The sequence below is a fragment of the Clostridium sp. 1001283B150210_160208_E6 genome (assembly GCF_015669365.1).
GTDB classification, from domain to species: Bacteria; Bacillota; Clostridia; order Clostridiales; family Clostridiaceae; genus Clostridium; species Clostridium paraputrificum.
In genome coordinates this window covers 1-57,671 of the sequence record NZ_JADPAA010000014.1, presented here as the reverse complement: position 1 = coordinate 57,671, position 57,671 = coordinate 1, and the positions used below count along the sequence as shown (strand labels likewise).

The 57,671-nt window shown below is 29.1% G+C and carries 58 protein-coding genes and 1 other annotated feature (1 of these 59 running past the window's edge); of the genes, 37 read left to right on the top strand and 21 right to left on the bottom strand.

The annotated features are described in order from the left end of the window. Positions 1-953, bottom strand: the 5' portion of a protein-coding gene (locus tag I4V16_RS13775) for an aldo/keto reductase (protein WP_049177968.1). It extends 43 nt beyond the left edge of the window; the window shows 953 of its 996 coding nt (coding positions 1-953); the start codon lies at positions 951-953; its stop codon lies beyond the left edge, outside the window. A 138-nt stretch (positions 954-1,091) separates the two neighbouring features. Between I4V16_RS13775 and I4V16_RS13770 the strand changes: the two genes are divergently transcribed. Further along, positions 1,092-1,391, top strand: a complete 300-nt coding sequence (locus tag I4V16_RS13770; protein ID WP_049177949.1) for an ATP-dependent Clp protease adaptor ClpS — start codon at positions 1,092-1,094, stop codon at positions 1,389-1,391. A gap of 11 nt (positions 1,392-1,402) precedes the next feature. Further along, on the top strand, positions 1,403-3,616 hold the full coding sequence (locus I4V16_RS13765) for an AAA family ATPase (protein WP_195963515.1): 2,214 nt from the start codon (positions 1,403-1,405) through the stop codon (positions 3,614-3,616). Positions 3,617-3,634: 18 nt separating this feature from the next. Here I4V16_RS13765 and I4V16_RS13760 read toward each other — a convergent pair whose 3' ends face one another. Further along, positions 3,635-4,150 (bottom strand): nitroreductase family protein, encoded by a 516-nt coding sequence (locus I4V16_RS13760; RefSeq protein ID WP_195966900.1) that lies wholly within the window; start codon positions 4,148-4,150, stop codon positions 3,635-3,637. Between the two features lie 124 nt (positions 4,151-4,274). Between I4V16_RS13760 and I4V16_RS13755 the strand changes: the two genes are divergently transcribed. The 5 genes from I4V16_RS13755 (at position 4,275) to I4V16_RS13735 (ending at position 8,504) form a co-directional block, all read left to right on the top strand. Beyond that, positions 4,275-4,832: a DUF6512 family protein gene (locus tag I4V16_RS13755; protein WP_195966899.1), complete on the top strand. Its 558-nt coding sequence runs from the start codon at positions 4,275-4,277 to the stop codon at positions 4,830-4,832. A 34-nt stretch (positions 4,833-4,866) separates the two neighbouring features. Continuing rightward, a complete protein-coding gene (locus tag I4V16_RS13750) occupies positions 4,867-5,376 on the top strand; it encodes a hypothetical protein (protein ID WP_195966898.1) in 510 nt (169 codons plus the stop codon). After that, a complete protein-coding gene (locus I4V16_RS13745; protein WP_195966897.1) occupies positions 5,369-6,727 on the top strand; it encodes an FAD-binding oxidoreductase in 1,359 nt (452 codons plus the stop codon). Before I4V16_RS13750 ends, I4V16_RS13745 begins: the two co-directional genes overlap by 8 nt. A 156-nt stretch (positions 6,728-6,883) precedes the next feature. Then, positions 6,884-8,104 carry a threonine ammonia-lyase gene (gene ilvA, locus I4V16_RS13740; RefSeq protein ID WP_195966896.1) on the top strand — a complete coding sequence of 407 codons (1,221 nt, stop codon included), beginning with the start codon at positions 6,884-6,886 and terminating at the stop codon, positions 8,102-8,104. A gap of 19 nt (positions 8,105-8,123) precedes the next feature. Beyond that, the gene (locus I4V16_RS13735) at positions 8,124-8,504 is read left to right on the top strand and encodes a RidA family protein (protein ID WP_049177940.1); all 381 of its coding nucleotides are present in this window, start codon (positions 8,124-8,126) and stop codon (positions 8,502-8,504) included. Positions 8,505-8,628: 124 nt separating this feature from the next. On the opposite strand, the gene I4V16_RS13730 is transcribed toward I4V16_RS13735, so the two are convergent. The 3 genes from I4V16_RS13730 to I4V16_RS13720 are packed head-to-tail and all read right to left on the bottom strand — an operon-like array spanning position 8,629 to position 9,738. Continuing rightward, complete coding sequence (locus I4V16_RS13730) at positions 8,629-9,207, bottom strand: manganese catalase family protein (protein ID WP_195966895.1); 579 nt, start codon at positions 9,205-9,207, stop codon at positions 8,629-8,631. Between the two features lie 14 nt (positions 9,208-9,221). Beyond that, entirely contained in the window at positions 9,222-9,470 is a 249-nt protein-coding gene (locus tag I4V16_RS13725) for a spore coat protein CotJB (RefSeq protein ID WP_049177936.1), read from the bottom strand. Beyond that, complete coding sequence (locus I4V16_RS13720) at positions 9,463-9,738, bottom strand: spore coat associated protein CotJA (protein WP_049177935.1); 276 nt, start codon at positions 9,736-9,738, stop codon at positions 9,463-9,465. The genes I4V16_RS13725 and I4V16_RS13720 overlap by 8 nt, the downstream gene beginning before the upstream one ends. A 245-nt stretch (positions 9,739-9,983) precedes the next feature. On the opposite strand from I4V16_RS13720, the gene I4V16_RS13715 reads away from it, so the two are divergent. The 6 genes from I4V16_RS13715 (at position 9,984) to I4V16_RS13690 (ending at position 16,324) form a co-directional block, all read left to right on the top strand. Continuing rightward, entirely contained in the window at positions 9,984-12,134 is a 2,151-nt protein-coding gene (locus I4V16_RS13715; protein ID WP_111938159.1) for a family 2 glycosyl transferase, read from the top strand. Positions 12,135-12,149: 15 nt separating this feature from the next. Next, positions 12,150-12,506, top strand: a complete 357-nt coding sequence (locus tag I4V16_RS13710; RefSeq protein WP_049177932.1) for a 6-carboxytetrahydropterin synthase — start codon at positions 12,150-12,152, stop codon at positions 12,504-12,506. 5 nt (positions 12,507-12,511) lie between these two features. Beyond that, complete coding sequence (gene xrtG / locus I4V16_RS13705) at positions 12,512-13,075, top strand: exosortase family protein XrtG (RefSeq protein WP_111938158.1); 564 nt, start codon at positions 12,512-12,514, stop codon at positions 13,073-13,075. Next, on the top strand, positions 13,075-14,409 hold the full coding sequence (locus tag I4V16_RS13700; RefSeq protein ID WP_049177930.1) for a TIGR03111 family XrtG-associated glycosyltransferase: 1,335 nt from the start codon (positions 13,075-13,077) through the stop codon (positions 14,407-14,409). Before xrtG ends, I4V16_RS13700 begins: the two co-directional genes overlap by 1 nt. A gap of 12 nt (positions 14,410-14,421) precedes the next feature. Further along, positions 14,422-15,279: a hypothetical protein gene (locus I4V16_RS13695; RefSeq protein ID WP_111938157.1), complete on the top strand. Its 858-nt coding sequence runs from the start codon at positions 14,422-14,424 to the stop codon at positions 15,277-15,279. Between the two features lie 181 nt (positions 15,280-15,460). Then, on the top strand, positions 15,461-16,324 hold the full coding sequence (locus I4V16_RS13690) for an ATP-binding protein (protein ID WP_027099431.1): 864 nt from the start codon (positions 15,461-15,463) through the stop codon (positions 16,322-16,324). A 103-nt stretch (positions 16,325-16,427) separates the two neighbouring features. Here I4V16_RS13690 and I4V16_RS13685 read toward each other — a convergent pair whose 3' ends face one another. Then, complete coding sequence (locus I4V16_RS13685; RefSeq protein ID WP_049177925.1) at positions 16,428-17,291, bottom strand: Cof-type HAD-IIB family hydrolase; 864 nt, start codon at positions 17,289-17,291, stop codon at positions 16,428-16,430. Positions 17,292-17,474: 183 nt separating this feature from the next. On the opposite strand from I4V16_RS13685, the gene I4V16_RS13680 reads away from it, so the two are divergent. From I4V16_RS13680 to I4V16_RS13665, 4 genes are all read left to right on the top strand, one after another. Then, positions 17,475-18,047: a metallophosphoesterase family protein gene (locus I4V16_RS13680; RefSeq protein ID WP_049177924.1), complete on the top strand. Its 573-nt coding sequence runs from the start codon at positions 17,475-17,477 to the stop codon at positions 18,045-18,047. A 14-nt stretch (positions 18,048-18,061) separates the two neighbouring features. Next, positions 18,062-19,399 carry an MATE family efflux transporter gene (locus I4V16_RS13675; protein ID WP_049177922.1) on the top strand — a complete coding sequence of 446 codons (1,338 nt, stop codon included), beginning with the start codon at positions 18,062-18,064 and terminating at the stop codon, positions 19,397-19,399. A gap of 66 nt (positions 19,400-19,465) precedes the next feature. After that, on the top strand, positions 19,466-19,654 hold the full coding sequence (locus tag I4V16_RS13670) for a DUF4250 domain-containing protein (RefSeq protein WP_027099433.1): 189 nt from the start codon (positions 19,466-19,468) through the stop codon (positions 19,652-19,654). 325 nt (positions 19,655-19,979) lie between these two features. After that, positions 19,980-20,215, top strand: a binding site (T-box leader). A 112-nt stretch (positions 20,216-20,327) separates the two neighbouring features. Beyond that, positions 20,328-20,840, top strand: coding sequence for a tryptophan transporter (locus I4V16_RS13665; RefSeq protein WP_111938155.1), 513 nt, complete (start codon positions 20,328-20,330; stop codon positions 20,838-20,840). 60 nt (positions 20,841-20,900) lie between these two features. Here I4V16_RS13665 and I4V16_RS13660 read toward each other — a convergent pair whose 3' ends face one another. Beyond that, positions 20,901-21,605: a polysaccharide deacetylase family protein gene (locus I4V16_RS13660; RefSeq protein WP_049177917.1), complete on the bottom strand. Its 705-nt coding sequence runs from the start codon at positions 21,603-21,605 to the stop codon at positions 20,901-20,903. Between the two features lie 324 nt (positions 21,606-21,929). Between I4V16_RS13660 and I4V16_RS13655 the strand changes: the two genes are divergently transcribed. The 4 genes from I4V16_RS13655 (at position 21,930) to I4V16_RS13640 (ending at position 27,270) form a co-directional block, all read left to right on the top strand. Continuing rightward, complete coding sequence (locus I4V16_RS13655; protein ID WP_111938154.1) at positions 21,930-23,204, top strand: uracil-xanthine permease family protein; 1,275 nt, start codon at positions 21,930-21,932, stop codon at positions 23,202-23,204. Positions 23,205-23,371: 167 nt separating this feature from the next. Continuing rightward, positions 23,372-25,600: a bifunctional diguanylate cyclase/phosphodiesterase gene (locus tag I4V16_RS13650; RefSeq protein WP_111938153.1), complete on the top strand. Its 2,229-nt coding sequence runs from the start codon at positions 23,372-23,374 to the stop codon at positions 25,598-25,600. Positions 25,601-25,666: 66 nt separating this feature from the next. Next, entirely contained in the window at positions 25,667-26,488 is an 822-nt protein-coding gene (locus I4V16_RS13645; protein ID WP_053089719.1) for a prealbumin-like fold domain-containing protein, read from the top strand. Positions 26,489-26,805: 317 nt separating this feature from the next. Then, complete coding sequence (locus tag I4V16_RS13640) at positions 26,806-27,270, top strand: deoxyuridine 5'-triphosphate nucleotidohydrolase (protein ID WP_049177913.1); 465 nt, start codon at positions 26,806-26,808, stop codon at positions 27,268-27,270. 137 nt (positions 27,271-27,407) lie between these two features. Here the strand turns inward: I4V16_RS13640 and I4V16_RS13635 are convergent, their stop codons facing one another. Continuing rightward, a complete protein-coding gene (locus I4V16_RS13635) occupies positions 27,408-29,327 on the bottom strand; it encodes an ABC-F family ATP-binding cassette domain-containing protein (RefSeq protein ID WP_195966894.1) in 1,920 nt (639 codons plus the stop codon). Positions 29,328-29,566: 239 nt separating this feature from the next. Between I4V16_RS13635 and I4V16_RS13630 the strand changes: the two genes are divergently transcribed. Genes I4V16_RS13630 through I4V16_RS13620 form a run of 3 tightly spaced genes read left to right on the top strand, consistent with a single transcriptional unit; the run spans position 29,567 to position 34,921 of the window. Then, positions 29,567-30,181 carry a TetR/AcrR family transcriptional regulator gene (locus I4V16_RS13630; protein ID WP_027099439.1) on the top strand — a complete coding sequence of 205 codons (615 nt, stop codon included), beginning with the start codon at positions 29,567-29,569 and terminating at the stop codon, positions 30,179-30,181. 11 nt (positions 30,182-30,192) lie between these two features. Beyond that, positions 30,193-32,301 (top strand): MMPL family transporter, encoded by a 2,109-nt coding sequence (locus tag I4V16_RS13625; protein ID WP_195542301.1) that lies wholly within the window; start codon positions 30,193-30,195, stop codon positions 32,299-32,301. 13 nt (positions 32,302-32,314) lie between these two features. Then, positions 32,315-34,921, top strand: coding sequence for a hypothetical protein (locus tag I4V16_RS13620; RefSeq protein WP_195966893.1), 2,607 nt, complete (start codon positions 32,315-32,317; stop codon positions 34,919-34,921). 36 nt (positions 34,922-34,957) lie between these two features. Here I4V16_RS13620 and I4V16_RS13615 read toward each other — a convergent pair whose 3' ends face one another. Further along, positions 34,958-35,581: a DUF4397 domain-containing protein gene (locus I4V16_RS13615; RefSeq protein WP_195966892.1), complete on the bottom strand. Its 624-nt coding sequence runs from the start codon at positions 35,579-35,581 to the stop codon at positions 34,958-34,960. A 10-nt stretch (positions 35,582-35,591) separates the two neighbouring features. Continuing rightward, positions 35,592-36,740: a hypothetical protein gene (locus tag I4V16_RS13610; RefSeq protein ID WP_195542300.1), complete on the bottom strand. Its 1,149-nt coding sequence runs from the start codon at positions 36,738-36,740 to the stop codon at positions 35,592-35,594. Positions 36,741-36,877: 137 nt separating this feature from the next. Between I4V16_RS13610 and I4V16_RS13605 the strand changes: the two genes are divergently transcribed. Further along, positions 36,878-38,179: an aminotransferase class V-fold PLP-dependent enzyme gene (locus tag I4V16_RS13605; protein ID WP_111937757.1), complete on the top strand. Its 1,302-nt coding sequence runs from the start codon at positions 36,878-36,880 to the stop codon at positions 38,177-38,179. Between the two features lie 27 nt (positions 38,180-38,206). Then, positions 38,207-38,494: a hypothetical protein gene (locus I4V16_RS13600; protein WP_049178599.1), complete on the top strand. Its 288-nt coding sequence runs from the start codon at positions 38,207-38,209 to the stop codon at positions 38,492-38,494. A 28-nt stretch (positions 38,495-38,522) separates the two neighbouring features. Here the strand turns inward: I4V16_RS13600 and I4V16_RS13595 are convergent, their stop codons facing one another. After that, positions 38,523-39,740: a 6-phosphofructokinase gene (locus tag I4V16_RS13595; protein WP_049178598.1), complete on the bottom strand. Its 1,218-nt coding sequence runs from the start codon at positions 39,738-39,740 to the stop codon at positions 38,523-38,525. Positions 39,741-39,933: 193 nt separating this feature from the next. Between I4V16_RS13595 and I4V16_RS13590 the strand changes: the two genes are divergently transcribed. Further along, positions 39,934-40,485, top strand: a complete 552-nt coding sequence (locus I4V16_RS13590) for a manganese efflux pump (protein ID WP_111937759.1) — start codon at positions 39,934-39,936, stop codon at positions 40,483-40,485. Positions 40,486-40,554: 69 nt separating this feature from the next. After that, a complete protein-coding gene (locus I4V16_RS13585) occupies positions 40,555-40,968 on the top strand; it encodes a Fur family transcriptional regulator (protein WP_049178596.1) in 414 nt (137 codons plus the stop codon). Between the two features lie 58 nt (positions 40,969-41,026). Here the strand turns inward: I4V16_RS13585 and I4V16_RS13580 are convergent, their stop codons facing one another. The 4 genes from I4V16_RS13580 to I4V16_RS13565 form a co-directional block, all read right to left on the bottom strand. After that, positions 41,027-41,458: a DUF5412 family protein gene (locus I4V16_RS13580; RefSeq protein WP_111937760.1), complete on the bottom strand. Its 432-nt coding sequence runs from the start codon at positions 41,456-41,458 to the stop codon at positions 41,027-41,029. An 84-nt stretch (positions 41,459-41,542) separates the two neighbouring features. Further along, complete coding sequence (locus I4V16_RS13575; RefSeq protein WP_049178595.1) at positions 41,543-42,334, bottom strand: metal ABC transporter permease; 792 nt, start codon at positions 42,332-42,334, stop codon at positions 41,543-41,545. Positions 42,335-42,336: 2 nt separating this feature from the next. Continuing rightward, complete coding sequence (locus tag I4V16_RS13570; protein ID WP_049178608.1) at positions 42,337-42,996, bottom strand: metal ABC transporter ATP-binding protein; 660 nt, start codon at positions 42,994-42,996, stop codon at positions 42,337-42,339. Between the two features lie 139 nt (positions 42,997-43,135). Continuing rightward, positions 43,136-43,531: a hypothetical protein gene (locus I4V16_RS13565; protein WP_049178594.1), complete on the bottom strand. Its 396-nt coding sequence runs from the start codon at positions 43,529-43,531 to the stop codon at positions 43,136-43,138. 218 nt (positions 43,532-43,749) lie between these two features. Here I4V16_RS13565 and I4V16_RS13560 point away from each other — a divergent pair, with 218 nt between their 5' ends. The 7 genes from I4V16_RS13560 (at position 43,750) to I4V16_RS13530 (ending at position 51,132) form a co-directional block, all read left to right on the top strand. After that, positions 43,750-44,148 (top strand): DUF6762 family protein, encoded by a 399-nt coding sequence (locus I4V16_RS13560; protein WP_049178593.1) that lies wholly within the window; start codon positions 43,750-43,752, stop codon positions 44,146-44,148. 45 nt (positions 44,149-44,193) lie between these two features. Continuing rightward, the gene (gene pepF, locus I4V16_RS13555) at positions 44,194-45,990 is read left to right on the top strand and encodes an oligoendopeptidase F (protein ID WP_195966891.1); all 1,797 of its coding nucleotides are present in this window, start codon (positions 44,194-44,196) and stop codon (positions 45,988-45,990) included. A 100-nt stretch (positions 45,991-46,090) separates the two neighbouring features. Further along, positions 46,091-47,227 (top strand): NAD/NADP octopine/nopaline dehydrogenase family protein, encoded by a 1,137-nt coding sequence (locus tag I4V16_RS13550; protein ID WP_195963546.1) that lies wholly within the window; start codon positions 46,091-46,093, stop codon positions 47,225-47,227. 168 nt (positions 47,228-47,395) lie between these two features. Then, complete coding sequence (locus I4V16_RS13545; protein WP_049178590.1) at positions 47,396-48,295, top strand: DUF368 domain-containing protein; 900 nt, start codon at positions 47,396-47,398, stop codon at positions 48,293-48,295. A gap of 73 nt (positions 48,296-48,368) precedes the next feature. Further along, a complete protein-coding gene (locus tag I4V16_RS13540; RefSeq protein WP_111937764.1) occupies positions 48,369-48,710 on the top strand; it encodes a hypothetical protein in 342 nt (113 codons plus the stop codon). Between the two features lie 179 nt (positions 48,711-48,889). After that, entirely contained in the window at positions 48,890-50,812 is a 1,923-nt protein-coding gene (locus I4V16_RS13535; protein ID WP_111937765.1) for a hypothetical protein, read from the top strand. Between the two features lie 131 nt (positions 50,813-50,943). Beyond that, on the top strand, positions 50,944-51,132 hold the full coding sequence (locus I4V16_RS13530) for a hypothetical protein (protein WP_027099457.1): 189 nt from the start codon (positions 50,944-50,946) through the stop codon (positions 51,130-51,132). Between the two features lie 63 nt (positions 51,133-51,195). On the opposite strand, the gene I4V16_RS13525 is transcribed toward I4V16_RS13530, so the two are convergent. The 6 genes from I4V16_RS13525 to I4V16_RS13500 all read right to left on the bottom strand — a co-directional run bounded on the left by I4V16_RS13525 (position 51,196) and on the right by I4V16_RS13500 (position 55,839). Then, a complete protein-coding gene (locus I4V16_RS13525) occupies positions 51,196-51,339 on the bottom strand; it encodes a hypothetical protein (protein ID WP_165438817.1) in 144 nt (47 codons plus the stop codon). A gap of 11 nt (positions 51,340-51,350) precedes the next feature. Further along, a complete protein-coding gene (locus I4V16_RS13520; RefSeq protein ID WP_165438816.1) occupies positions 51,351-51,572 on the bottom strand; it encodes a hypothetical protein in 222 nt (73 codons plus the stop codon). 14 nt (positions 51,573-51,586) lie between these two features. Beyond that, positions 51,587-52,000 (bottom strand): EamA family transporter, encoded by a 414-nt coding sequence (locus tag I4V16_RS13515; protein ID WP_049178606.1) that lies wholly within the window; start codon positions 51,998-52,000, stop codon positions 51,587-51,589. Positions 52,001-52,096: 96 nt separating this feature from the next. After that, entirely contained in the window at positions 52,097-52,834 is a 738-nt protein-coding gene (locus I4V16_RS13510; protein ID WP_195572316.1) for a TIGR03915 family putative DNA repair protein, read from the bottom strand. Positions 52,835-52,837: 3 nt separating this feature from the next. Then, positions 52,838-54,187, bottom strand: a complete 1,350-nt coding sequence (locus I4V16_RS13505) for a putative DNA modification/repair radical SAM protein (RefSeq protein WP_195572314.1) — start codon at positions 54,185-54,187, stop codon at positions 52,838-52,840. 116 nt (positions 54,188-54,303) lie between these two features. Further along, the gene (locus I4V16_RS13500; protein WP_195631990.1) at positions 54,304-55,839 is read right to left on the bottom strand and encodes a hypothetical protein; all 1,536 of its coding nucleotides are present in this window, start codon (positions 55,837-55,839) and stop codon (positions 54,304-54,306) included. Positions 55,840-55,917: 78 nt separating this feature from the next. Here I4V16_RS13500 and I4V16_RS13495 point away from each other — a divergent pair, with 78 nt between their 5' ends. After that, a complete protein-coding gene (locus tag I4V16_RS13495; RefSeq protein WP_195572310.1) occupies positions 55,918-56,901 on the top strand; it encodes a rhomboid family intramembrane serine protease in 984 nt (327 codons plus the stop codon). 52 nt (positions 56,902-56,953) lie between these two features. After that, the gene (locus I4V16_RS13490) at positions 56,954-57,562 is read left to right on the top strand and encodes a hypothetical protein (RefSeq protein ID WP_111937770.1); all 609 of its coding nucleotides are present in this window, start codon (positions 56,954-56,956) and stop codon (positions 57,560-57,562) included. Positions 57,563-57,671 lie beyond the last annotated feature (109 nt).

Sequence of the window (57,671 nt, the reverse complement as noted above, 5' to 3'; positions counted from 1 at the left end):
GAAAAATTAGTCCCATTAACTATTTTTATATTTTCTATTATTTGTTCTGGTTTTGAAGCACCAATAAGAACACTAGTTACAACTCCATCCCTTAAAACCCAATTAAGGGCCATTTGAGCTAATGTTTGTCCGCGCTCTAAGGCAATATTGTTAAGAGAATTAATTTGTGCTAGCTTTTTATCAGTTAAAATACTCTCTTTTAGAAAACGACCATCTGATTTTATTCTACTATTTTCAGGAATTCCATTTAAATATTTATCTGTAAGAGTTCCTTGAGCTAGTGGACTAAAGGCTATAATTCCTTTACCCTTTTCTTTTGCCATATCCTTTAATCCATTTTGTTCTATAGTTCTATCAAAAATGGAGTATCTATTTTGATTTATAATAAATGGGCATTTTAGTTCTTCAAGAATGTTACATGCTTTTTCCATAGTTGAACCATCATAGTTTGAAAGTCCTACATACAATGCCTTACCACTCTTTACTATGCTATCTAATGCTATCATAGTTTCTTCTAAAGGAGTTTCAGGGTCCATACGGTGGTGGTAAAAGATATCAACATAATCCAGCCCCATACGTTTTAAACTTTGGTCTAAACTAGCAATTAAATATTTTCTACTTCCCCAATTTCCATAGGGACCTGGCCACATATCATAACCAGCTTTAGTGCTTATTAATAATTCGTCTCTATATGAACTAAATTCATTTTTTAATATACGTCCTAAATTCATTTCGGCGCTTCCGTATTCTGGTCCATAGTTATTAGCTAAATCGAAGTGAGTAATTCCGTTATCAAAGGCGGCAAAGCACATTTCTTTCATATTATCATAAGGAGCATTAGTTCCAAAGTTATGCCAAAATCCTAATGAAATTAAAGGAAGCTTTAGTCCGCTATTTCCGCACCGTTCATATTTCATATTTCCATATCTTTCTTTTGATGCAATATAAGTCATTTTTAACCCTCCCATAAATTTATCTCCAATAATATTTTATCACTATTAATAGAATGTATAAATGTGATTGAAAATAAATTACTTTTATAGTAACTTTACTATTATAATAAAATATAGATTAGATGTAGGAGGATAACTATGGCAACTAGTACATCAATAACTGAGAAGACAAGAGCTAAGGTGAAAGAACCTAAAAGATATAAGGTTATTATGCATAATGATGATTTTACCTCAATGGAGTTTGTTATATTTGTTTTAATGAATATATTTAATAAAAATGAAATGGAAGCTAATGATTTAATGATGAAAGTACATAAGGGTGGAAGTGCTATGGTAGGTACTTATTCTTATGATATAGCAAGAAGTAAGGTAGAAGAAACTACATTATTAGCAAGACAAGAGGGATTTCCATTTAAGGTTACTATGGAAGTTGCATAGGAGGAAAGAAAATGAGACTATCTGCAGTAGTAGAAGAAATAGTTGTTAAAGCTATAAATTATGCCAAAGAAAATAATCATGAATATATAACTCCAGAACATTTATTATATATGACAACATTTAATGAGGATTTTAGTAAGGCTTTCAAAAATGTTGGTGGAGATACTATTAAATTACGTGAGGACTTACAAGGATATATTAATGAAAATATAAATATTATTGAAGGACATGAGCCTCAAGGAAGCCACTCTTTCAATGAAGTGATTTTATATTCATCATCTAGAGCACAAGCTAGTGATAGAAATCAAGTTGAGTTATCACATCTTTTAGATGGTATTATAAATTTAGAAGAGAGCTACGCTGCTTATTATCTGTTGTCTCAAGTTGAATGGACTGACCTTTTATATGAGTTATGTGATTTGCAGGGGGAAGAAAGAGTAAATAAAGAGGTTATAGCTGAAGAGGGGGAGAAAAAAGAAATAAAGGATGAAGGATGGAAAGCTTATGTAACCTGCTTAAATGATGTAGTAGAGGGTTATTCACCTCTTATAGGTAGAGAGTTAGAACTTGAAAGAACTATGCAAATTTTATGCAGAAAATATAAGAATAATCCTATACACATAGGTGAGGCAGGGGTAGGGAAGACTGCCATTACCTTTGGGCTTGCAAGACTTATTAATGAAGGAAAGGTTCCAGAGAAATTAAGTGATTCTAAAATATTTTCAATAGATTTAGGTGGGCTTTTAGCTGGAACTCAATATAGAGGAGATTTTGAGAAGCGTTTTAAAATGGTTATGGATGGAGTAGCAGAGTATTCTAATCCCATTCTTTATATAGATGAAATTCATAATATTGTTGGGGCAGGAGCAATTAACGGAGGAACTTTTGATGTATCTAATATGTTGAAGCCATACTTAACAGAAGGTAAGATAAGAGTAATTGGGGCAACAACTTATGATGAGTTTAATAAGCATTTTTCTAAGAATAAAAGTTTACTTAGAAGGTTTCAAAACATAGATATAAAAGAGCCTTCAGTAGAAGAAACTATAAAAATATTAAGTGGTTTAAAAGGTTATTATGAAGATTATCACGGAGTAAAATATTCTAAAGGCACTTTAGAACATGCAGTGGAATTAAGTGATAAGTATATAAATGAAAGATATTTACCTGATAAAGCAATTGATCTAATTGATGAAGCAGGTGCTTATAGAGTGATGCACCCATTAAAAAAGAAGGTTCAAACTGTTGATAATAAGCTAATAGAAGAGGTTTTATCTAAGATTTGTAATATACCAAAACAAACAGTAGAAATAGATGAAATTGAAAAGTTAAGCAAGCTAGAAGATGAACTAAAATCACAGGTATTTGGTCAAGAAGAAGGAATAAAAGAAGTAGTTAAGAACATAAAACTTTCAAGGGCAGGACTTAATGATGATAATAAACCTGTTGCTAGTTTACTATTTGTAGGACCAACAGGTGTTGGTAAAACAGAAATTGCAAAAACTCTAGCTAATACTTTAAACATAGAACTTATAAGATTTGATATGAGTGAGTATGTAGAAAAACATACTGTTGCTAAGTTAATAGGAGCACCTGCTGGGTATGTAGGATATGAAGAGGGAGGCCTATTAACAGATAGCGTAAAAAAGAATCCTCATTGTGTGCTATTACTAGATGAAATAGAAAAAGCCCATAGTGATATATTTAATATTCTTCTTCAAGTTATGGATTATGCTACATTAACAGATAACCAGGGGAGAAAAACGGACTTTAGAAATGTAATTCTTATAATGACTTCAAATGCAGGAGCAAGTAAGGTTGGCAAAAGTTTAATTGGATTTGGAGATAGGGAGGTTACTAGGGAAGGAATAACTGAAGAGGTTAAGAAAATTTTTACCCCAGAGTTTAGAAATAGATTAAGTAAGGTAGTAGTATTTAATCCTATAAATAAGGAAATGAGTAGAAATATTGTGTTAAAGCAACTTAATTTATTAAAGGATAAGTTGAAGGAAAAGAAGATAGATTTAAGCTGGGAAAATTCTTGTATAGATTTCCTTGAGGATAAGGGAATTAGTGAAGAATATGGTGCAAGAGAGATAATAAGAGTTATAGATAAAGAAATTAAATCTCTACTTGTAGATGAAATCCTTTTTGGAAAATTAAAAAATGGTGGTAAATGCACAATAGAATATGAAAACAATGAAATAAAGGTGATACAGCAATAAGCTGCATCACCTTTTAAATTAGAACTTGTTGTAATGAACTTTATTTAAGTTAAATGAGGTGTCATCATAAGGTATCTTTACTTCATCCTTATAACCTAAAGTAATTATACTTAGTACACCATAATTATCCGGTATGCTTAATACATTTCTTACTTCTGTTTCAGAATCATCATTTTTACCTTGTCTATTTCTCATTTGTATCCAACAAGATCCTAGTCCTAGACTCTCAGCTTCAAGTTGAATTAAGGTTGAAACAATAGAAGCATCTTCTATCCAAACATCACTTATTGAAGAGTCAGCAATTACAACTATAGCAACAGGGGAAGTTTTCAAAGCAAGTGTGCCCATGTTTTTACACTTTTCAAGTTTTTCTAAAGTAGACTTTTCATTTACTACTATTAATTCTACTGGCTTTTTGTTCATAGATGATGGTGCAAGAAGTGCCGATTTTATTATTTTATTTATTTTATCTTTTTCAATAGGTGTATCTTTATATTTCCTTATACTTCTTCTATTTTTTAATAGTTCTAACATATAATCACTCCCTAAATTAAAATTAAATATATTATATCATTTACTTATAAAGAATTTATGAATAGATATACTTTTAGATGCAGCTTTTCATATAATATAAAAAAATTAACATTAAGGAGAGTATATGTTCAATAAATCATACTTAATAAAAAAATATATATTGTATGGAGTTATTGCTATAGTTCTTATTTCATCATTAAGTCACTTTTTATATGGTTTTAGTGGAAATATAAAGATTGTAGGAATTTTCACACCAATAAATGAAAGTATATGGGAACATCTAAAACTAGCTTTTTATCCTACGGTATTATGGTGGGGAATGGGATATTTTATATATCGCAGAAAAATGTATATAGATATAAGAAAGTGGATTATGTCTATGACCATATCTATAATTATAAGTCCTATTATAATAATTATTTTCTTTTATACTTATACAGGTGCCCTTGGTATACAAAACTTAGTACTTGATATATTTTCACTTATACTGGGAGTTTTTATAGGGCAATTAATTGGATTAAAGTATTATGAGAATTATAAATATAATAAAGTAGTATTTTATTCTTTGCTGTTTATTTTGCTACTTGATATAGTTTTATTTACTTACTTCACATTTAATCCACCTAATATCCCGCTTTTTATTGATTCAACTACTGGACTTAGAGGAATTTATTTGTATTAATAAATATATAGAGAAGATGGATGGGAGTATAAAAATGAAGACTAAGTTTTTAGCAGAATTAAATCAAGAAGATTTAAGACCTAAGATTATGGCACTAACCTTTAAAGGTGATGATGGTTATTATTATAAATATAAGAATGAAGTTTTTCCTGAAAGGGTTATGAAAGAAAAAGGGCAAGGGGAATATTTTAAAGAGTTTGAAAGGTGTATTAATGACTTTAAAGAGATACAATATAATGAGAATTTTATATTTATATTTACTAATATACTAGAGGAAGATATTTATGTAGGTAGTAGGTTTAATACTTTAAGAAATTTAGATAAAAGTGAAGAGATAGAAGTAGATGTAGAAATAAAAGCTATAATACATGAGTGGTTTTTACTTCCTTATAAATGTATAAATAAATATCATAAAGGAATTTGTCTTTTAGAATTTAAAAATGGAATACCTGATATAATTAAGAATATGAAGGTATACAATAAAGACTTAAATAATGATTATGAAAATATTGTATTATTGAATAGGGGTGTTACTAATGATTAAATATAATTTTAAAGAATTAACAGGAGATGTTGTTACAAGAGATGACTTTAGATATGAAGAGAGCAGAATGAGCTGGAATAGGGCTATAGAGAAATATCCTCTTGTAATTATTTATTGCAAAGAAAAAAATGATGTTAGAAATTCAATTCTTTGGGCAAGAAAAAATGAGCTTCCAATAAGAATTAGATCAGGATGTCATAACTATGAAGGATATTCCACAGGAAATGATGTAGTAGTTATTGATGTTAGTAAAATGAATAATATTTACATAGATGAAGATAAAGGAAAAGTAAAGATCGAAGGTGGAGTTAGAAACAGAGAGCTTTATGAAGCAACAGGGTCTAAAGGGTATCCATTCCCTGGGGGAGGATGTCCTACAGTAGGAGTTCCAGGACTAGTACTTGGAGGGGGCTGGGGATATTCTACCAGATTATTAGGATTGTCTTGTGATAGTTTAGTAGAACTTGAATTAATTGATTATATGGGTAACTTAATAATAGCCAATGAGAGGGAAAATAGTGACTTATTCTGGGCTTGCAGAGGTGCAGGAGGAGGAAATTTTGGTGTTGTGGTATCAATGACTTTTAATATTCCTGAAAAGATTGATATGGTTACATTAATAAACATGGATTTTCCTAATATTGATTTAGAAGAAAAGATAGAATTTATAAAGATGTGGCAAAATGAATATAAGAATTTGGATAGAAGAGCTAATTTTAAGCTAGGAATATATAATTCAGAAACAAAAGGAAAAGGAATAAAACTTACTGGATTGTTCTATGGGGATAAGGAAGAAGCTAAAAAGATAGTTGAACCATTTAAAAGAATTCCAAGCTTTGGAGAGTTTTCTTTAGATTATACAACTGTTTTAGATGCTAATAGAAAGATTCAAGATAGTCATCCAGATTATGAAAAATATAAATCTTCAGGAAGATTTGTGTCTAGAGATTATTCGGAAAAAGAGATTAAAGAAATAATAGCATTAGTAGATGATAGAGCTGAAGGTGCATATTATGCAGCAGTATCATTTTATGGATTAGGTGGGGCTGTAAGGGATAAAAATAATGAAGATACAGCTTTTGCATTTAGGGATTCTAACTTTATAATGGGATTCCAATCTGTATGGGAAGATCCTAAATACGCACCAGCTAACAGAGCATGGGTTGTAGATAAATTTAAGAACATAATTGAAATGACAGAAGGATCTTTTATTAATTTTCCATATGCAGAATTAGAAGATTATGAAAGAGAATACTTTGGTACACATACTAATAGATTAAGAGAAATCAAGAAGAAATATGATCCACAAAATATTTTTGGATTTCCACAAGGAATTTCTATTAAAAAGTAATAAAGGAGGCTGAGTATAATATCAGCTTCCTTTATTAGCGTTAATATGAGAGAGTAAGCAAAATAAATATTCATTCTAATTTTTTATTGACATAAATATTACAAATGATATTATATTAGTATATTTTAGCAAAGCAATAAAAGGGGAATTTGGAAGATGATGACATTAGAAAAGTTTGAAGAAGCTTATGAAGTTGTACAAAAAGTAATTTTACAAACAAAGCTGGTTTATAGTGATTTTTATTCAGATTTAACAGGTAATAAGATATATATTAAGCCTGAAAACATGCAAAAAACAGGGGCATATAAGATAAGAGGAGCTTATTATAAGATAAGTACTCTTACAGATGAAGAGAGAAATAAAGGATTAATAACTGCATCAGCTGGAAATCATGCTCAAGGAGTTGCATATGCAGCAAAGGCCTATGGGGTAAAGGCAGTAATTGTTATGCCAACAACTACACCTTTAGTTAAAGTTAATAGAACAAAAGCCTATGGTGCAGAAGTAATACTTTATGGTGATGTATATGATGAGGCATGCAGTTATGCTTTAAGGTTAGCAGAGGAGAATGGATATACATTTATTCACCCATTTGATGATTTAGATGTAGCAACTGGACAAGGATCCATTGCTATGGAGATAATAAAAGAACTACCTACTGTTGATATTATTTTAGTTCCAATAGGGGGAGGCGGCTTAGCCTCAGGTGTATCTACTTTAGTTAAATTATTAAATCCTAATATAAAAGTTATAGGGGTAGAACCAGCTGGTGCTAATTGTATGGAGGTCTCATTAAAAGAGGGACATGTTGTTACATTGCCTAAGGTTGAAACTATTGCAGATGGTACGGCAGTAAAAACTCCTGGAAGCAAGATATTTCCGTATATAAAGGAAAACATAGATGAGATAATAACAATTGATGACAATGAACTTATAGGCGCATTTTTAGATATGCTTGAAAACCATAAGATGCTAGCAGAAAATTCAGGGCTTCTAACAGTTGCAGCATTAAAACATCTAAAGTGTAAAGGGAAAAAAGTTGTTCCAATAATAAGTGGTGGCAATATGGATGTTATTACATTTTCATCATTAGTGCAACATGGATTAATTGAGAGAGGGCGTATATGTACAGTGTCCGTATTATTACCAGATAAGCCAGGGGAATTAACTAATGTTTCAAAGGTTATAGCTGATGCACAAGGGAATATAGTTAAACTTGAACACAATCAATTTGTAAGTATAAACAGAAGTAGTGCAGTAGAATTAGTAATAACTATGGAAACATTTGGACATGAGCATAAAGAAAAGATAATTAAATCATTAAAGGATAATGGATATAATCCCAAATCAATTAAGCCTACAATGATATACGAATAGAAGTTAGGAGGATGATAAAATGAATAAAGAAGTTATTTTTACAGAAAAAGCACCTAAGGCAATAGGGCCGTATTCACAAGCACAGAAGGTAGGAGATTTATTATTTACATCAGGTCAAATTCCATTAAATCCTTCTACAGGAGAATTAGTTACTGAAATAAAAGCTGCAACAAAGCAATCTTTAGAAAATGTAAAAGCTATTTTAGAAGCTGCTGGAACATCATTAGAAAATGTGGTAAAAACAGTAGTATACATTAAAGATATGAATGATTTTGGAGAGGTTAATGAAGTATATGGTGAATATTTCAAAGAAAATGCTCCTGCAAGAAGTTGCGTGGAGGTAGCAAGATTACCAAAAGACGCATTAGTTGAAATAGAGGCAATAGCTATAATAAAATAAAAAAAGTGCGAAATATAAAATTTCGCACTTTTAGTATGGGTGGGGTGGTTATTTGTTTTGATGTGACTTGGAGCATAGCGACGGAACGAGCAAAATAAATATCCACTCCACCTTTTTTAAAAGCTTATTTACAGTACAAGTCCATAGGTTTAACGTTGTCTTGTACATCCATTAAAGCTTCGCCAAACCTTTGATAATGAACAACTTCTCTTTCTCTTAAGAATCCTAGAATTTGTTTAATTTCAGGATCGTCTGTTAGGTTTAATAACCATTCATAAGTTGCCCTAGCTTTTTGTTCAGCTGCCATATCTTCATGTAAATCTGCAATTATATCTCCTTTTGCTTGAATATAAGTTGCAGTCCAAGGGTTGCCTGTAGCATCTGTATAGAATAAAGCTTTACCATGATCTACATAGTGTCCATCTAGACCAGCTTTTTTTAGTTCATCTATAGAAGCGTTTTCCATAAGTTGATATGCCATTGTTCCTATCATCTCTACATGAGCCATTTCCTCTGTACCAATATCAGTTAATAATCCTTTAGATTTATTAGTTGGCATTGTAAATCTTTGATTAAGATATCTTAGTGCAGCTCCAAGTTCTCCATCTGGTCCACCATATTGAGATATTAAAAGTTGGGCCATCCTAAGGTCTTTTGATTTCAAATTTATAGGATGTTGTAAAGTTTTAACATAATACCACATAATTTATTTCCTCCCTACATTCTTTCCCATGGCCAAGGTGTGTCTATCCATTTTTCAGGATTTTCTACATAAGCTGAACCAAAGTTAGTTAATGGTCCATACTTCTCTTCATATTCACATTTAGCTTTATCTAGTTGTTTAGAAATAAATTTGTAGTCTTCTTGGGCTTTTGAACAACAAGGGAAGTTATCTAAATAAAGATTTAAATCAAGTGCAAAAAATTGTAATTTCATAAATTGTTCTAAACACTCTTTTCTATTCACAAGACTTACCTCCCTTTGCATACTTTATATCACAATATGGTTCATAAAGATTTTTGAATATTGTTCCGGAATATATAGCTTCATCTAAGTTGAATAGTGTGTCATAAGGTTGGCATACTATATAAGCTTTTCCATAAATCTTTGGTGAAAAAGTTTTATAGCTTTCATAGCAATCTTTCTTTTTATCTGCACAGGCAGTATTGCATTTAGGATCTGAAGGATCTTTTATACAATCCTTACAATCAATGCAATGTCTTTCATAGTACATAATTGTTTATCCCCTCGTAAATGTTTATCTAAAATCAATTTATGCAGAAAAAGAACGGATTGTGAATGAAAGGTAAATTATAAAATTAAGAAAAAAGTTTAATAATAGTAAAATTTAAATAATATTTTTACTATATGTCACTTGCAAGGACTATAGTCCTTGACTTATTTATACAGCAAATATACGATAATAATAATGGTAAGAGTGTAATAGAATAAAAGAGGATTATTACAAAGGGGGCTAGTATGAATTACTTTGTTAAAAGAACAAGTAGTTTGATAATAATTGTTAGTGTTTTATTATCAGGCATGAATTTTATAGCATGCACAAAGGATAAAAGTAATAGGCCAATAGCTTTTGAAGATGGGGTTAAATACTATACAAAATTAGATGATAAATATTTTACAGTCTATGATGGAGAAAAGTTTAATAGAAAGTTTTTAAAGGGAGTAAATATAGGAGTTGGTAAACCAGGTGCATTTCCTGGGGAATTAGCAATAACAAAAGAGGAGTATTTAAGGTGGTTTCGTTATATTGGGGAAATGAATGCAAATACAATAAGAGTATATACAATTCAAACTCCTGAGTTCTATGAAGCACTTTTAGAGCATAACATGAAATCTGAAAATACTATTTATTTATTACATGGAGTATGGATAAATGAAGAAGATATTAATTCTAAATTAAATGCATTTGATCCTATTATAAAGGATACTACCGTAAATGAAATAAATAGATTGATTGATGTTATTCATGGTAAAGCAGAAATAGAGGAAAAAGCAGGACATGCGTCAGGTAAGTATATTAGTGATATATCACCTTATGTAATTGGGTTAATTTTAGGGATAGAGTGGGATCCTGCACTTGTTAATGATACTAATGAATTAAATGTAGGAAAGTCCGATTTTAAAGGAAAGTATTTATATACAAGTGACAATGCTAGTCCTTTTGAAAGTTTTTTATGTGAGTTAGGCGATAAAGCCATAAGTTATGAGACAGATAAATATAATACTCAAGTTCCAATAAGCTTTACTAATTGGGTAACAACAGATTTATTAGAACATTCAAATGAACCAGATGAAAAAGAGGATAGTGAAGTTGTAAATCCTAATAATATAAAGGCTAATGAGAACTTTAAGTCAGGAATATTTGCATCATATCATGTATATCCTTATTACCCAGAGGCATTGGTTTATCAAAAGGAGTATAGGGAGTATGAGGATGAGGATGGAAATGTAAATCCATATAAAGCCTATTTAGAAGATTTAATTAAGAAGCACACTATGCCAGTTTTAGTAGCAGAATTTGGGGTGCCATCATCAAGAGGGATAACTCATGAAAATATATATACTGGATTTAACCAAGGAGGCTTGGATGAAAAATCCCAAGGAGAAATGGATAGCTCAATGCTGGAGGATATTTACAATACAGGTTATGCAGGTGGAATAGTATTTTCATGGCAAGATGAATGGTTTAAAAGAACTTGGAACACCATGGATTATGATATAGGTGGAAGGAGGGCTTATTGGTCTAATATACAAACTAACGAGCAAAACTTTGGTCTTTTAGCCTTTGATCCAGGATCAGAAGAAAGTGTTTGTTATATAGACGGAAAAATAAAAGACTGGAAGAATAGAACGCCATTAATAGAGAATGAGCAATATTCTACTTATGTAAATAGTGATGAGAAGTATATTTATTTTATGGTTAAGGGTAATGACAGCATAAACTTTTTAAATGAACATTTAGTAATTCCAATAGATACTACACCTAATTCAGGAAGTGGTAAATATGAAGACATTACTTTTAGTAATGGTGTAGATTTTATTATCGATATTAATGGAAAGGATAATTCTACAATTAAAGTTCAAAGTTATTATGATGTATTTAGCTATTCTTATGGAGGAAAATATAGTGGGGTTGAAGCCAACAAAGAAGGAAAGGATTCCTCTAAATTTAACCCTATATATTTATGTATAAGTGGTCCTATACATTTACCAGAGGATAATAAAGATATTCCTTTGAGGAGAAAAGAAACAGGAAATCTAATATATGGAAATGGAAATCCGGAGGATGATGATTATAACTCTTTGGCTGATTTTTATATAAATGAGAATGTTATAGAGATTAGAATACCATGGCAATTACTAAATGTAATGGATCCATCATCTAAATGTGTAATGGATGATTTTTATAAAGTAGGTGGTATTCAACCTTTAGAAATACAAGGGATAAATATAGGAACATATATTTATGGAGTTGACAATAGTAGTAAAATAGATTTGAAGAGATATGAGTGGGCTAAATGGGAGATTCCAACATATCACGAAAGATTGAAAGCTTCATATTATATTTTACAAGATGCAATGTCTAAAATAGGAGAACAACTACAGTAAAGTGAGGTAAGATAAATGAAGGAAAAATATATACTTAAATATTTTTTAAATGCAAAACATTATGTATTTATAGAAGGGAAAAAATCTATTATCCATCCTCACAATTGGCAATTAGAGTTAGATGTTAAAGTAGAAAGTGATGAAATGATTAGCTTTAGAGTAATAGATAGGAAGATTGACGAAATTTTAAATAAATTTGATGATAAAGTCCTAAATGATGAGGAAGAATTCCAAGGGATAGAGACAACTACTGAAAATATATGTAGGGTGTTATGGAAAATAATAAATCACTCATTAAATGGGACAGGCTATTTACTAACAAGTTTAAAAATATCTGAAAATCCATCAAGAACTTTTGTGTTAGAAAGGTAAGAAAGATGGTTATTATAGTTATTTGTATTTGGCTTTTCATATATTATAGACTTAAGTCAAATAGCTTAAATACTTTAGCATTTATCATAGGAAGTTTTGGATTCTTTACAATAGGTATTTTTTTCTTTAGGGATATTATAGAAGAGATTGTTATGAAGATACAGTTTGGAATGTTATCCTTATTGGAAAATGTTATAAAAGACTTAGATGTTTTTTATCAAAATAGTTCTATAATAGTTAGAACTCCAAAGATTATAAAGAATATACTTATTAATTATGAATGTAGTGGAGTTATAGAAGTTCTTGTATTTACAAGTATACTTATATTCTATCCAATTAAAGACTTCAAGGCGAAAACTATAAAATTTGTATTGGGAAATTTTATAATAATGCTCGCTAATGTCTTAAGAATAGCTTTGATGATAATAGCTATAAAATACTTTGGAGATAGAGTATTTGATTTTGTACATTTAATACTAGGTAAATTACTCTTTTATATAATAATGATATGCATGTATTATTTCACTCTCTCAAAGTTTCATATTAATAAATGTAAGGTGGTGGAATAATGGAGTATACATTCTTGGGAAGGACAATATTCTTAGGAATTTGGCTGTTTATACCCACAATATTTGATTTATTATTAGGTGTTTATAGATGCATAAGGATAATGATAATTTATATATTTAAAAGAGGGGATAAAAAGAATGAAAAGAAATTAACTTTGGAGTTTGAACCATTAGTTTCAGTAATTATTCCAGTATATAACTCTGAAAAAACTTTAAAAAGATGTGTAGAGTCTGTTATAAACCAAACTTATTCAATAGATAAAATTGAAATAATTATGGTGGATAATGGTAGTAAGGATAATAGTTATAATGTTTTTCAACAGCTTCAAAGTGAATATCACCATGTGAAGATGTGGTGGTATAAATCAGGCTGTGGCAAAGCACGTGCTTTAAATGCAGGCATATTTTATTCAAATGGGGCTTATATAATTAATATTGATAGTGATGGATACATGAGTAGAAACTCTATTGAAAGTATAGTTAAACATTTTATTTATAATAAAGAAGTTAGTGCAATCACAGGCAGTGTAATAATAGATAAGGATGAGATAAAAGAAACAAAAGGCATAATAAACAAGCTGGTACAAAAGTGCGAGTTTATGGAGTACTTGGAGGTTTTCTTTATAGGAAGGAATAATCAAAGTAGCACAAATGAACTATTTACTATGGCAGGTGCAATATCTGCTATAAAGAGAGAGGTTGCTTTCAAATCTCAAATGTATAATGCTGATACATTAGGAGAAGATGCACATATGACTCAGCAAATATTATTATTCCAAAATGGAGTTGTCTCATATTGTAAGGAAGCAGTATTTTTCACATCACCTATTGAAGATTTTAATAGGTTGTCTATTCAAAGAAGTAGATGGCAGAGGGGAGCATTAGAGGTAGTTTCACTTTTTTTAGATAAAGAGGTTATAGGAAGTAAGAAATCTTTATGGAAAATGATGATTAGTGACCATACAATGACTTTTCCAAAGTTAATATGGATGATGGCCGTAATATATTTAGGGGTTATAGGTCTTCCAGTTGAAACGATAGTGTTAGTTAATTTAATAATATATATAGCATATTCAATTATTTCTATGTTATCTATATTAATTTCAGCAGTTTTGCTGAAGGACTTAAAAGAAGTACGCAAATATACCTTGAAAAACATACTTATATTTATTTTCATGCCCCTATATAGATTAATACTTTCATTCTTTAGAATTAGTGGGGTAATATATTCTTTAAGCCCTGAATCTTCATGGAATTCAATTGGAATTGTAGATGAAATTAAACTGGGGATTAAAGCCGTTTTTTCTTTTGGAAAAAGGGATAAAAATAGCTAAGGAGGGATTACAGTGATAAGGTTAAAAAAGATTTTAGTAATGTCTATTTGTTTATCTATATTTATCAATCCAATTTTAGTTAAAGCTGATGAATTGAACATAGTAGAAGAACAAAAAGTAGTTGAAGAAAGAAAGAGAGAAAGACTAGAAGTAGAAAAAGAGTTTGACAATGCTTTTCAAAATAAAGAAATAGATGAGGTAGAGGAAAGTGGGAAGATAACACTAGATGGTGATTTTAGTGATTGGACAAACATGCCATATTTCGAAGATGAGGATAAGTATGGGAACCACTCAGAAAATATTTTAGGTTATCAGTATTATATTGATAAGAAGGATAAAGAGAATGGAAAGCCATATTTATACTTGAGATTAGATATGGATACTATGCCTGTAACTCATATAAGAGCTTGGTTAGTCACTAATGAAAGTACTTTTAATAAGTTCTATGAAAATTATAATAATAGAGATAAAAGTACTGGATGTATAAGCACCTTAGAAAATGATAAAGAAGGGGTTAAAGCTTATAATATAAATATAGAAAAACTGACATCAGCGGAGCCATATAGAGTTCAGGTTTTAAATCATAATGCAAATTTATTTAAAGAACAAGGGTACTGGGTTAAGGAAGATAGTGGTTCTAAGTATACAGCAGAATTAAGAATACCATTAGAACATGTTATGGGAGAAGATGGTGGCACAAACTTTAATCTTGTTTTAGGCACTGATTTATATAAATATCCAACTGGTGATTTTATAATGACTTCTATAACAAGCGGATCAACAGGACCCGTATTTGCTTTAGGACTTGGTTTAGTAACTGTTCTAGGTATAACTATAAGGAAAAATAAGAATAGTGAAGAAGATATTTAAAAGAGAAATTGCTTAGCAATTTCTCTTTTAAAATAGTGCTACAATATATAAATATAAAAACATATAAATATAAAAATATAAAAATATATAGTAAAAAAGCGACTTGGTGACAAATAGAATATTATTTCAATTGAAAAAATATTATGTGATGATATAATATCATTTGTACGAGGTGATATAGATGAGTGGAATAGCAGGAACAGGTTGTGAAAGAATAATTCCAACAGAGGAAAAGAAACCTTTAGAAGAAATAGAAAAGAGCATTATAAAAAGATATAGAAAGCCAATTTGGTCAAAGTTTATAAAAGCTATAAAGCAATATGATTTAATACAAGATGGAGATAAAGTTGCTGTAGCAATTTCAGGGGGGAAGGATAGCTTGCTTATGGCTAAATGCTTCCAACAGCTTCAAAGATATAGTGATGTTAAGTTTGATTTAGAATTTATAGCTATGGATCCAGGATATCATCCACAAATAAAGGCTTTACATAAAGAAAATTTAGATTATTTAGGAATACCAGCTCATATCTATGATTCTAAAATATTTGAAGTTATAGATAAAAAAGCACAAGATTACCCATGTTATTTATGTGCAAGAATGAGAAGAGGATCACTTTATGAAAAGGCTAAGGAACTTGGATGTAATAAATTAGCTTTAGGACATCATTACAATGATGTAATTGAAACTACTATGTTAAATATTCTTTATGCAGGTAATTTTAAAACAATGTTGCCAAAGCTTAAATCTCAAAACTTTGAAGGCATAGAGTTAATAAGACCTTTATATCTTATAGAAGAAGAAGCTATAAAAAGATTTATAAATTATAGTGGAATATGGCCATTGAATTGTGCTTGTATGGTAGCAGCAAAAAAGATCGGTGGTAAGAGATATGAAATAAAAGAGCTTATTGCAAATTTAAAGGAAAACTTTAACGATGTAGATAAATCTATATTCAAAGCTGCTGAAAATGTAGCTATGGATTCTATTTTAGGATGGGAAATAGATGGAGAAAAGCATTCATTTTTAGAGCGTTTTGAAGAATAGTTGTATGTAAAAAAAGAAGCCATATATATGACTTCTTTTTTTGATATAACTAGAAGTGTAGCGACGGAACAAGCAAAATAAATATCCACTCCACTTTTTTTTGCTATTTATTTAAAGCAAAAGTTTTAATAGCATGTCCAACACCACTTTCTAAGTTTGTTAGTGTTGTGTATCTGCATAAGTTCTTTATATCATCATTAGAATTTCCCATTGCAACACTATGGTATGCATGTTCAAACATTGATACATCATTATAGTTATCGCCAATTGCCATTGTATCATCTAAAGAGATATGAAGGTAGTCTGCAATAAATGCTAATGATTTTCCCTTAGAAGTTTCATCGCTTTGAAATTCAAAGTTGTTATATGCTGAAGATACAACATTTACTCCTTTAATTTTAGAGGCTTCAGCAATTCCATTTTTTATTCTATTAGGGTCAAATGAAAGAGCAGATATATTAAATAAATCAGTATTTAGGTTTAATATATCCTTATAAGAATCTACATATAGTGCACTATCACTTTCTATAAAACTTACTAGAGAATCTAAATGATTTCTATCTAAGTCAGGAATAACTGATTGATTTCTATTAAATTCATCTGTAAGACGCTTTGAAATATCCCTAAAATGTATTCTATGCTCATCAGAAGAAAGGCCATAAGGATAATTATTAGATTCTAGAAAATCTAGTATTTCCTTTACGGTGTCTTCTTTTATTGGATATGAACAAATTTTTTTGTTATCTTTAACTGAATAAGCACATGATCCATTATCTGTGATTATGTAATCAGGTTTGAAGTTAGATTTAGATAAAAGTTCAAGAGCTGCAGTGTATTGTCTTCCTGTAGCTACAATTACTTTAATCCCTGATTCTTCGGCTTTGTTAATCCATTCTAAGTCATATTTTGATATGGTTGAGTCTGGTTGAAGTAGTGTGCCATCTAAATCTGTTGCGATTAGTTTCATTAAAAAAGTCCCCCTACGAAAAATATTACATTTATATTGTACTATTTTTGGATAAAAAAGTATATGGAGTGTATTAGGTTTTACAAAAAAATGTATGTAATTAAAACTTAGATTAAATATGGAAAAATAAGTATAGAAAAATTATAATATAAGGATAATACTATTTAAGAAGGAGATTTTATCATGAAGGTTGCTATAATATCTGATATACATGGTAATGTAGAAGCATTAAAATATTTCATAAACTATATAGATGAGAGTAATATAAAAATTGTTCTTAATTTAGGGGATATAATGGGTGGAGTTAATCCTAAAGAAGCCTTGAAGATAATAATGAATGACAACAGGTTCATAAATGTATGTGGTAATCATGACAGTAATCTATATTATATAGATGAAGAACTTTCAAAAGAAGAGTTAAGTTGGATAAAAAATATACCCTTAAAAAGAGTAGAAGAAGTAGCAGGAAAAAGATTTTTAATGGTACATAGCAGAATAAATAATAATACTGATATACCTTACTTATATAATGGAGGGATATTAGAAGAATTTTTAAATGATTATAATGGTGAATGGGATTATGTATTATTTGGTCATACTCATTATCAATGTTATTTATCCTTTTATGAAGGGAAGATTATGATTAATCCTGGATCATTAGGATTATCATACGATGAAAAGATAAGCTTTGCAGTAATTGATATTGATGATGAAAGGTTTAATATAGAGTTTAAAAAAATTGATTACAAAAGATAGTAAGGAAGGTACAAATGAAGAAAGTTAACTTATTAGAAGACAGTATAGGAGCTTTAGCTGTAAGATATATGATTCCGAGTGTTTTAGGAATGCTTGGGTTATCAATGTGTATATTTTTTGACACTATGTTTATAGGAAGAGGAATAGGAAACCTAGGTTTAGCAGCTCTAAATGTTGGTGTTCCTATGTATAGTATATTTAATAGTATAGGATTAATATTTGGAGTTGGAGGAGCCACTGCACTTTCAATTTCAATAGGAAAAGGAAGATTGAATTCAGCAAACAGTATTTTTACTTTTTCAGTAATATCATCATTTATATCAGGGGCGATATTATCTGTATTTGGAATGGTTTTTTTAGAGCAACTTTCATTATTTTTAGGTGCGTCACAAGAGACTTTACCCTTAGTAAAAGAATACTTATCAGCTATATTATCATTTGGAATAGCTTTTATTGTTATACAAACCCTTTCTGTATTTGTTAGAAACGATAATAATCCCAAATTGGTAATGTGGGCTGTTATTTGTGCTAATCTAACTAATATTATTTTAGATTATGTATTAATTTTTCCATTAAATAAAGGAATGAGGGGGGCTGCTTTAGCGACATCCATCGCCCAATTAGTAGGGGTAAGTATATTATTATTACATTTTATATTTAAAAAGAATTCTATACATTTACATATATCACAATATAAAAAGTCACTAAGATATGCAAAAAGAGTTATCTTAAATGGTATACCAAGCTTGGTTAATGAAATGTCTGCAGGAGTTGTTATTTTTATATTTAATATAGTTTTAATAAAAATAGGTGGAGTAGAGGCAGTTTCGGCCTATAGTATAATTTCAAATGTAGCATTAATTTGTACTGCAATATTTAATGGAATATCTCAAGGCATTCAGCCTATTATAAGCATGAATTATGGAGCAAAAAAGATAGATAGAGTCATATCTGCTTTTAAGTTGGCTAGAAAAATTTCATTTGTTTCTGGAGTGATATTTTTTATAATTGGGGTATCTAATCCTGAATTTATAGCGAGAATATTTTCTAGTAATATAGAGGGGATTCTAGATATTACTTGTAGTGGAATAAGAATATACTTTTTATCCTTTATTGTAATGGGAGTAAATATAGTATCTATAGGTTTTATGCAATCTATAGAAAGGTCAAAGGTATCAACTATAATATCTTTAATTAGAGGATTTATATTAATTTCTATAGTAATAGTAATTATGTCATATATTATGGGATTAACAGGGGCGTGGTTAACTGTACCAATAGTTGAAAGCATCACTTTGATATATACAATTATTATTATAAAGAGAGATAAATCTATATATCTACAAAAATAGAAGTTGAAATGATTTTTAGTATATGTAAAATATAAATTATATAGATAAAACTAAGAAGGTGAAAGAATGGATAGAGAATCAATAATGGCTATGGACCCTAATATTTTATTAAGTGTTATAAATATGAAGCTTAGAGATACTTTTTCTTCATTAGAAGGACTATGTGAAGATATGGATGTTTCAGAAAAAGAAATTTGCGAAAAATTAAACGCTATTGGATGTACTTATATAAGAGAAATAAACCAATTTAGATAAAAAATATTTAAAAATTTCAAACTATAGTATATAGGCAAGTCTATGGGTTATAATACTAATATAGGTAAAATTTATGTTTGGAGGGTCGTCGTATGAATATGAAAAAAACAGGGAAGGTTTTAGTACTTTTAGGAGCATCAGCAGCTTTAATAGCGTCATTAGTTAATGATAAAAAAACTAAAGCACAAGGAGAAAACAATAATTAGGTTACAGAAAAAATAAAAAGTTATATTATAAATTCTAATATGACAGGTAGTAAAAAAATTAATAAAAGTAAGTGTAATATATTGACAAAAACACAAAAAATGCATACTATAATATTAAGACAAATCCTTTGAAGAGGGATAGTAACCAGGTGCAAGGTTAAAGAGAGCTGATGGTGGTGGAATATCAGTACTGTAGCTAATGGTGAATGGGCCTTTGAGGAGCAAGATGAAATCCTTAGAGAGAGTAGTTAAGCCGTGGGTTGCACGTTACAGCAAATAGAGTATGTTAGTACTTGAAATTAGAGAGGTGTTATACACAATTTAGGTGGTACCGCGGAACATATCCGTCCTATTAATTTAGGACGGTTTTTTTATTTTATTTAATAAGTTTGGGGCGTGATTGATATGTTATGAAATGAAGAGTGGAAACCAGGATAAGAAATATTTAAAATTAGGGGGAATTTAAAATGGATACAAAGAAAATGGTATTAAACGCAATTTTAATTGCAATAGGAGTAATATTACATGCAATAAGCCCATCTTTTGGGTTACCAGCTCAACCGGATTTTGCACTAGCAATGCTTTTTATAATAATGTTAATTAATAGAGATTATAAAACAACTATATTTGCAGGAATAATAATAGGTATATTTACGGCACTAACAACTAAATCACCAGGTGGACAATTACCTAATATTATAGATAAAGTTATAACTTGTAATGTAATGTATTTATTAATGCTTCCATTAAGGGAGAAAGTAAGCAATAATATTCAAGGAATAATATTATTTGTTTTTGGAACATTATTAAGTGGGACTGTATTTTTAACATCCTTAGCGCTTATATCAGGATTGGAAGGAGCTATATTAACAACTATATTTGCAGTAGTAGTTCCTACAGCAGTGGTAAATGTTATTGCAGGAATGATTATATATAAGATAGTCGAACAAGCTATGAGAATTACTAAATATAATATATAAATAATTCTAACGTTTCATGTTAATTGGAAAAAACCTAGAAGTTATTCTAGGTTTTTTCTATTAATGTTTCATAAAATGAAACATTTCATCAGTATCACTTGAAATTGCTTTAAATGTATAGCCTTTATCCTTATAATACTTTATTACTTCAGGCAAAGCTTTTGCAGAGTTTTTATTCATGTAACCACAGTGCATAAGCAAAATTATATTATTTTTATCACTTTTAGCACGTTTAATATAAGTACTTGGGCTAGCATTGTGATTGGCACCATCAGTACTATCTACATTCCAGTCGTAAATTTTCAAGTTGTTTTCATGTAATGAGTCAACAAGTGTTTTCTTTAAATGATAAGAATTGTTATTGCAACCAAAAGGAAATCTTAATATAGAAGGACTAATGCCACATGCATCGTTTATGGTTTTTTGACACTCTAGCATTTCTTTTAAAAACTCCTTATCTGAAGAATATAGTTTTGATTTACTATGTGACATACTGTGTAGTCCAATTGAATGTCCTTCATCAACCATACGTTTGATTAGTTTTTCTTGTCCTTTTATTTGATCACCAATTAAAAAGAAGGTAGCAGGAACTTCTTCTCTTTTTAATATGTCTAGTACCTCAGTTGTTACTTTACCACCAGGCCCATCATCAAAAGTAATATAAATTATCTTTTCTTCTTCAGCCATTGTATTGACTGAAAAAAGGCTTAATGTAAAAATAAAAACACATATAAAAGCTAGAAAAGAATATTTGTTTTTTTTCATATGTATCACCTTCTATAAATATTTATTACTTAGTATGTTCTTCTATAAAAAAAATATCCCTTAAAGAAATATGTAATATTTTGTTGTTGAATTACTTAGATTGCTATGCTATAATTATAGAAGTTTAAATAAAAATTTAAAATTCTTTAAAGTGGTCCAGAGAGGCTAGTAAGAAGAAAGATTTATGGTTATATAGACAAATTATAACTTCTTACTGCCATGTAAGAAGTTTTTTTATTTTATTAAAACCTTTTAATTCAAGTCCAGAGAGACTGAAAAAGGGAGAAAGAAATTTCTCCTTATAAATATTAAGGAGGTAAAAAGATGTCAGAAATGATACTTTCAGCAATTGAAAAATCAAAAAGTAGAACTTTAAAGGAAAAGGTAATGAGATGCATTTTGGCATTACAACATTTAGTTGCAATGTTTGGAGCAACTGTATTAGTACCATTCTTAACTGGATTAGATCCATCAGTAGCTCTATTTACAGCAGGATGTGGAACATTAATATTTCACTTATGTACTAAAGGAAAGGTTCCAGTATTCCTAGGGTCATCTTTTGCATTTATACCAGTCATTAAAGCAGTTAGAGATGCATATGGTGATTTAAGTTATGCACAAGGTGGTATGTTTGTAGCAGGACTTATATATGTAATAGTATCTTTAATAATAAAGAAGGTTGGAGTTGGAAAAATAAAAGCAATATTACCGGCACAAGTTGTTGGACCAATGATTATGGTAATTGGATTAAATCTTATGCCAACAGCTATAGATATGGCAGCAAATAACTGGACATTAGCAATTATAACATTAGGTGTTACTTTAATAATAAAATTCTTTGGAAAAGGATTTACAAAACAGATTGCAATATTATGTGGTGTAACAGTTGGATATATAGTAGCTTTAATAATGGGAGAAGTTCAAACAGCTGAAATAGCAAGCGCAGCAGTATTATCTGTACCAACATTTACATTACCAAAATTTGATGTTGGGGCAATACTGATTATTGCACCAGTAGTACTTGCAGTATTTATGGAACATATAGGTGATATTACTACTAATGGACAAGTTGTAGGCGAAAACTTTATAGAAGATCCAGGTTTAAATAGAACATTACTTGGAGATGGATTAGCAACTATTGCTGCATCACTTTGTGGTGGACCAGCTAATACAACTTATGGTGAAAATACAGGGGTTTTAGCAGTAACTAAGAACTATGACCCATCTATTCTTAGAATAACAGCAGTATTTGCAATAGGATTAGCTTTTATAGCTAAGTTTGGAGCTGCAATAAGAACTGTACCAGAAGCTGTTATGGGTGGAATAAGTTTAATGTTATTTACAATGATTGCAATAGTAGGACCTAAGACTATAAAGAGTGAAAAAGTTAAATTTTCATGGAATAACATAATAGTTATGGTTGTTATATTATTCCTAGGATTAGGAGCTTCATATGTAGAAACGAATTTCCATATAACTTTAGGAATTAAAATTACTGAACAAGTAGCTATTACAGGATTAAGCTTTGCAGCATTAGTTGGTGTAATATTAAACTTAGTTTTAACATGGATAAGTAATTTGCTAAATAGAAATAAATAATAGTTGTGATAATACAGTCTTGAGATTATTTAATAATTTCAAGACTTTTATTTTTGACAAATTACTATCTGTTATACCTTTATATAACAGATTTGTATATAAAATAAAGCGATGATGTGATAAAATTTAATTAAGGGAATGGAAAGTGTGATATTACGGAGGGGTTTATGAGGGACTTAGATAAAACTTTTAATATGCTTGTAGTAACAACTATTATAGTAGCTGCTATAACTTTATATAAAGGAAATACAATTCTTAATCTTATACTTTTAGGAATATTATGTTATCAGTTTGTTATGTATAGAAAAATTCATTTTCTTAAGCTATCTATAGAACATGGAAAATATGAAAAAGCATTAGGTGCCTTAAATGGAGCAGTATGGGAATGGTTTGATGACTATAATTTACTTTTTATATCTAGTAGATATAAAAAAGTATTTAAGACTGAAAATAATATTGATTCATTCGACAGGTTATGTGAGTTTATAGATAATAGTTATAAAGAATATATAAAAAACTTTTTTACAGAAATAATAGATAAAAAAATTGAGGATGAATTCATATTAGAATTTAAGACTATAGATATAGAAGGTCAACAACTATATATAGAATGTTCAGGAAAAGGAAAAATAAAAGATAACAAATATGAGTTAAATGGTATTTTTATTGATATAACAGAAAAGAAAAAGCAAGACGAATTGCTAAGGATAAGTGAGAGAAATTATAGAAGAGCCCTAGAAGGTAGTCAAGATATAATGTTTTATTTAAAAGTTGATACAGGAGAGTATATTATAAATGATAGGGAAGGTCTATTGTTTAATAATCATGAAGCTCAATGCAAAATCTCAAATGAGAGTTGGGTAAATTTTATTTTACCAAAGGACAGATGGATTTATATACAAAAGTATGAAGAATTCTTGAGAGAAGAGAAAGAATATTTTTCAGTAGAGTTTAGGGTTGAAAGTAAAAAAGGCGAAATTCTATGGATAAAACAAAAAGGGAAAAGGATATTAGAAGATGATGGACTATACATATATGGTTCAATTAGTAATATAAGTGATAGCAAAGAAAAAGAAATGAAGATATATTATATGAGCCATTTTGATGAGGTTACTGGAATACCAAATAGAAGATATTTTATAGAAAAATCTAAAAAAATGCTAATTAGGGCTAAGAGAGATGAAAAAGATTTTGCAATTGTTTTTTTAGATTTAGATAATTTTAAATATGTTAATGATACTTTTGGACATGATGCAGGAGATATCCTTTTAAATAGTTTTTGTGATAGTTTAAATAGTGTTGTAAATGAAAAATGTTTATTAGCTAGGTTCGGTGGAGATGAATTTATAATAGCAATAGGAAATATAGAAGCAAAAGAAGAAGTAGTAAAAATACTTAATGATATACTAGATACATTTAACAGACCTTTTAAAGTGGCTGGTAAAGAAATTTATTGTACAGTAAGTATAGGAGTTAGTTTTTACAGAACTGATGGAAAAACAGTACAAGCATTGTTGAAGAAAGCTGATATTGCAATGTATAAAGCAAAGGCTAATGGAAAAAATAGATTTTGCGTATTTAACAAGGAAGTTTCAGATGAAATAAATAGGGAATTAGCTGTGAAACGCTGCTTAAGAAATGCCTTAGATAATGGAGAGATATATTTTGAGTTACAGCCTAAGTATTGGTGCAAGTCTAAAAAGATAGAAGGATTTGAATGTTTAGCACGATGGAAAAGTAGTGAATTAGGTTATGTGTATCCAGATGAGTTTATACTTGCATCAGAAAGTTCAGGAGCTATAATTGATATAGGTAAATATCTTATAGATGATGCATTTAAAAAGTGTAAGTATTTAACTAGTATTATAGATGATAAATTTAAAGTGGCAATAAATCTTTCACAAGTACAAATACGAGATATTGAACTTTTAGAATATATAAAGGAAAAGATTGATGAGTATGATATAGACCTTTCAAACATTGAATTTGAGGTTACTGAAAGTGTTATAATGAAATCAGCAGAGCGTAATATAGAGATGTTAAGAAAGATAAAAGATTTAGGTGCAACTATAGCTTTAGATGACTTTGGTACAGGATATTCATCTTTAAATTATTTAAAAAGGTTACCTATAGATAAAGTAAAAATAGATAAAAGCTTTGTATCAGATATAGGAATTGACTTAAGAAGTGAATTTATAATTGAAAAAATTATTGAATTAGCTCATATGCTTAATTTAGAAGTTGTTGCAGAGGGTGTAGAAACTAAAAATCAACTTCATTATTTAGAAAAAGTTAATTGTGATATAATTCAAGGATATTATTTTAGTAAGCCTTTAGGATTTGACAAGTTAGTTAAAGGCTTTACAGAGGATAAGACACTAGTATTTGATAGGTAAAATAATCACATATCTCCTTAGTTTCTCATATTTTATTAATATAAGAGAACTAAGGAGGTTTTTTTTGTGAGCGAAGAAAAGGGGAAAAGAGTTTATTGTACTAACATGCAAGATGATGACCCTATTATAGAGAGATTTATGAAGGAATATTTACAGGAAAAGGCGGAAGCAAAACAAGAAGGAAAAACTGAAGATATAGTAGTAAATTTTGATATATCATATCCAGATGGTAGATGTGAAACTCATACTTGTGGGTCAGAAAGCTATGTTTTTGGAGAAAATGATGATAGTTGTATTAATAGTAAGATAGAAGCAGAAGAAATGAAATGCTATTATAGTGATGCAGACATAAATGTTACAGAAAAGGAATATGATGAGTCAGAAGATGATCATATTTGCAATGATTGTAAAGAGGAAGAAAGTGTAAAACAAGAGCCATGCAATGTAAATACCAGTGAATATTATGAAGAGTATGAAAGTCAAAAGTGGTTAAACTGCGAAGATGAGTGGACTGAAAATAATAATTGTGGATACTCAGTTAAAGATAAGAAAGATAAGTGCAAAAAAGAAGTAAAGGGAGTTATAACAGTAATTTCAGCTTTGCATAGTAAAGAAGGAACAAAAATAAAGGGCGTAAAAGTTAATCTTTATAAACTTAATGGAATATGTCCAGAGCTAGTTGATTCAAAGGTTACTGATTGTGATGGTAAAGTTGTATTTTGCAATATTCCTGAGGGAGCATATAGGGTTATAGAATTAATTGATAAGAGATACTTTGAAAAACCTCAATATATAAATTGGAATGAGGTTACTATTGATGAATGTACAACAGAAAGTTGTATTTATATAATTAATAAAATTAAGAATCAAAGAAAATGTAGAAGATAATTAATTAATTAATTAAAAAAGGTGGGCTGAATATTTATTTTGCTTGTTCCGTCGCTGCGCTCCAGGTCACATCAAAACAAATATCCACCTTACTCGTACTAAAGGTAAGGAAATTATAAAATTATTATCCTTGATTTTATATTTTATAATTTGAAAATGTAAGAATACCTTTGATTTATAATTAATTAAAATTTTATACTTTCCTCGTATAAAAAAGGCTTTGAAGAATAAGCCTTTTTTATTTTGTAGAAATATATGTCTGTTATTGTTATAATGATAGTAAAATAGTCTAAAGAGTAAGGAATGGAAGAGGAATTATGAAAATAAGAATAAAGTATTTTGAAGAGTCAACTAAGTTGAAAAAGATAGCAAAAGGTAACTGGATCGATGTGTATGCTAATAAGGATGTATTCGTAAAAGTTAATGAAAGAGCTATGATTCCATTAGGATTTGCATTAGAATTACCAAGCGGGTGGGAAGCACATCTTGCTCCAAGAAGTTCAACATTTAAAACTTGGGGAATAATTCAAACAAATTCAGTTGGTGTAGTTGATGATACATATATAGGTGATAATGATCAATGGCACATGCCTGTGTACTGTTTAGAAGGAAAGGGTACAGAGCTTATAGATGGAGAAGAAATAAAGGGTACTTGGATAAGAAAAGGCGATAAAATAGCACAATTTAGAATAATGGAAGTAATGCCAGAGATAGAGTTTGATGAAGTAGAGTCCTTTGGAAATTCTGATCGTGGCGGCTTTGGAAGTACAGGATCTAAGTAATGATAATAAAGATAAATAGGATAAGATAGATAATAAGGTTGAGGAGAAAACTCTGCATTTGCAGAGTTTTTTATATTAAAAGAGAAATTGCAATAGGCAATTTCTCTTCGTAATCTTTATTATCTATATTATCTTTTTTATTCATTAACTTCTTCCCATTTCATATAAAGGTCTTCTATTTTTTCTTCAAGGATTCTTATTTCTTTATTTACTCTTTCACTTTCTGAAGGATTAGAGTATATTTCTTCTTTACATAAATCTTCTTGAAGGGATAAAAGCAATTCTTCATTTTTACTTATTTCATCTTCTAACTTTTTAATTTGTAGTTTTTTTGCCTTTTCTTCTTTTTCTACTTCACGTTTTTTTCTTTTTTCTTCTTTTAGTTGAGTTTTAGTTTTACCGTTTGCTAGTTCTTCATAAGCTTCAAATCTTAATGGATTAAGCTTCTTTTCAACATAGTAACTATAGTTTCCTAAATATTCAGTAGTGCCTTCTTCTTGAAGCTCAACAATTCTGTTTATAACTTTATTTAAGAAATATCTATCATGGGAAATTACTATTAATGTACCATCATAGCTTAATATAGCGTCTTCTAAAGCCTCTCTAGATAAAATATCTAAGTGGTTAGTAGGCTCATCTAGCAATAATAAGTTGGATCTTGAAAGCATTAACTTTAGCAAGTTGATTCTACATTTCTCACCACCACTAAGTTTATTAATAGTTTTAAATACATCCTCACCAGTAAATAGGAAGGTTGCTAATGCCCCTCTAACCTGTGATGTTGTTAATTCAGGGAAATCATCCCATACTTCATCAATTATAGTTTTATCTTCACATAAGTTAGATTGTTCTTGATCATAATATCCTATGTTTACGTTAGTACCTAATACTTTAACGCCGCTATCTGGTTTGATTTTATCCATAAGAATGTTGAAGAAAGTGGTCTTACCTCTACCATTTTCACCAATTAAGGCGATTTTTTCTCCTCTCTTTAAATCTAAAGAAAGATTAGAGAATAAATGTTTATCACCAAAACTCTTACTTAAATTTTCAGCATGTAAAACATCATATCCACTTTTAACTGAGGTTTCAAATTTAATTTTTGCTGGTCCCTTTTCTTCATCTGGAGCATCTATTTTCTCCATTCTATCGAGGGCTTTTTCTCTACTTTCAGCAGCTCTAATACTCTTTTCTCTATTAAAAGATCTAAACTTCTCAATTATTGCTTCTTGTCTTTTTATTTCAGCTTGTTGAAGATTATATGCCTTTAGCTGTGATTCATAATCTTTTTCTCTAAGTTCTAAAAACTTTGTATAAGAAGCATTGTAGCAGTTAACATGACCATTAATTACTTGGAAAGTTCTATTAGTTACAGAATCAAGGAAAAATCTATCATGGGAAATAACTAAAATAGTACCTTTATAAGATTTTAAATACTCTTCAAGCCATTCAATTGCTTCTAAATCTAAGTGGTTAGTAGGCTCATCTAAAAGTAATATATCTGGTGAAAGTAATAATAATTTACATAATGCAACTCTGGTTTTTTGACCGCCACTTAACTTTGAAATTTCTTTATCAAAGTCTTCTTCAGAGAAACCTAAACCTTTTAATACCTTATTTATTTCTCCTTTGTAAGTATAGCCACCCCTATGTGAGTATAGTTCTTGTGAAGTATTATAGTCATTAATTATCTTGTTATGATAATCTGCTTTGCTTTCATCATAGGGCTCATTCATTTTGTTTTCTAAATCTAGAAGTTTTTCTTCTAATCTTATTAAGTCAGAGAAAACTAAAAGCATTTCATTATATATTGTATTTTTTGTATCTAAATCTAGGTGTTGAGCTAAGTAACCTAAAGTTTTATTCTTATCTATAAATATTTCACCATCATCAAATGATAGTTGTTTAGAAAGAATTTTAAATAGAGTAGATTTACCCTCTCCATTTGCACCAATGATACCAACCCTATCCCCTTCATTAATTGATAGAGTAACATCCTTTAATATTTCATCTATTCCATAGCTTTTGCTAATATTTTTACAACTTAAAACAATCATAACCTTTTCCTCCGGAATTATATTGGGTAAACTAGTATAGAATAATAAAGTTTACATAAGTAAATTAATTAACCTTAACATCCTAATTAATTATACTATTGAACTTAAATCATAGCAATTTTAAACAAAAAGCAAACTTTTTAAACAAAAAGAAAATATAGCAAAATATAAATTGACTATTAGTCAGAAAGGAATATAATAGAAATATAAAATGACTGATAGTCATAAAGGAGGAAGAAATGACGAGGGATAAAAGTGGAAGCAGTAAAGTAGGGGAAAAGAAAAGAAAAAAAGAAACAGAACTATTTTCTGCTGCATATGAACTGTTTACTACAAAAGGCACACAGAATACAGCAATAGATGACATAGTTAAGAGAGCTGGGGTAGCAAAAGGAACATTTTATCTATACTTTAAAGATAAGTATGACATAATCAATAGGCTTATACTTCAAAAAAGTTCTCAAGTTATAAAAGAAGCAGTAGAAAAAACTGAAGAACAAAAATTAGATAGGTTTGAAGACAGAACATTATTTTTTATTGACTATGTTATTAATTACTTTAAAGAAAATAAACTTATGCTAAAGCTAATTAATAAAAATTTCTCCTGGGGACTATTCAGAAGAGCATTAAGAAATCCAGAGCAATATAAGGAAATGGAGGGGATAGTAGAAATCTTTATAGGAAATCTAGTTGAAAAAAATATGAATTTAGATGAAGCGGAATTGACATTGTTCATGATATTTGAGTTAGTAGGTAGTGTTTGTTATAGCTCTATAATTTTAGAAGAACCTACAACTATAGATGAAATTAAGCCAATTCTCTTTAAGAAAGTTTTAGCTATGATAAGTTACTAAAAACAAAGGGGATGTTAAGGGTGAATAGAATTAGTAAGTTTATTGCAGATCATGCTAAATCAGTCATAGTAGTTTCATTACTTTTATTAATCCCATCAGTGATAGGTTTCATAAATACAAGAGTAAATTATGACTTATTAAGTTATTTACCTCAGAACTTAGATTCAACAAAGGGAGAGGACATCTTGGACAAAACTTATTCCGATGCGTCAATAGGTATTGTAATAGTAGAAGGAATGGAGAATAAAGATATTAACATTTTAAAAGATAAAATTGAAGAGGTGGATGGTGTTACTACAACGTTAGGCATAACAGATGTGTTAGATGAAAGTATCCCTAAGGATATTTTACCTGATGAGATAAAAAATCAACTTTATAATGAAGATTCAACAATGTTTGTTATAAAATTTGATGGGGCACCAGGATCCGATTCAACTATAAATGGTATTTCTAAAGTAAAGAAAATATTAAATAAGCAATGTTTTCTTAGTGGAATGTCTGCAATTATGGAGGATACAAAAGAGCTTGCCGAACATGAAGCTCCATTTTACGTTTTAATTGCAGTGGCATTATCAATTGTAGTTTTATTAATTTCAATGGAATCTACAGTTGTACCAATTATATTCTTAGTTTCAATAGGGATAGGTATTGTATATAATTTAGGCACTAACCTATTTCTAGGTGAAATATCTTATATAACTAAAGCACTAGCAGCAGTACTTCAATTAGGGGTAACTATGGATTACTCTATATTCTTGATGCATAGATATGATGAAGAAAGAGGTAAGTGGAGTACTAAAGAGGAGGCCATGACTCAAGCTATAAAAGCAACAATGACTTCTATATCAGGAAGTTCCCTTACAACAATAGCTGGATTCTTAGCTCTTTGTACAATGGACTTAGCATTGGGTAAAGATATAGGTCTTGTTATGGCAAAAGGAGTTGTGATTGGTGTAATATGTGCAATTACAATATTACCTGCATTTGTTTTAGTTTTCGATAAAGCAATTCATAAATTCAAGCATAAAACAATAATTCCAGAGTTTAAAAAGGTATCAACTTTAGTAACAAAGCATTATAAAGCATTTATAGTAGCATTTTTTGTAATAATGCTTCCAGCATTTTTTGGCCAAGCAAACGCAAAGGTATATTATAACCTAGATGAAACATTAAAACCTGATATGTCTTCAATAGTTGCTCTTAATAAGATGAAGGATAATTTTAATATGACATCTACACATTTTATAATCGTTAAAGATGATATTAAGAGTTATAAGATGAAAGAGATGACAGATAGAATAGAAAATTTAGAAGGTGTAACTACAGTATTATCATATGATAAATTTATTGGACCGAATATCCCAGAAGATTTTATTCCAAGTGATATAAAAGAAATATTTAAACAAGGTGGATATAATCTTTTGCTAGTTAATTCAGAGTATAAATCTGCATCAGATGAACTTAACAACCAAATTTTAGAGATGACAGATATAGTTAAGAGCTATGATAAAGATGCAATGGTAACAGGAGAAGGTGCATTAACTAAAGATTTAACTACAATTGCAGATCAAGATTTTAAGAATGTATCAGTTGCATCTATAGCAGCTATATTTGTAATTATTTTAATTGTATTTAAATCAGTGTCAATACCAGTTTTACTAGTTTCTGCAATAGAATTTGCAATATTTATAAATATGGGTATTCCATACTACACAGGAACAGTTATTCCATTTGTAGCCAGTATAGTAATAGGAACTATTCAATTAGGGGCTACAGTTGACTATGCTATTTTATTAACTTCTAGATTTAGGGAAGAAATCAGAAATGGATATGAAAAGAAAGAAGCAATGAGAATAGCAGTCCAAGAGTCAGCGAAGTCTATAGTAACAAGTGGATTAACATTTTTTGGAGCTACAGGTGGTGTAGCATTAGTATCTGATATGGCATTAATTAAGAGCTTATGCTTCTTAATGGCTAGGGGAGCAATTATTAGTATGATGGTTATAATATTTGTTTTACCTGCACTGTTATTAGTAAGTGAAGGCATTATTAATAAGACAACAAAAGGTTGGAAAATTAATAAACTTGACTCTATAGAGCCAAAGAAAGTTGCTATGTAGGGAGGAATTAAATATGAGAAAAGCAATGTCTAAGAAGGTTGTTGCATTAGTAGTGGCAGCAACAATAATGAGTACAACAGTAGTACCAGCAGTAGAAATAAAAAAGGATGAGTCTGTATTTGTAAATTTAAGTTCAGATGGAAAATTAGAAAAGAGTACAGTATCTAATTGGATACATTCAAGCGAGTCAAATTTAGAAGTTAAAGATAAATCTTCTTTAAGTGATATAAAAAATGTAAAGACTGATGATGAACCAGTTAAAGATGGTGAAAATTTAACTTGGAAGGTAGAGGGCAGTGATATATATTATCAAGGAAAAACTGACAAAGAGTTACCTTTAGATGTAAGTATAAAGTATTCATTAGATGGAGAAGAAATTAAAGCAGAAGATTTAGCAGGAAAAACAGGTAGGGTTAAAATTGAACTAGAAATAAAGAATAAGATTTATAAAGAGACAAGCATAAATGGTAAAACTAGAAAGATATATACACCTTTTACAACAGCATCTTCTATTATATTGCCAGTAGATAAGTTTAAGAATGTTAAAAGTGATGGTGGTGTAACAATTTCTGAAGGAAATAATAATATAATTGGCTTTGTTGCATTTCCAGGTTTACAAGAAAGTCTAGGAATAGATAATCTAGATATTGGAGTAGACTTAAAGGATAAATTAGTTGTAGAAGCAGATGTAGATAATTTTGAAATGGGTCCAATAATGATAACTGCAACACCTGAACTACCAGATTTAAGCGCACTCGACAAGGCTAACTCTATTGATGAGTTAAAAGATTCCTTGAATCAATTAAAGGATGGTAGTGATAAGTTATTAGATGGAACTGGAAAGTTAAAAGATGGAATAGACCTAGCAAAGACAAAACTTATTTCAGCTAGTAATTTGTTGAAAACTCAAAGCTTACAAGAGAAGATGTCTTTAATAACTAATGAAGATAAGACTGAAAGAGCTAGAAAATTAATAAAGGATGCATATTTTGCTAAAGATATAGATTTTCATCAAGCAAATGTGTTGATTTCTATGTTAGATGCTGAAAATGTTAATAAAGCTATGACCTTAATGAAAGACTATCAAAGGCTTGCAACTAAAGAGAATAAGGAACTATTATCATCCACTTTAAATATGATAGAAGATTTAGAAAAGGATAATAATTTTACTAGATTAATGTCAGATATAATTAAGACAAAAGATGGATATGATAGCATTGACAAAACTACAAAGATAAAGTTACAACAACTTTTATCTCAAGTAAATCCTACAAATATAAAGGTTGTACAAGGATTACTAGTAGACGTTAATGTTGCTAAAACAGCTACATCTCCTATTATAGAAGAGATAAGTAGAGAGATAAAGAGCGCAGGTGGAACATCAAATTACCTTTATGGGTTAAATAAGAATTTAAAAACAGCATCATCTCTTATAGATAGTTCTAGCAAATTAGAAAGCTTACAAGGAGATATGACAGCATATGCATCATCTTATATGATACTAAAAGCTCAGCTAGCAGCTGCTGCATCACAAGGTGGAGAAACAGGATTTGCCCAAAAGAAAGAGGAATTAAAGTATATGATTAATGCTGTATATTCTCAAAGTAGTGCAGAAGTTGCAAAATCATTAATTAACTATATTGATAGTTTAAATATATCTTCTGTAAGTTCTAATGCTTTAGCACAAGATGGGGCAAAAATTAATGAATATAATTCAACACTACCTTCTCTTCTTCAGGGTGTAAAGTCTATGGAGAGCATGAAACCATTAATAGATACTACAAGTAATGTACTATCAAATCAAGATAGTGTTAATGCTCTAGGTAAATTCTTTAATGATGTTAATGACCCAACAACTCAAGGATTAATTAAGTCTTTTGGGGAGGGAATAATGAGTTTATCGGATGAAGATTTATCTGCAATAGGAGAAACATTAAATAATATAAATAATTTAGCAAAGGATTTGGAAACTAATAAGTCTAATATTGAAAATATAACTGCACTAGTAAGTGGATTAAGTAATAATACTGAATTAAAAAATAATTTGGTTAAGTTTAAAGCTGATATAGAAAGCTCTAGTGAATTGATTTCAGAATTAGAGGGACTATTAAAAGATACAAAGCCTAGCGATGTTGAAAAAATTAGAAGTTTATCTTCACAATTAATGTCTATGCAAAATGATTTGAGAAATAGTGAGGATATATTAAGAATTACTAATGATGCATTAAGGAGTGGTAATGTATCTCAAGCAAGAAATTTAATTTCTGCACTACCATCACTAGAAAAAGGAATAAGTGAATTATCTACAGGAAGTAAAGAATTAAGTGATGGAATGAAGACTTTCCATGATGATGGAATAAATAAATTATATACAGAAGGTAATAATACTATATCTTCAATAGATGATGTAATTGCAGCAAAGGATGAATTAGTTAAAGCTTCAAAAGAGTTTTCTTCATTTACAGGTAAGGGAGAAGAGATGGACGGAAGCGTTAAGTTCATTATGAAGACAGATGAAGTAAAGATAGAAGATAAAGCAAAAGAAGAAAAGAAGGAAGTTAAGGAAGAAAAGAAGGGCTTTTTTGCATGGCTTAAGAGCTTAATATTTGGGGAGGATTAGTAAAAAAGAAGTTCGCAAAGCGAACTTCTTTTTTTGTTACTTTTTAGTACCATCCTGTTCAAATAAAGAACCAATTCTTGGAGTACCATCAAATAATCCTATTATAAATAAGGTGTGAAAGAAACCACCTGTTAATGTAATTTCACTTATAAACTTACTTAATGCTGTAGCATCAGTAGCTTCAACTTTAAGATTATATATGCCAGGAGATAGTAGATAATATCCTGTTGTCTCTAAATATTCAACACCATTGAATAGAGTATCACCATTTGGTAAAGATAATGTTAGTAAAGGTGAATCAGGTGATAAATTAATGAACCTTAAATAAGATTCATTAGATGAACTTGTTGGAGTACCATCTTTTAGTTTTAGTAATTGCAATGTACTTTCTAGTAATACAACGCAAAGTGTTGATGTTGAATTAGGCTCTATATCTATGGTTTCAGTATATATAGGATTGTCATAGGTACCTGCTTTATATATTTGAATTTCGTTATTTCCAGGATTAATATTGTAATATTGAGTTATATTACTGAAACTTATATTCATAGCAATTGGGTTACCATTGCTATAAATATCAATATTATTTGCACCAGGTGCAGCATGCAACAATCTAATTGCAGAGGTTATTCTAGGAAGAAATTCATTAAACATAATCATAACCTTTCACCTACTTTTTACAATAACGCATTGTTATTTTTATAATACGTCTTACTATTAATTTAGCTATTGGTGAGGGAATATTATAGGCTTCAAGTAAAGATAATATTCCAGGACAGTCATTTTCAATTTCTTTATATAGCTTATTAATATCATCATCTTTACAACATCTAATTAAATCAATATCTTCATCAACGTCTAAATTTAAGCTTCTTAGTAACTCAGCTGGATTTTTAACGTTAGCGTTAGTGGTGGTATTGTTATTAATATTATTAGTAGATGTATTAGGTGTAGTATTTGATGTATTAGTAGTATTTAGGTTTGCGTTATTGTAAGAATACAAAGTATCTGAACTAGTATCACCAGGATACTGAATACTTAAATCCTTGTTTTGAGGAGAGTTAGGGCTATTAATAAGATTTGGTGTATAGCCTGAATTATCAGTATAACTTGGGTTAGTACCAGTACCTTGACTTTGTGAATTCATGGTGTTCATATTATTAGCATTATAGTTTGAAGAAGGTAATCCACCAGCATAGCTATTAGTACTAGTACCTTGATTTGATGTGTTTGTATTATTCATAGTACTGTTGTCAGTGCTATTATATGGTGGATTATTATAGCCCATGCCACTTGGGTTAGTATTAATTCCTTGGTTACTAGGAGTATTGGTATTGTTTTTAGATTGATTATTGTTGTAATTAGCAGATAGTGGTTCACCATAGCCCATGCTACTTGGATTAGTATTAATTCCTTGATTACTAGGAATATTTGGATTGTAAGTATTATTAGCATTGAAGTTAGCAGATAGTGGTTCACCATAGCCCATGCTGCTAGGATTGGTATCTATTGCTTGACTAGGTAATTGCCATGTGTTAATAGGAGTATTATATCCCATATTATTCTGATTAGGATATAAATTAGGTTGCTGTGTTTGCTGGTTCATATTTGGATTAACTCCCAATTTAGGAAGATTTAACTGAGAATTCATTTGAGGTGTCATAATCATACTATTAGGAATATTATTAACTGATGAGCCATCAAACAAATTCTGAGGAGTCCATCCAATTAGTGGGGAAGGTGAAGTAAAAGGTATAAAGTTTAGGTCATCGTCTGATTTTCTATAACTGGATGGCATATATTTTTCATCAGGTTTCATTTCTTACCTCCAAAAGAATGTTTAATATAATTATATGACTTAAAAAGTCACTTGTTACCTTAAATATTATGAGTTTGTAACCTTTCATAGAACATAGAACCTAAATATAGATTTTTGAATAAGATATAGTGGAGGAGATGCATATGAATGAAAAAGTGATTAACTTTCATGATATATTAATGGGAGTAGACTCTAAGGTGGAAATCCTAGGAGGGGTTAAAATTAGGGCGGTAAATTTTGATAATGCAGCAACAACTCCGCCATTTAAATGTGTTTTAGATTCTATTATTAATTTAAGTGAGTATTATGGGTCAATAGGCAGAGGTGCAGGACAAAAAGCTGAGGTTACAACTAGGATATATAACGAAACTAGAGAATACCTATTGGATTTTTTTAATATAAAAGATAAAGAAAAATATACGGTAATATATGTAAATAATGCAACAGATGGTATTAATACTTTGGCAAGAGTTTTAATTAAAGATAAAAATGATGTTGTTATATCTACAAGAATGGAGCATCACTCTAACGATTTACCATGGAGAAGACAGTGCAAGGTAGACTACATTGAAGTAGATGAACTTGGTAGGTTAAAAATTCATGAGTTAGAAGAAAAGCTTATAAAATATAAAGGTAGAGTAAAATATGTTACAGTAACTGGAGCCTCAAATGTAACAGGATATATAAACGATATTCATAAAATCGCACAAGTTGTCCATAAATATAAAGCAAAGATAATAGTTGATGGAGCACAACTGGTTCCTCATATTAGGGTAGATATGAGTGGAAAAGAGAAAGATGAAAATATTGATTTTTTAGTTTTTTCAGGTCATAAATTATATGCGCCATTTGGATCTGGTGTAATTGTTGGACTGAAGAATGAGTTTGAAGAAAAAGTTCCAGATAATGAAGGTGGAGGGACTGTAAATATAGTACTAGATAAATCTATAGAATATTTATCTCCCCCAGAAAAGGATGAAGCAGGGACTCCAAATTATTTTGGGGTAGTAGCAATTACAAGAGCATTAGAAGAACTTGATAAGATTGGTTTTGATAATATAAAGAACCATGAAATTCAGCTAAGGGATAGGTTGTTATGTGGATTATGCTCTATACCAAGAGTTAAGACCTATGGAGATATAGTAAATAGGGAAGATAGACTAGGTATTGGAGTATTTAATATAGACTCCATTTATCATCAAAAAGTTGCAGAGAAATTAGCAAAACATTATGGTATATCAGTAAGACAAGGCTGGTTCTGTGCACATCCTTATTGTAGAAGACTAATGAATATAAGTGAAAAAGATACTTTGATGTTAATGAATGATAAAGATAAAGGAATGCCAGGAATGATAAGAGCAAGTTTTGGAATATATAATGATATTAGTGAAGTAGACTATTTTTTAAATGCAGTAGAAGATATTTCTATGAAAAAGTAGAAGCTAAAATTTTTTGGGGGGAGGGTTATGACAAGGAAATGTGAGAGGTGTCTGTATGATATAAGTATTGCACAGATATTAGAACAGGAAAAAGTTAGCGAGATTATATGTCCTAACTGTGGTAGAAAACTAGTGGCTACAGATTTAAGTAAAGTTGTAACCCTAAGCTTTTTTTTAATGGTTTCTGTAATCTTTTGGATACTTCCCTTAAAAATTATAAGTAAATTATGTATTCAAATTGTATGGGCTATAATTTCGGTATATTACTTGCCTGTGTTTTTATATATTTATAAAGAAAAAGAAGAAGAGGATTAATAAATCCTCTTCAAATTATATGTGGTATTTATTTAGTAAAAACTTTATACTGTGGAACGTTGTTAGTTCTGTATAAAGTAGGAACACCATTTAATAAAGGCATAAAGTACTCATAAGCCTCTTCTGTTACTCCATTACCTTTTTCGTTTATCCATTCTTTAGGGAAGTATTTAACATTGTTAGCTATTTTATTTGCTTCTACTAAAAAGAATGAAGTTGAGTAAGGAGAATTACTTTCTCTCTTTATTGCTACCATGTATCCATTATGTCCTTCAGCAGCATATTTTAAAGCCTCATATCCAGCATTAAATGCTTCATCAATATCTATTTGAGATGCACAGTGCATTGCACATCTTTGTAGAACTCCTAGTTCTAAAGCTTTAACTCTTGTTGTTATTCCAGCATCAAGTATTAATTGTCTTAAGTGTTGTCCAACTCCACCAAGTTGAGAGTGACCGAAGTTATCTTGAGAAATTACGTTCATTTCTGATAAAAATCTTCCGTCTTCTGTTTTTAGACCTTCAGAAGCAACTATAAATACTTGATTTTGTTCCTTAAACTTAGCTCTTACATCACATAAAAAGTCTTCAACATTAAAAGCTTTTTCTGGAAGATAAATAAAATCTGCTACAGGTTTACCATTATATCTAGCTGTACAAGCGGAAGCAGCTAGCCATCCAGTATCTCTACCCATAGTTTCAACTATAAATATACCGTTATTTATGTATACAGAAGAATCTAAATATGTCTCTAAAACAGCTGTAGAAATAAATTTTGCTGCACTACCAAATCCAGGAGTGTGGTCGGTATGCATTAAATCATTATCTATTGTTTTAGGAATACCTATAAAGTTTATATCTAGTCCATTTTCTTTAGCGTATTTTCCAAGTTTAGCTGTAGTATCCATAGAATCATTTCCACCAACATAAAAGAAGGCTTTTATATCTAAACTCTTTAAAATATCTAAAAGTCTGTCGTATTCTTCAGTGGATTCCTCTATATTTTTCATTTTATATCTACAAGAACCTAATCCAGAAGATGGAGTAAGTTTAAATGTATCTATATCTTCAGAAGATATTTGGGATAAATCAATAATGTTTTTATTTAAAATTCCTTCAATTCCGTTTAATCCACCATAAACTTTATCAAATATCTTGAATTCTTCGTTAGCTCTAATTAATCCAACAACACTAGAATTAATTACAGAGGTAGGTCCACCTGATTGGGCTATTATACAATTTGGCATATTAACTCTCCTTATATCTATAAATTTATACTAATACCTTTAAATGTGATATACTATTTGATAAAACATCTACTCTATTTAATACTATACAATAAAAAGTAGTAATAATAAAGTCTTTTTAAAATTTTTTGCATAATAAGTTATGTGTGTAACTATTTATAGAATGTATAGATAAAATTATGGAGTTGAAGAAATGAGTGTTTTTGGAGTTTGTGTAATAGGAATAGCTTTAGCTATGGACGCCTTTGGTATTAGTATAGGAATAGGAGTTAACTCAATAATAACTAGGAAAAAGAAAATAGGATATATATTGTCATTTGGTTTTTTTCAATTTTTATTCACTTTGATAGGAGGAGGATTGGGATATTATTTTGATACATATATATTACCTATTCCATCTGCACTTGGAGGAATTATTGTAGGTGCTATTGGTATACTAATGATAATAGATGGAGTGAAAGATAAGGGAAACTCTCTTTTAATAAAAAATAGTATGGTAATAATACTTGGTATATCAGTAAGTATAGACGCTTTGATAATTGGGTTTACAACATTCCACCAAGTAGGAAGTTTGGCTATACTACTTATAGACTCTATTCTTATTGGGTTGATAACATTATTTTTTTGTACATTTGCATTTTTCTCATGTAGATATTTAAGAAAGATAAGTTTTATTTCAAAGTATGCAAATTTCTTAGGTGGTATAGCATTAATATCATTTGCTATAAAGATGATATTTTTTTAAATAAAAAAATATATTCATATGATATAATATAATATATATACTAATTATTCTTGAATCGTAGGTGAGATGATGAATTTTGATGGCTTTTTAAAGAGTAAGGAACTAAAGGTTACTAAGGGTAGAATAGCAATTTTAAAAGTTTTATATGAGGCAGATAGAAGCTTAAGTGTAGAAAATATATTGGAAGAATGTAAGAAATTTGGTGTAGATATTAACTTAAGTACTGTTTATAGAGGGGTAGAAGCCTTTGAGGAAAAGGGAATTATAGACAAGTTCTCCTTAAAAGATGGAAGATTTTCATATAGAATTAAAGGAGATGAACATAAGCATTTACTTCAATGTAGTGTTTGTCATAAAGAGATTGAAGTTCCGTGTCCTATGAAACAAATAGAAGAGTTAGTTCAAAGCGAAACAGGATTTACATTAACAGAGCATAACTTAATTATGAAAGGTGTATGCGAGGAATGTAAAAAGCATAAGTAATTATGAAACCGCAAAAGCGGTTTCTTTTTGATTATAGTGAAATAAAAAACAGAAACTGTTAATCAGTCCCTGTTTTATCAATGGTCCAATCATATTTTCCATCAGGCAAGTCGATTATATGAGAGTTTATAGAAACTGTATCATTATCAACCCATTCTATATTGGCATCTCTAATATGATAATCACTATATATAGTTTTAGATTTCTTATTATCTACAAATAAAATACACTTTACGCCAAAATCTGTTGTAGCTCCACCATCAACTAAATAAGCCTCAACTTTATATTTATTATCAGGGGAAAAGGATTCTGATAATAACTCTTCATTTGGAGAAAACATTTTAGAGGTAGTTGATATTAGTTCATATAACGCAAATATAATAAGTGATATTAATATACATAAAGATACTAGTGTACCAATAAGAATTTTTTTCTTAGATTTTTTTACTTCTTGATCTGTTAAAAAGTCTTCGTTAAAGTAGTCGTTCATATATATTCACCTCAATAAGAATATAACACATGTTTACATAAATTGGAACAAAAAATAAGACTACTTCACAGTAGCCTTATTTTTTTAATTATCATTTCTTTTTAGCAATAAAGTAATTACTAAAACTATTACTGATGTTAATGCAATAGTACCTCCAGGTGCACTATTGAAATAATAGGATAAAACTAACCCAAGCAGTATATCAATTAATCCGAATAATACTGACAGAATTAAAGTTTTATTAAAATTCTTTTTTAGTTGCATAGATGTAGCAACTGGTACAACAATAATTGATGAAATAACTAGTATACCCATTATTCTTATAGAAAGAGAAATTGTTGCACCTACTAGGATAGTAAATAAATAATTAATAAATTTAACGTTAATACCAGCAGTTTTTGCACCTTCTTCATCAAAGGTAATGTAAATAAGCTTGTTATAAATTACTTTAAGTATTAATAGACAAATAATACCGGCTGTAGCTATAATAAGTAAATCACTTTTTGAAACAGTTAGTATACTACCAAATAAATATGAATTAACATTAGCATTTGCTTTTCCTGTGCTAATTAAAATTATTGCTATACCTAAACTTAATGTTAAGACTATCGACATAACTAGTTCAGCATATTTTTTATAATATCCTCTTAAAAATTCAATTATAACTGCACAAATAGTAGTGAATAAAAATGCTGATATAATTGGATTTACACCAAGAACTAACCCAATAGCAACTCCAGCAAAAGAGGAATGTGATAGGGTATCACCTATCATTGAATTACGTCTAAGTACTATAAATAAACCTATGATTGGACATAAAACTGAAACAACTACTCCCGCCATAAAGGCATTTCTCATGAAATCAAATTCAAACATAATTAAGCCCCCGGAAGTGTATAGTTTTCCCTAAAATCTTTGTTAGATTGAAGAGTTAACTTTCCATTATTTATTGTTAATATATGTGTAGAATATTTTAAAGCTATGTCCATATTATGTTCAATTGAAATTATAGTTGTCCCTTGTTCTTTATTTATTTTACTTAAAAGAGAGTATATTTCTTGCTGATTTTTAACATCAACACCTGTAGAAGGCTCATCTAAGATTATTAAATCTGGATTACCTATAAGAGCTCTTGCTATAAAAACTCTTTGTTGTTGTCCCCCTGATAGGTTACCAATTAAGTTTTCCTTAAACTTTAGCATATTAACCTTTTCTAAAACATCAATAGAAGATGATTTAGGATCTAGTTTTAATGATTTTGCGTGTATTTTTAATATTTCATAAATTGAAATAGGAAATTGTGAATTAAATCCATCTAATCTTTGAGGTACATAGGCAATATTATCTGTATCTACAGTTATTGACCCAGATATAGGGGTTAGTAGTCCTAGTATTAGTTTTATTAGTGTAGTTTTGCAGCTCCCGTTTTCTCCTACTATAGAAAGATATACACCTTTAGGAATATCTAAGTTTACATCCTTTAATAGTGGAGAAGTATTCTTGTTGTAAGCAAAACTCAAATTATCAATTTTTATCAAGTTATCAGCTCCCATAATATCCTTTCTTAACAAAATAATAGACCAATATGCTATATATTATGCATTATTGGTCTATAAATACGCATAAATTGGATTAACTAACCCTATTATACACCTATTTGCGAATTGTTTGCAAATACTAACTAAGGGTATTTAGTGGAGTTGTGCTCTCTAAACCCCAAGAATCTAGAGAGTCCTTCCTAAACATACCTTCAACAGCACTCTTTTCGTGTGGCTCTTCCTTTGAAAGACCATAAGCTTTAACTATTGCTGTAGTATCATCAGAGAAAACCAAAGTCATATTTTGCACTCTTAGCAATCCGTCATCTGCTTTCTTTGAAGTAAGATAGTGTTCAACAGCATATCCAAGGTCTTTACATTTATTTTTTATGTAAAGTTTATAACCTATAAAGAATCCAATTCCAATAACTAATACACCACATATTAATAAGGATATTCTTCTTTTTCTTCTTTGTTTTTTTAATCTAGCTACTCTTGATATATTATTTTTTCTTACTTTTTGTTGTCTTTCCATAAATAACCCTCCTTATTGTTGGATAAGAAAATATTACCATATTTTTACAAATGATGAAATAAGAAATGTTTTTCAATATTTAACAATTATTTTGAGTATCTTTTAAAAAAGTTGGATTTTTATCATATTTTTATTGGTACTATTGCCTAATTTGACTAATAAACTCTATAATAAAGGAAGATAATATAATGTAAGCAAAATTGAAAGGAAGAAATTATATGGATTTTTCAAGTTTAGTTTTAATGGAGAAAGATAAGGAAACAGGATTTATAACTAAAGAGCTTGGAAGCTTTGAAGTTAATGAAGGTGCTTTATATGTTAAAAAGCTATTTGTTTTAGATAATGAGGTAAATTTATATTTTGATACAAATAAAGATGTTGAAGAATGGGAATACTCAGCAATATATGATCTTTTTAATATAAAAAGATTTGAAGAAGAAGGTTTTAAAATTGAAGAGGAGTTAGATGAATATAACCCAACGTTTATTCTTAAGTTCCCTTATAAAGAAGAACATTTAGAAATGAAAGATGTATTAGATAAAGCTGTAGAATTAATAAATGAAGAAATGGAAAAAGTATTTTTAGCCATAGAAGGCAAGGAAGAAGAATACATATAAAAGGTAATATATGAAGGGAGGGAGCCTTTAATTTAAGGCGAAAATATGGAAGATAATAAAGTTGTAAAGAAAAGAGAAGAGATAAACTTAGAAGATAAGTGGAAATTAGAAAAAATTTATGCAAATGAGGATGCTTGGGAAAAGGATTTTAATATCTTAAAGAAGGAAAGTCCAAAGCTAAGAGAGTTTGCTGGAAAATTAAATGATAAAGAAGAAATTCTTAAATATCTAGAGCTAAATGAAAAAGTATCAAGACTTGGAGAAACATTATATGTTTATGCCCATATGAAATCAGATGAAGATACTTCAAACCAAAAGTATCAATCATATATGAATAAAATTGATGCTTTTATGGCTGAGTTTGCAAGTTATGGAGCTTTCTTTGTGCCAGAGATACTTGCATTACCAGATGAATTTATTAAAGATCTTATAAAGAATGACGAAAGATTCAAGATTTATGAGTTTATGTTAATGGATATCTTAAAGGAAAAGCCACATATATTAACTAAGGAAATGGAAGAATTACTTGCATTAGCATCTGATTGTTTAGATGCACCATCAAGCATACATAATATGCTTACTAATGCAGATATGACTTTTGGAAACATAAAGGATGAAGATGGAGATGAAGTAGAACTTACAGAAGGAAATTACTCAAGTTTTATAAAGAGTAAGGATAGAAGTGTTAGAGAAGCTGCATTTAAAAGATTGTTTGGTGAATATAAGAAGTTTGATAACACATTAGCTACTACATTAACTTCATCAGTTAAGAGTTTTAACTTTAGTGCAAGGGTAAGAAAGTATGAATCACCAATTGAAGCATCACTTTCTCCTAATGATATTCCAGTGTCAGTTTATGAGAATGCAATTAAGACTATTAATGATAATTTAAGTTCTCTTCATAGATATGTAAAGATAAAGAAAAAACTTTTAGGTTTAGAACAAATGCATATGTATGATTTATATGTACCAATAATTGAAGTAGAGAAAGAAAAGATATCATTTGATGAAGGTGTTAAGCTTGCTAATGAAGGTCTTAAACCACTTGGAGAAGAATATTTAAATCTATTTAATGAAGGTATTAATAGTGGTTGGATTGATAAATATGAAAATAAGGGTAAAAGAGGTGGAGCTTATTCTTGGGGTGGATATGACACCATGCCATATGTACTACTAAATTACCATAACGAATTAAATGATGTTTCAACTCTTGTACATGAAATGGGACACTCATTACATTCATATTATTCAAGAAAAACTCAACCATATTACTATGCAGGGTATACTTTATTCTGTGCAGAAGTTGCATCAACAACAAATGAAGCACTTCTAATTCATTATTTAATTGAAAAAGAACAAGATAAGAAAAAGAAGCTTTATTTAATAAACCAAGAATTAGAACAAATTAGAACTACTGTATTTAGACAATTAATGTTTGCAGAATTTGAACTATATACACATAATGTATTAAATGCAGGGGAAGCTTTAACAGCTGCAGATTACTCAGCAAAATGGCATGAGTTAAATGCTAATTACTTTGGACCAGATATGGTAGTTGATGAAGATATAGATATGGAATGGGCAAGAATACCTCATTTCTATTCAGACTTCTATGTATATCAATATGCTACTGGATATGCAGCAGCATCAGCATTTGCAAATGCTATTTTAGAAGGCAAAGAAAATGCAGTAGAAAAATATAAAGGATTTTTAAAAGCTGGTGGAAGCAAGTATCCAATAGATATTTTGAAGGATGCAGGAGTTGATATGACAACATCAGAGCCCCTTGAAGCTACAATCCATAGATTTAATGAATTGTTAGATATGTTAGAGGAGTTTTAATTAAAAAATTTTAATGATATAAAAAGGGGCTCTTATAGAGTTCCTTTTTTATTATTATTTGTTATTAAGATATATTCACAATATTAGGAAGGATGATTTTATGAATATTTGTATTGTTGGAGCGGGAAATATAGGTACATATTTAGCTACTTATATATCAATGAAAGAAGGAAATAAGGTATGGCTTCATACATCTAAGCCAGAAGTTTTTAAGGAAGAAATAACTTTAGTAGAAGAGGAAAAAAATTTAAGACATAATGTTAAGGTACATTCCATAACATCAAGTTATGAAGAGGCAGTTAAAAATGCAGATTATGTATTAATAACATATCCATCTTTTATGATAGAAGAAACACTGAAAAAAATAATTCCATATTTAAAGGAAGGAACTGTAGTTGGAGTTATACCAGGTTTTGGAGGTAAGGAATATTTAATAGATGAATTACTAGAGAAAGGCTGTATTTTCTTTGGAAGTCAAAGAGTACCTTCAATTATTAGATTAGAAAAGTACGGTGAGTGTGTTCTATTAAAGCAAAAAAATGAATTTATGAAGTTAAGAGTTATACCAAGCAAGTATTCTGATAAGGTATGTGAGGTTATGACAAGCTTTATTGATATTCCATGTTTACCTTTAAGTAATTATTTAGCTATAACATTGTCACCATCAAATCCAACAATGCATCCATCAAGATTATATGAATTATTTAATGATTATGTTGAAGGAGAAAAGGTATATCCAAGAAATCCATATTTTTATGAAGAGTGGGGTACTTTAGCTTCTCAAACATTATTAGATTTAGATGATGAATTAACAGAAATTTTTAATTCATTAAATGATAATAATGAGTTTTATGAAGAAGATATGGAAAAAATAAAGAAGAGATACGGAATATCTACAGCTAAAGAATTATCTGAAAAAATAAATACAGCTCCAGGATTTCAAGGGATAGATTCGCCAATGGTAAAGATAGAAGGAGGATTTATTCCAGATAAAAATTCTAGATATTTTGTTGAAGATATTCAGTTTGGTCTTTGCATAATTAAAGCCTTCGCTGAACTGTGTAATGTTGAGACTCCAACTGTGGATAAGATTATTGAATGGGGACAAAAGTTAGTAGGAAAAGAATATTTAGTTAATGGAAGTCTTAATGGAAGAGATAAAGGTGAATTAATGATACCACAAGCCAAAGGGATAAAAACTAAAGAAGAGTTAATAAAATATTATAAAAACTTATAAAATTAAAACTAATAATAAAGCTTGCAGATTATAAATGTGAGCTTTGTTATATTAAAACTTTTTTAAGATTCTAAATATGAATTGTATTTTTTAAATTTTGACAATATAATTAAATCTAGTGACAAATTTTAAAATAAGTAAAAATAGTAGTATCGGAGGAAGTAAGAGGTGTACATTATTAATTTTATAAGAGGCTTTTGTATGGCCTTAGCTGATAGTGTTCCAGGGGTTTCAGGTGGGACTATAGCTTTTATATTAGGATTTTATGATAAATTTATTAATTCATTAAATTCTCTAGTTTCAACAAAGAGTAATAAGGAAGAAAAATTAGAGTCATTAAAGTTCTTAATAAAGATAGGTATCGGATGGGCTGTAGGTATGGTACTAGCAGTGCTATTTATATCATCAGTGTTTACAACACATATTTACAAAATAAGTTCTTTATTTTTAGGGTTTATAATTTTTTCTCTACCATTAATATTTAGAGAAGAAAAGGCAGAAATAGTAGGTAAGTACAAGAATATAATTTTTGCAGTAATAGGTATTTTATTAGTTGCTGCAATAACATATTTTAATCCAGCAACAAGTGGTGGAACTGGTACAAATCTTTCATTAGACAATTTAAATATTGGGTTAATAGCGTATGTATTTGTAGTTGGAGCTATAGCAATTTGTGCTATGATATTACCTGGTATATCAGGTTCAACACTATTATTAATATTTGGAATATACGCTCCAATTATGACAGCTGTAAAAAGTGTTATTAAATTTGATTTTAGCTATTTACCAATAGTTATAGTTTTTGGGCTAGGAGTAATTACAGGTATAGTAAGTATTATAAGACTTCTTAGATATTTATTAGCAAACCATAGATCCAAGGTAATATATACAATTATTGGTTTAATGATTGGGTCATTATACGCAGTTGTTATGGGGCCAACTACCTTAGAAATTCCTGAAGCTCCAATGGGATTTGGGGAGTTCAGTATTTTATTCTTCTTATTAGGAGGAGCATTAATACTTGGTTTAGAACAATTAAAGAAGGTTTTAGATAAGGGTCAAGAATAATAAAGGGGTGTTACAAAATGATTGATAATCTTGTAACACCTTTTTTAGTTTAATAATAAGGCAGGAGAAGTAGATGAACATAGCAGAAATATATAATGAATATAATAATTTAAATAATATGTTAGTTATTTATGTAGAAGATTTAGCTAAAAAAGAGTTTGATGGTGAAGATGAAGAAACAGTAATTAATATGTTGTCATCTTTCAAGAGTAATTTAGAGTATCTGTTTGATAAATGCAATGCTATAGAAGCTGAGGATGATAATATAAAAGATTTAAAATATTTTTTATTTGATGCACTTTTATTTACAAGAGATGTAATAGCATTTTATAAAGTTAAAGAATTTGCAAGAATAAAGATGAGAATAACTAATTATGTAGCTAAGAAAAGAAGAGCAGAAATGTTTCAAAGATAGAAAGTAATATATAATAAATTATGAGAAACTGTTAAGGCAGTTTCTTTTTTTTATTACCTTTAGTATGAGTGGGGTGGATATTTGTTTTGACGGAACAAGCAAAATAAATATCCACCCAACTTTTTTCATATAATCAATTAATGGTAAAATAATAATGAGAATTTATATAGGAGGATACTATGGGGATAATTGACAAGTTAAAAAAGAGGAAAATTATTAAGGAAGAAGTAAAAGTGGAGGCAAATATAAAAGAAGAAACAATAGAGTGCTATGATGCTTATGGAAGAAAGATAGTTATCTCTAAGAATGAATGGAAAACAAAAATATTACCTGATCAGCTAAAGAAATACAAAGATGATGATAATGCACTATACAATATAATACTATCATCTATAAATGATGGATTTATAAATGAAGTAGTTGAGTATGCTGAACATTTAAAAGAAATAGATAGGATAAAAGAAAGAGGATATACTATTTTAGCTATAGTATATATGAAGTTATTACAATATGATAAATCTGAAAATGTATTACTTGAGTATATAGATAAGTATGGGAAGACAGGCACTATACTTACTAATTTGGCAAAGGTGTATTATGGACAAGGACATGAAGATAAGGGGTTAGATACTTTATGGGAGGGTATATATCTAGAGCCCAATCAAACTAATGGATTAATGTGGCTTAAAGCAATTTATAATGAAAAAGAAGGTAAGGAAGCTGAAATTAAAATCTTAGATGAAGTGAGTAAGGTAAGTGGAAGCTGGTTTCCTCAAGTGCTAAAGGGGAAAATGTACTTAGATAATAAAGAAATAGACAAGGCATTAAAGGAATATAGAAGCATAATGGAAATAGTAAAGGATAATGGGTATGCTCTTTCTATAATTTCAGGTGATTTAGGGGCTTCTGGATATGCTGATATTATGGTTAGAATGATGTCTCCTATATATAAATTAGATATTCATGGAATTGATATGGGAATGAATTTGCTAAGAGGTTATTTAGTTACAAAAGATATTGAAAATGGGGAGAAACTTTTAAGCATGCTTTTAAAGTTAGAAAGACCTGATTTAAAGAACTATCTTATGAATATATATAATGAATTTGAAAAAATGAAGGGGGAATCAACAGGAGAAGAGTTAGGTGAAATATCTATATCTTTACTAACATATGATTCTCCTTTATGGTATTACTCTTTAGGGGAACCAACTTGGTTACTTCCTAAAAAATCTAAGGATTGCAAAAAGGTTATAGTTTTAGCTTATGCAAATGAAGGGATAAAAGAGGAAAGTAAAGGTCATATTCAAAGAGAAGACTCAATAGGAAGGTTAACAAGGGCTCTTCCATTTTATTTAGGAGAAAAAATACAACATGAAACAGGGTTATGCTTAAATGTTATAATACCTACAATAAAAGATGTGGGACCAATAGTATCAAGAAAACTATATGAAGACGATTATGTAAAAGATTTATTGGTTAAAAATGATGGGGATTATATAGTTACAGGTGGAATAAGAGAAGAAGAGGATTCTATTTATATAGAAAGTTATATTTATGATAAGTTTGAAAATAAGCTTAAAATAAATAAGAATTTAAACAAAATAAGTTTTGGTAGTGAATTTAATGATATGATTAGGGAAATAATAGATAGCCTAAAGGTTGAATTAGTACATTGTGAGGAGTATTATAAAACTCCAAAAGATAATTTAGTTAGCTTATATATACAATCATTAGCTCAATTATTAAGCCAAAGTTTAGTGAGAAATGAATACTGTAAGAAGGACTCCTTATGGGGAGAAAGAAATATTCTAAACTGGTATTTGAATGTAGCAGTTGAAAATATGGATTATCCACATTTTAAGCTTATTTTGCTATCAGGCATAGCTGCTGCTAAGGAATATGGTTCTTCAATATACTTAGAACTGAAAAATGAGGTTTTAACCCTATTTAAGGAGAAGGATGAGCTTGGATTATCAGAGAAAATGATGCCATTATTATATAAAATATATGATATGAATACAGAACTTGAACATTGTAGAAAAGAGCTAGTATTAAAAAATAGTAATGATAGTGATTATAAAAAATGGCTACAGAAACTATAATAATGTAGAAAAGCAGGAGATATATTAAAATTGAGAATAGGAAATATCAAAGTATATAAAATAAAAATTCAATAACCTTAATGTATATGATATAATATCTAAAGATTTTCATATTCATAAGGAGGATTTTTATGTTTAGTAAGGAAGAACTTTTGGTTATAGAAGATGCTTTAAAAATTGCAGATAATGAATATATGAGATTATTAGAAGAGAATAGAAATAATAAAAATAGGATGGTAGCTTATAATAGAAAGCAAAAAAGTCTTTGGTTAGTTCAAAATAAGTTGAAGAAGATATTACAAGAAAATAGAGAAAAGTAGTTAAAAATAAATAGAAGAACCTATAAATAATATAAGGGATGTAGCTATACTACATCCCTTATATTATTTATAGGTTGTGTGAGTTGAAGGTTCATCTTCTCCAAAAGGACTCTTTTGATGAGCCTTATTATTTATTTCTTTAGAATAGTTTGATGAAGTAGGATCAGACTTAGTTTTTTTATGTTTGCAACCACAATTACATGACATATTGATTCCTCCTATTTATTATGAGATAACTTAGATCTCTTAGTGTATTTTTTACCATTAGCATGGGCACCTATTTTCTTACCGTTTTCGATACCTATTTCAGACCCAGCTTCAGAATACATTTTCCTAAGTTCAGCATTAGATTTAGGATGATCTTTAAGTCTATTTTTATTATTATCCATAAAACTTCCTCCTAGAACAACTAAAAGTTTGTACACTAATAGCTTATCCATTCTTAAAAGAAATATTATAATATTAAAACGAAAGTACCTATGGTAATAAGTAGTCCACCTATTAAAGTTTTAGCTGTTATGGCTTCTTTTAGGATTACAAAAGCTAAAACCATGCTAATAACAACACTAAATTTATCTATTGGTACAACTTTTGAAGCTTCTCCTAACTGAAGTGCTTTATAATAAAATAACCAAGATAGACCTGTTGCTATTCCAGATAATATTAAGAATATCCATCCTTTAGTTGTAATATTGCTAATTCCATATTGTTGACCTGTAAGGAAAACTAGTCCCCAAGCCATAATGAGTACAACAACTGTACGAATTGCAGTGGCTAAATTAGAATTTACACCATCAATACCTATTTTAGCTAGAATGGAGGTTAATGCTGCAAAAAGAGCAGATAATAAAGCAAAAACTATCCACATTTTATTTCCCCCTTTTATAGAAGATATCTTTAACATAAAAACATCCCTTTCTATTATATAACTATACTTTATTATAGTATTATTTTAGTGTCATTTCTATTGGAACTCACTTAAGTGTTTCCAATATCTTAGAGGCATCATGCGCTTTTGTAATTTAGAATTTTTACGTTCCTTTATTGTAGTAGATTCAAAATAGCACTCCCATAAATCTACGTATTCATCTTTAGTACCTTTAAAAAGGTTATAGTCATCTACTGTCATATTAACAATTTCCCAGGATCTTTTATTATATATTAAAGCTTTTTCACGATTTATGTCATGAATTATAAAATACTCATTAGAAAATCTGGAACTAAAGTGGGTGGCAATTAGTTCTAAGATATCATTGTCAGGTTCAATAGAAGAGTATAAGAATTTATTTTCAATTAAAGAGAAACGTATAAATCCTTCAAACCTATGAGCTTCTAGATAAACCCTTCTTCTAATATCTTCTACTATTTTTACTATATCTAAATTAAGAAAAGCATGAATATCCTTTCCAAGCTTAAAAGCAGTTTTTGTATATTTTAGTGCTATAGTACCAGCATCTTTGTTATTACTAAGAAAGACTATATACAAGTTTTGTAAAGTTTTGGAATCAATTTTTGTTATTATTGCATTCATTACCTTTTTGGTTTTGATTTCATCAGTTTTTATATAAATGATTTCGTCTAATAATAGAGCACTGTAGCTTTCAGATTTAAAGATACCAATAGGAGGAACTTTTGAGTAAAAGCTATCATATATAGCTGTTAATAATCCTTCAAAGGTACCATCATATAAAAATGTCTTCATAAATTATAACTCCCCGTTAAAAGATGATAATCTATCACTTAATATATTAATATTAGTTGATGGAAGAATAATTCCAGATGATGTAGAATTATCATTATTATAGTCATCAAAAAAAGAAATTTGATTTGGTTCAGGTGAATTTTTCTTTGTATTTTGAGATAATAGTTTTTTCTTTATTCTATGATCATCAAAGGCAACATCTCCATAGTATTTACCTGAACAGGTTATAAAGTATTTAGCTCTTTTTAAAACAATTCCTAATCTTTTTAAATCCTCATAAGTTAATCTGCAAACTCTTCTTGTTTTAATTATTCTTCTTGCAGATGTTACTCCAATTCCAGGGATTCTAAGTAAAGTTTCATAAGAGGCTTTATTAATTTCTATAGGGAATTCATTAAAGTTATTTAATGCCCAATAAGTTTTAGGATCAAAATTTAAGTCAAAGTTATCATTCTCATTTTTTAATAATTCACTAGCTTTAAAACCATAAAATCTTAACAACCAATCAGCTTGATAAAGTCTATGTTCTCTAACCATTGGAGGATGAGTGATTTGAGGTAAAAGTGGGTTGTCTTTTATAACTGGTACATATGCAGAAAAATATACCCTCTTTAACTTGAATCTATCATATAAAGATTGAGTTAAATTTAGTATTTTATAATCACTTTCGGGAGTAGCACCTACTATAAGTTGAGTACTTTGTCCTCCAGGAACAAAAAGGGGAGTAGATTTAATATTCTTCTTTAATTCTGTATGGTTAATGATAGAATTTTTAATAGTTTTCATTGGCAAAAGTATTTTTTCTTTACTTTTTTGAGGAGCTAGTAGTTTTAGGCTATTACTTGATGGCAATTCTATATTGACACTCATTCTATCAACATATAAACCTGCCTCTTTAATTAAGTATTCATCAGCTCCAGGAATAGCTTTTAAATGTATATAGCCATTAAAGTTTTTTTCTAACCTAAGCTTTTTTACTGTTTTTAAAAGAAGTTCCATTGTATAATTTGGATTTTTTACTATAGCTGAACTAAGAAATAATCCTTCAATATAATTTCTTCTGTAAAAGTTTATAGTTAAGTCACACACCTCATTAGGTGTAAAACTAACTCTTTGAAAATCTTTGGAATATCCATTTATACAGTACTTACAGTCATAGATACAATCGTTAGAAAAAAGTATTTTTAATAAAGATATACAGCGACCGTCAGGTGTAAAGCTATGGCATATTCCACTTTCAGATGCATTTCCAATGCCGTTAATCTTGTTTTTTCTTTTTGATCCAGAAGAGGAACATGAAACGTCATATTTAGCAGCATTAGAAAGAATTTTTAATTTATCCATAAGGTCCATGAAAAATGTACCTCCTTAATAGAGAATGTATGTTCCTATATTAACTTATATTATATACGAATATACGTTCTTTCTCAAGAAAAATAAAAAAGCAACTAATTTTATTTTAGTTGCTCTTAAAAGGATGTTTTTAGTATCGTAATTATTTCTTTTATATTATTAATATCTATAGGAAATTCAAATGTTGAAAAAGATAAATCTGGATTATCATGAGTCAATGATTTCATATAATCTCTTACATTTGTACTATCTTTAATTGCATGAATTACATAAATGTGATTGCTATTAGATAAAAATACTTTATCTAACCTATCAGAGTTCTTGATTATATGCTTTTCTACATCTACTTGGGAGTTATTTTCAATTATATTTAATGTAAAAGAAACCTTGTTTGAAATAAGTAAATCCAGTGAAGAAATAAAGCTTTCAATATTTTCAATACTTTTAGGAATTAAATCTATATATTTATAGTTTTGAATTAAAAGTAGAGAAATAGATTGTTGAACATCTGATAAATTATTAATTAGGTCATAAGATTTATTTGAAATTTTTGGCTTTATCAAGATAAAAGCAAGGGGTTTTGAATTGTAACATATAGGAACGATTATAAAGTTTGAATTTAATAAGTTAAAGTTATAAATAAAACTAAAGTTATTTTTTAGTCTATATCCGTTAATAATATTAGAATGTTCTGCTTCCAAAATATGCTTTAATTCATTTTGATTATTTAAATCTAGTTTTAAGTTGTTTAAACTTATATTTTCTTCACATCTATAACAAATAGGAAATACATACCTATAATTTTCGAAAATAGGATAGATGCTTATAAGGGAAGATGGAATTAATTCGCTTATTACATCTATATAACTATAAATTTTTTCTACAAAGTTATTATTTGGAGATAGAGATATCAAATAACTATCTTTAAGCTTACTTAAAAATCTATTGTTAGAATTAATTCTATAATTTTTTATAAATAAATAACATATTGTAGTGTTTAACAGAAATATGGCTAGGATAGGTGGATAACCTAATATTGTATAAAGTACTAGCCCTAAATATGTAAAAATTGTAGAGTAAGCAAAGTTTATAAGTATAGATATAACATTATCAAGTAAGTGTTTATTTTCATGTTCTGTTAAAGGAATAATATAGCTCAAATATCTTAATAATAGATAAAATATGTGTTGAAATATATTAAATATTACTATTTGTGAAAATAGTAAGGGTGCATCATTAATAAAGTGAGAAAATACTATAAAGGCACCATTTGCTAAAAATAGAGAGTTAATTATAATTAAAACTTCATTAAACTCAGGACTATTAAAGAAGTAAGATGTTTTTTTATAGTAAAAGTATAATATTCCCTTCTTTAGCAATTCGCTAACTATTAATATAATTAGGGTTGTTTTTAAGTCATAAATAAAAACGGATGAAATAAGTATAAAATCATAAAAGAGAATAGGTGTATTTGTAACTTGCTTTTTCCAACACAGTAGAAGAGCAAGTAGTATTATTAATATTGTCAAAAAAAGTATATCAGTAAGGGAAAACGGTTTGTATTCTTCTATAAAAAAAGCTGCTAAAAGCGAAATTACACTAGATAGTATTAGTATATTTTTAAATATTTTATTAAGTTTATTTGTTTTCATGTGTATTCTCCTTAAACGAGGTCTATTATATAATTATATAAAAAAAGTGTTACATAATAAAGTGATGAGGAGAGGAATATGAATAGATTGAAAGATAAGTTCTTTAGTTATATTACAGCTAAAGAAGGTTTTTATGTAGAGTTTTATATCAGTCAGTATAGGAATACCCAAATGACTATTGCATTAAAAAGATTTCCCCAAGGTATTTATGCAATAATACTAACAGATGATAAGTATGAAAATATAGATTATAACGAAGCGTTATATTATCTTAAGCAAAAGGGGGAGGGATTTAGTTTACATACTATAGTTTTTACAAGCGAGAGTATATATAATCCTTCATATTCTATTGATAATAAAGTTGTAGTAGATTACTCATCTGGGAAAATCTTATATTGTGATCAAGGATGTGAACCTATTGTAGGAATAATAAGAAATGTTACAGGTAATGATGAAAAGATAGTAAGTGAGTTTAAAAGATATTATATAACATATACACTGATTATTGTTAATGTGGCTCTTTTTATTATATGTGCTTTAAAATCAAGAAATATTTTTGATATAAATCCTTACGTATTATTAGAGATGGGAGCAAAGTATAGACCTCTTATGTATTTTACTAATGAATGGTGGAGATTGATAAGTTGTAATTTCTTACATGGTGGAATAGTACATTTAGCATTTAATATGTATGCATTGTACATTATAGGAAAACAGATAGAAGATTTATATGGTAAAAAAGCATATATTATAATTTACTCATTATCTGGATTAGGAGGTAGCATTTTAAGCTATTATTTAGCTCCAACATCTTTATCAGTTGGTGCTTCTGGAGCTATATTTGGTTTGTTGAGTGCGCTTTTAGTATATGCTTATAAGGAAAGAGGAAGAATACAAAAAGGAGCAATTTCAAATTTACTCTTTGTTATTGGTATTAATCTTTTATTTGGATTAAGTATGCCTAATATAGATAACTATGGACATATTGGTGGGATAGTTGTAGGAGCAATATCATCCTACTTGATTTATATCATATTAAAGAGACAAGGGAAAGTTGTTTAAATTGGTTTTATACATTATTATATAAATGTAATAGAGATATAGGAGATTAGATATGAAGAAGAGGTTAGGTTATCATTTAGTATGTACATATATATTTTATGTACTTTTAGCAGTGACTTTTGTGTGGGACTATTTCTATAGAGACGGGGAAAAGTTATGGCGAGTTGGGCTAATATATATAACTATATTTGCTGCAAGATTTTTATTTTCAAAAACATTTTTGAGAAAATCTAAAGGAGCTTATGTTGTTACTTTAGTATTCATATTCTTTGCAATGTATTTAGCTAATGTAATGAACTTTTATGCATTTGAGTCATATGATAAGATTTTACATTTTGCGTCTGGAATATTATTAGCATTCTATGGACTTATTTATTGTGTGTATCTATGTGGAGATCAGAACAACAAATCTATTAACCCAATTATTTTAGTGGCATTTCCATTTTTATTTTCTGTTGCTTGTGCAGGCATATGGGAATTATGGGAGTTTGCAACTGATAGTATATTTGGATTAACAGCTCAGAACGGATCATTAAATGATACTATGTGGGATATTATTTGTGGAACTATTGGAGGAATTATTTCCTGCACATTTATTTATCTACATATTAAGATTAAGAATGTAAAATTTATTCAAACTATAATAAATGAAATGAAGTAAAAGAAGCGCCGTTATTGGTGTTTCTTTTTTTCTAAGTGCGCCCAGCATGGGCGTACACTAATCGGTGAAAGTCCGTAACGGGGGCTGATAGTGCCAACCGTATAGCTTA

Bases quoted from the DNA above. Each gene is read 5' to 3' on its own strand.
- I4V16_RS13710 (WP_049177932.1), top strand. From the start codon at position 12,150: ATGAAGGAAAAATATATACTTAAATATTTTTTAAATGCAAAACATTAT.
- I4V16_RS13735 (WP_049177940.1), top strand. From the start codon at position 8,124: ATGAATAAAGAAGTTATTTTTACAGAAAAAGCACCTAAGGCAATAGGG.
- I4V16_RS13700 (WP_049177930.1), top strand. From the start codon at position 13,075: ATGGAGTATACATTCTTGGGAAGGACAATATTCTTAGGAATTTGGCTG.
- ilvA (WP_195966896.1), top strand. From the start codon at position 6,884: ATGATGACATTAGAAAAGTTTGAAGAAGCTTATGAAGTTGTACAAAAA.
- I4V16_RS13655 (WP_111938154.1), top strand. From the start codon at position 21,930: ATGTCAGAAATGATACTTTCAGCAATTGAAAAATCAAAAAGTAGAACT.
- I4V16_RS13770 (WP_049177949.1), top strand. From the start codon at position 1,092: ATGGCAACTAGTACATCAATAACTGAGAAGACAAGAGCTAAGGTGAAA.
- I4V16_RS13620 (WP_195966893.1), top strand. From the start codon at position 32,315: ATGAGAAAAGCAATGTCTAAGAAGGTTGTTGCATTAGTAGTGGCAGCA.
- I4V16_RS13495 (WP_195572310.1), top strand. From the start codon at position 55,918: ATGAATAGATTGAAAGATAAGTTCTTTAGTTATATTACAGCTAAAGAA.
- I4V16_RS13490 (WP_111937770.1), top strand. From the start codon at position 56,954: ATGAAGAAGAGGTTAGGTTATCATTTAGTATGTACATATATATTTTAT.
- I4V16_RS13745 (WP_195966897.1), top strand. From the start codon at position 5,369: ATGATTAAATATAATTTTAAAGAATTAACAGGAGATGTTGTTACAAGA.
- I4V16_RS13540 (WP_111937764.1), top strand. From the start codon at position 48,369: ATGAACATAGCAGAAATATATAATGAATATAATAATTTAAATAATATG.
- I4V16_RS13765 (WP_195963515.1), top strand. From the start codon at position 1,403: ATGAGACTATCTGCAGTAGTAGAAGAAATAGTTGTTAAAGCTATAAAT.
- I4V16_RS13510 (WP_195572316.1), bottom strand. From the start codon at position 52,834: ATGAAGACATTTTTATATGATGGTACCTTTGAAGGATTATTAACAGCT.
- I4V16_RS13580 (WP_111937760.1), bottom strand. From the start codon at position 41,458: ATGAACGACTACTTTAACGAAGACTTTTTAACAGATCAAGAAGTAAAA.
- I4V16_RS13650 (WP_111938153.1), top strand. From the start codon at position 23,372: ATGAGGGACTTAGATAAAACTTTTAATATGCTTGTAGTAACAACTATT.
- I4V16_RS13730 (WP_195966895.1), bottom strand. From the start codon at position 9,207: ATGTGGTATTATGTTAAAACTTTACAACATCCTATAAATTTGAAATCA.
- I4V16_RS13640 (WP_049177913.1), top strand. From the start codon at position 26,806: ATGAAAATAAGAATAAAGTATTTTGAAGAGTCAACTAAGTTGAAAAAG.
- I4V16_RS13670 (WP_027099433.1), top strand. From the start codon at position 19,466: ATGGATAGAGAATCAATAATGGCTATGGACCCTAATATTTTATTAAGT.
- I4V16_RS13760 (WP_195966900.1), bottom strand. From the start codon at position 4,150: ATGTTAGAACTATTAAAAAATAGAAGAAGTATAAGGAAATATAAAGAT.
- I4V16_RS13665 (WP_111938155.1), top strand. From the start codon at position 20,328: ATGGATACAAAGAAAATGGTATTAAACGCAATTTTAATTGCAATAGGA.
- I4V16_RS13600 (WP_049178599.1), top strand. From the start codon at position 38,207: ATGACAAGGAAATGTGAGAGGTGTCTGTATGATATAAGTATTGCACAG.
- I4V16_RS13660 (WP_049177917.1), bottom strand. From the start codon at position 21,605: ATGAAAAAAAACAAATATTCTTTTCTAGCTTTTATATGTGTTTTTATT.
- I4V16_RS13535 (WP_111937765.1), top strand. From the start codon at position 48,890: ATGGGGATAATTGACAAGTTAAAAAAGAGGAAAATTATTAAGGAAGAA.
- I4V16_RS13690 (WP_027099431.1), top strand. From the start codon at position 15,461: ATGAGTGGAATAGCAGGAACAGGTTGTGAAAGAATAATTCCAACAGAG.
- I4V16_RS13560 (WP_049178593.1), top strand. From the start codon at position 43,750: ATGGATTTTTCAAGTTTAGTTTTAATGGAGAAAGATAAGGAAACAGGA.
- I4V16_RS13525 (WP_165438817.1), bottom strand. From the start codon at position 51,339: ATGTCATGTAATTGTGGTTGCAAACATAAAAAAACTAAGTCTGATCCT.
- I4V16_RS13685 (WP_049177925.1), bottom strand. From the start codon at position 17,291: ATGAAACTAATCGCAACAGATTTAGATGGCACACTACTTCAACCAGAC.
- I4V16_RS13715 (WP_111938159.1), top strand. From the start codon at position 9,984: ATGAATTACTTTGTTAAAAGAACAAGTAGTTTGATAATAATTGTTAGT.
- I4V16_RS13565 (WP_049178594.1), bottom strand. From the start codon at position 43,531: ATGGAAAGACAACAAAAAGTAAGAAAAAATAATATATCAAGAGTAGCT.
- I4V16_RS13515 (WP_049178606.1), bottom strand. From the start codon at position 52,000: ATGTGGATAGTTTTTGCTTTATTATCTGCTCTTTTTGCAGCATTAACC.
- I4V16_RS13635 (WP_195966894.1), bottom strand. From the start codon at position 29,327: ATGATTGTTTTAAGTTGTAAAAATATTAGCAAAAGCTATGGAATAGAT.
- I4V16_RS13755 (WP_195966899.1), top strand. From the start codon at position 4,275: ATGTTCAATAAATCATACTTAATAAAAAAATATATATTGTATGGAGTT.
- I4V16_RS13630 (WP_027099439.1), top strand. From the start codon at position 29,567: ATGACGAGGGATAAAAGTGGAAGCAGTAAAGTAGGGGAAAAGAAAAGA.
- I4V16_RS13590 (WP_111937759.1), top strand. From the start codon at position 39,934: ATGAGTGTTTTTGGAGTTTGTGTAATAGGAATAGCTTTAGCTATGGAC.
- I4V16_RS13680 (WP_049177924.1), top strand. From the start codon at position 17,475: ATGAAGGTTGCTATAATATCTGATATACATGGTAATGTAGAAGCATTA.
- xrtG (WP_111938158.1), top strand. From the start codon at position 12,512: ATGGTTATTATAGTTATTTGTATTTGGCTTTTCATATATTATAGACTT.
- I4V16_RS13750 (WP_195966898.1), top strand. From the start codon at position 4,867: ATGAAGACTAAGTTTTTAGCAGAATTAAATCAAGAAGATTTAAGACCT.
- I4V16_RS13575 (WP_049178595.1), bottom strand. From the start codon at position 42,334: ATGTTTGAATTTGATTTCATGAGAAATGCCTTTATGGCGGGAGTAGTT.
- I4V16_RS13605 (WP_111937757.1), top strand. From the start codon at position 36,878: ATGCATATGAATGAAAAAGTGATTAACTTTCATGATATATTAATGGGA.
- I4V16_RS13550 (WP_195963546.1), top strand. From the start codon at position 46,091: ATGAATATTTGTATTGTTGGAGCGGGAAATATAGGTACATATTTAGCT.
- I4V16_RS13595 (WP_049178598.1), bottom strand. From the start codon at position 39,740: ATGCCAAATTGTATAATAGCCCAATCAGGTGGACCTACCTCTGTAATT.
- I4V16_RS13530 (WP_027099457.1), top strand. From the start codon at position 50,944: ATGTTTAGTAAGGAAGAACTTTTGGTTATAGAAGATGCTTTAAAAATT.
- I4V16_RS13585 (WP_049178596.1), top strand. From the start codon at position 40,555: ATGAATTTTGATGGCTTTTTAAAGAGTAAGGAACTAAAGGTTACTAAG.
- I4V16_RS13675 (WP_049177922.1), top strand. From the start codon at position 18,062: ATGAAGAAAGTTAACTTATTAGAAGACAGTATAGGAGCTTTAGCTGTA.
- I4V16_RS13500 (WP_195631990.1), bottom strand. From the start codon at position 55,839: ATGAAAACAAATAAACTTAATAAAATATTTAAAAATATACTAATACTA.
- I4V16_RS13720 (WP_049177935.1), bottom strand. From the start codon at position 9,738: ATGTACTATGAAAGACATTGCATTGATTGTAAGGATTGTATAAAAGAT.
- I4V16_RS13520 (WP_165438816.1), bottom strand. From the start codon at position 51,572: ATGGATAAGCTATTAGTGTACAAACTTTTAGTTGTTCTAGGAGGAAGT.
- pepF (WP_195966891.1), top strand. From the start codon at position 44,194: ATGGAAGATAATAAAGTTGTAAAGAAAAGAGAAGAGATAAACTTAGAA.
- I4V16_RS13625 (WP_195542301.1), top strand. From the start codon at position 30,193: ATGTTAAGGGTGAATAGAATTAGTAAGTTTATTGCAGATCATGCTAAA.
- I4V16_RS13505 (WP_195572314.1), bottom strand. From the start codon at position 54,187: ATGGACCTTATGGATAAATTAAAAATTCTTTCTAATGCTGCTAAATAT.
- I4V16_RS13615 (WP_195966892.1), bottom strand. From the start codon at position 35,581: ATGATTATGTTTAATGAATTTCTTCCTAGAATAACCTCTGCAATTAGA.
- I4V16_RS13610 (WP_195542300.1), bottom strand. From the start codon at position 36,740: ATGAAACCTGATGAAAAATATATGCCATCCAGTTATAGAAAATCAGAC.